The sequence below is a fragment of the Solimonas marina genome (assembly GCF_012241385.1).
In the GTDB taxonomy this organism is placed as follows: Bacteria; Pseudomonadota; Gammaproteobacteria; order Nevskiales; family Nevskiaceae; genus Solimonas; species Solimonas marina.
The window spans coordinates 55097-111456 of record NZ_JAAVXB010000003.1; the positions used below are offsets into that span (position 1 = coordinate 55097).

Annotated in this window: 52 protein-coding genes (2 of these 52 running past the window's edge); 32 read left to right on the forward strand and 20 right to left on the reverse strand. The window is 65.6% G+C overall.

All coding sequences use genetic code 11. The features are described 5' to 3' along the window. Both G7Y82_RS06460 and G7Y82_RS06465 read left to right on the forward strand, forming a co-directional pair. Window positions 1-1519: the 3' portion of a lytic transglycosylase domain-containing protein gene (locus tag G7Y82_RS06460; RefSeq protein ID WP_168147220.1), read on the forward strand. Its footprint begins 425 nt before the window's first position; the window shows 1519 of its 1944 coding nt (coding positions 426-1944); its start codon lies off the left edge, out of view; the stop codon is at window positions 1517-1519. 13 nt (window positions 1520-1532) lie between these two features. Next, window positions 1533-2777, forward strand: a complete 1245-nt coding sequence (locus tag G7Y82_RS06465) for a multifunctional CCA addition/repair protein (RefSeq protein WP_168147221.1) — start codon at window positions 1533-1535, stop codon at window positions 2775-2777. On the opposite strand, the gene G7Y82_RS06470 is transcribed toward G7Y82_RS06465, so the two are convergent. Next, window positions 2737-3408 (reverse strand): TetR/AcrR family transcriptional regulator, encoded by a 672-nt coding sequence (locus G7Y82_RS06470; RefSeq protein ID WP_168147222.1) that lies wholly within the window; start codon window positions 3406-3408, stop codon window positions 2737-2739. The genes G7Y82_RS06465 and G7Y82_RS06470 overlap by 41 nt on opposite strands. A gap of 173 nt (window positions 3409-3581) precedes the next feature. Between G7Y82_RS06470 and G7Y82_RS06475 the strand changes: the two genes are divergently transcribed. The 4 genes from G7Y82_RS06475 to G7Y82_RS06490 are packed head-to-tail and all read left to right on the forward strand — an operon-like array spanning window position 3582 to window position 8309. Next, window positions 3582-4136 (forward strand): MarR family winged helix-turn-helix transcriptional regulator, encoded by a 555-nt coding sequence (locus G7Y82_RS06475; RefSeq protein ID WP_366515640.1) that lies wholly within the window; start codon window positions 3582-3584, stop codon window positions 4134-4136. Then, the gene (locus G7Y82_RS06480) at window positions 4136-5581 is read left to right on the forward strand and encodes an efflux transporter outer membrane subunit (protein WP_168147223.1); all 1446 of its coding nucleotides are present in this window, start codon (window positions 4136-4138) and stop codon (window positions 5579-5581) included. Before G7Y82_RS06475 ends, G7Y82_RS06480 begins: the two co-directional genes overlap by 1 nt. Next, window positions 5578-6768 carry an HlyD family secretion protein gene (locus G7Y82_RS06485; RefSeq protein ID WP_168147224.1) on the forward strand — a complete coding sequence of 397 codons (1191 nt, stop codon included), beginning with the start codon at window positions 5578-5580 and terminating at the stop codon, window positions 6766-6768. The genes G7Y82_RS06480 and G7Y82_RS06485 overlap by 4 nt, the downstream gene beginning before the upstream one ends. Continuing rightward, window positions 6765-8309, forward strand: a complete 1545-nt coding sequence (locus G7Y82_RS06490) for a DHA2 family efflux MFS transporter permease subunit (protein ID WP_168147225.1) — start codon at window positions 6765-6767, stop codon at window positions 8307-8309. The genes G7Y82_RS06485 and G7Y82_RS06490 overlap by 4 nt, the downstream gene beginning before the upstream one ends. Before the next feature lie 52 nt (window positions 8310-8361). On the opposite strand, the gene G7Y82_RS06495 is transcribed toward G7Y82_RS06490, so the two are convergent. Continuing rightward, window positions 8362-9153: an undecaprenyl-diphosphate phosphatase gene (locus G7Y82_RS06495; RefSeq protein ID WP_168147226.1), complete on the reverse strand. Its 792-nt coding sequence runs from the start codon at window positions 9151-9153 to the stop codon at window positions 8362-8364. 54 nt (window positions 9154-9207) lie between these two features. On the opposite strand from G7Y82_RS06495, the gene G7Y82_RS06500 reads away from it, so the two are divergent. Then, on the forward strand, window positions 9208-9960 hold the full coding sequence (locus tag G7Y82_RS06500; RefSeq protein ID WP_168147227.1) for an SDR family oxidoreductase: 753 nt from the start codon (window positions 9208-9210) through the stop codon (window positions 9958-9960). Here G7Y82_RS06500 and G7Y82_RS06505 read toward each other — a convergent pair. Next, window positions 9953-10720: an NRDE family protein gene (locus G7Y82_RS06505; RefSeq protein ID WP_168147228.1), complete on the reverse strand. Its 768-nt coding sequence runs from the start codon at window positions 10718-10720 to the stop codon at window positions 9953-9955. The genes G7Y82_RS06500 and G7Y82_RS06505 overlap by 8 nt on opposite strands. A 78-nt stretch (window positions 10721-10798) precedes the next feature. Between G7Y82_RS06505 and G7Y82_RS06510 the strand changes: the two genes are divergently transcribed. Next, window positions 10799-11647 carry an EcsC family protein gene (locus G7Y82_RS06510; RefSeq protein ID WP_168147229.1) on the forward strand — a complete coding sequence of 283 codons (849 nt, stop codon included), beginning with the start codon at window positions 10799-10801 and terminating at the stop codon, window positions 11645-11647. Between the two features lie 81 nt (window positions 11648-11728). Further along, complete coding sequence (gene ppk1 / locus G7Y82_RS06515; protein WP_168147230.1) at window positions 11729-13822, forward strand: polyphosphate kinase 1; 2094 nt, start codon at window positions 11729-11731, stop codon at window positions 13820-13822. 17 nt (window positions 13823-13839) lie between these two features. On the opposite strand, the gene G7Y82_RS06520 is transcribed toward ppk1, so the two are convergent. Next, window positions 13840-15474, reverse strand: a complete 1635-nt coding sequence (locus G7Y82_RS06520) for an FAD-dependent oxidoreductase (RefSeq protein WP_168147231.1) — start codon at window positions 15472-15474, stop codon at window positions 13840-13842. A 199-nt stretch (window positions 15475-15673) separates the two neighbouring features. On the opposite strand from G7Y82_RS06520, the gene G7Y82_RS06525 reads away from it, so the two are divergent. Then, complete coding sequence (locus tag G7Y82_RS06525; protein WP_168147232.1) at window positions 15674-16354, forward strand: response regulator; 681 nt, start codon at window positions 15674-15676, stop codon at window positions 16352-16354. A 3-nt stretch (window positions 16355-16357) separates the two neighbouring features. Then, the gene (locus G7Y82_RS06530) at window positions 16358-17791 is read left to right on the forward strand and encodes a sensor histidine kinase (RefSeq protein WP_168147233.1); all 1434 of its coding nucleotides are present in this window, start codon (window positions 16358-16360) and stop codon (window positions 17789-17791) included. Here the strand turns inward: G7Y82_RS06530 and G7Y82_RS06535 are convergent. Continuing rightward, entirely contained in the window at window positions 17778-19301 is a 1524-nt protein-coding gene (locus G7Y82_RS06535) for a Ppx/GppA phosphatase family protein (protein WP_168147234.1), read from the reverse strand. The genes G7Y82_RS06530 and G7Y82_RS06535 overlap by 14 nt on opposite strands. Before the next feature lie 273 nt (window positions 19302-19574). Here G7Y82_RS06535 and G7Y82_RS06540 point away from each other — a divergent pair, with 273 nt between their 5' ends. The 3 genes from G7Y82_RS06540 to G7Y82_RS06550 all read left to right on the forward strand — a co-directional run bounded on the left by G7Y82_RS06540 (window position 19575) and on the right by G7Y82_RS06550 (window position 21064). Continuing rightward, complete coding sequence (locus tag G7Y82_RS06540; protein ID WP_168147235.1) at window positions 19575-19904, forward strand: c-type cytochrome; 330 nt, start codon at window positions 19575-19577, stop codon at window positions 19902-19904. Between the two features lie 10 nt (window positions 19905-19914). Then, complete coding sequence (locus G7Y82_RS06545; RefSeq protein WP_168147236.1) at window positions 19915-20256, forward strand: c-type cytochrome; 342 nt, start codon at window positions 19915-19917, stop codon at window positions 20254-20256. A gap of 181 nt (window positions 20257-20437) precedes the next feature. Continuing rightward, entirely contained in the window at window positions 20438-21064 is a 627-nt protein-coding gene (locus G7Y82_RS06550; RefSeq protein WP_168147237.1) for an outer membrane protein, read from the forward strand. Window positions 21065-21131: 67 nt separating this feature from the next. On the opposite strand, the gene rpoD is transcribed toward G7Y82_RS06550, so the two are convergent. The 4 genes from rpoD to rpsU form a co-directional block, all read right to left on the reverse strand. After that, the gene (gene rpoD / locus G7Y82_RS06555; RefSeq protein WP_168147238.1) at window positions 21132-23051 is read right to left on the reverse strand and encodes an RNA polymerase sigma factor RpoD; all 1920 of its coding nucleotides are present in this window, start codon (window positions 23049-23051) and stop codon (window positions 21132-21134) included. 124 nt (window positions 23052-23175) lie between these two features. Next, a complete protein-coding gene (dnaG, locus tag G7Y82_RS06560) occupies window positions 23176-24954 on the reverse strand; it encodes a DNA primase (protein WP_168147239.1) in 1779 nt (592 codons plus the stop codon). 138 nt (window positions 24955-25092) lie between these two features. Further along, the gene (locus tag G7Y82_RS06565) at window positions 25093-25542 is read right to left on the reverse strand and encodes a GatB/YqeY domain-containing protein (protein WP_168147240.1); all 450 of its coding nucleotides are present in this window, start codon (window positions 25540-25542) and stop codon (window positions 25093-25095) included. Between the two features lie 134 nt (window positions 25543-25676). Next, window positions 25677-25892 carry a 30S ribosomal protein S21 gene (gene rpsU, locus G7Y82_RS06570; protein ID WP_026353118.1) on the reverse strand — a complete coding sequence of 72 codons (216 nt, stop codon included), beginning with the start codon at window positions 25890-25892 and terminating at the stop codon, window positions 25677-25679. A 131-nt stretch (window positions 25893-26023) separates the two neighbouring features. Here rpsU and tsaD point away from each other — a divergent pair, with 131 nt between their 5' ends. Both tsaD and folB read left to right on the forward strand, forming a co-directional pair. Continuing rightward, entirely contained in the window at window positions 26024-27073 is a 1050-nt protein-coding gene (gene tsaD, locus G7Y82_RS06575) for a tRNA (adenosine(37)-N6)-threonylcarbamoyltransferase complex transferase subunit TsaD (RefSeq protein WP_168147241.1), read from the forward strand. Window positions 27074-27099: 26 nt separating this feature from the next. Further along, window positions 27100-27474, forward strand: a complete 375-nt coding sequence (gene folB / locus G7Y82_RS06580; protein WP_168147242.1) for a dihydroneopterin aldolase — start codon at window positions 27100-27102, stop codon at window positions 27472-27474. On the opposite strand, the gene gmhB is transcribed toward folB, so the two are convergent. From gmhB to glyS, 3 genes are all read right to left on the reverse strand, one after another. Further along, a complete protein-coding gene (gene gmhB / locus G7Y82_RS06585; protein ID WP_168147243.1) occupies window positions 27453-28022 on the reverse strand; it encodes a D-glycero-beta-D-manno-heptose 1,7-bisphosphate 7-phosphatase in 570 nt (189 codons plus the stop codon). The genes folB and gmhB overlap by 22 nt on opposite strands. Further along, window positions 28019-28399 carry a nuclear transport factor 2 family protein gene (locus G7Y82_RS06590; RefSeq protein WP_168147244.1) on the reverse strand — a complete coding sequence of 127 codons (381 nt, stop codon included), beginning with the start codon at window positions 28397-28399 and terminating at the stop codon, window positions 28019-28021. Before G7Y82_RS06590 ends, gmhB begins: the two co-directional genes overlap by 4 nt. 492 nt (window positions 28400-28891) lie before the next feature. Next, a complete protein-coding gene (glyS, locus tag G7Y82_RS06595) occupies window positions 28892-30958 on the reverse strand; it encodes a glycine--tRNA ligase subunit beta (protein WP_168147245.1) in 2067 nt (688 codons plus the stop codon). A gap of 190 nt (window positions 30959-31148) precedes the next feature. Between glyS and G7Y82_RS06600 the strand changes: the two genes are divergently transcribed. Then, complete coding sequence (locus G7Y82_RS06600; protein WP_168147246.1) at window positions 31149-31355, forward strand: hypothetical protein; 207 nt, start codon at window positions 31149-31151, stop codon at window positions 31353-31355. A gap of 136 nt (window positions 31356-31491) precedes the next feature. Continuing rightward, a complete protein-coding gene (katG, locus tag G7Y82_RS06605; RefSeq protein ID WP_168147247.1) occupies window positions 31492-33630 on the forward strand; it encodes a catalase/peroxidase HPI in 2139 nt (712 codons plus the stop codon). Window positions 33631-33742: 112 nt separating this feature from the next. Here the strand turns inward: katG and glyQ are convergent, their stop codons facing one another. Continuing rightward, window positions 33743-34645 (reverse strand): glycine--tRNA ligase subunit alpha, encoded by a 903-nt coding sequence (glyQ, locus tag G7Y82_RS06610; protein ID WP_168147248.1) that lies wholly within the window; start codon window positions 34643-34645, stop codon window positions 33743-33745. Between the two features lie 131 nt (window positions 34646-34776). Here glyQ and can point away from each other — a divergent pair, with 131 nt between their 5' ends. The 5 genes from can (at window position 34777) to ntrC (ending at window position 40268) form a co-directional block, all read left to right on the forward strand. Continuing rightward, entirely contained in the window at window positions 34777-35430 is a 654-nt protein-coding gene (can, locus tag G7Y82_RS06615) for a carbonate dehydratase (RefSeq protein WP_168147249.1), read from the forward strand. A 143-nt stretch (window positions 35431-35573) separates the two neighbouring features. After that, entirely contained in the window at window positions 35574-36983 is a 1410-nt protein-coding gene (gene glnA / locus G7Y82_RS06620; protein ID WP_168147250.1) for a glutamate--ammonia ligase, read from the forward strand. A gap of 121 nt (window positions 36984-37104) precedes the next feature. Then, window positions 37105-37623 carry a DUF4124 domain-containing protein gene (locus G7Y82_RS06625; protein ID WP_168147251.1) on the forward strand — a complete coding sequence of 173 codons (519 nt, stop codon included), beginning with the start codon at window positions 37105-37107 and terminating at the stop codon, window positions 37621-37623. Between the two features lie 90 nt (window positions 37624-37713). Then, entirely contained in the window at window positions 37714-38781 is a 1068-nt protein-coding gene (gene glnL / locus G7Y82_RS06630) for a nitrogen regulation protein NR(II) (RefSeq protein WP_168147252.1), read from the forward strand. Beyond that, window positions 38778-40268, forward strand: coding sequence for a nitrogen regulation protein NR(I) (gene ntrC, locus G7Y82_RS06635; protein WP_168147253.1), 1491 nt, complete (start codon window positions 38778-38780; stop codon window positions 40266-40268). The genes glnL and ntrC overlap by 4 nt, the downstream gene beginning before the upstream one ends. A gap of 258 nt (window positions 40269-40526) precedes the next feature. On the opposite strand, the gene G7Y82_RS06640 is transcribed toward ntrC, so the two are convergent. Further along, on the reverse strand, window positions 40527-41747 hold the full coding sequence (locus tag G7Y82_RS06640) for a helix-turn-helix transcriptional regulator (RefSeq protein WP_240954126.1): 1221 nt from the start codon (window positions 41745-41747) through the stop codon (window positions 40527-40529). 264 nt (window positions 41748-42011) lie between these two features. On the opposite strand from G7Y82_RS06640, the gene G7Y82_RS06645 reads away from it, so the two are divergent. Together G7Y82_RS06645 and G7Y82_RS06650 are read left to right on the forward strand one after the other, a co-directional pair. Beyond that, a complete protein-coding gene (locus G7Y82_RS06645; protein WP_168147254.1) occupies window positions 42012-42401 on the forward strand; it encodes a steroid Delta-isomerase in 390 nt (129 codons plus the stop codon). After that, window positions 42398-42868 carry a nuclear transport factor 2 family protein gene (locus G7Y82_RS06650; protein ID WP_366515623.1) on the forward strand — a complete coding sequence of 157 codons (471 nt, stop codon included), beginning with the start codon at window positions 42398-42400 and terminating at the stop codon, window positions 42866-42868. The genes G7Y82_RS06645 and G7Y82_RS06650 overlap by 4 nt, the downstream gene beginning before the upstream one ends. A gap of 72 nt (window positions 42869-42940) precedes the next feature. Here G7Y82_RS06650 and G7Y82_RS06655 read toward each other — a convergent pair whose 3' ends face one another. After that, entirely contained in the window at window positions 42941-44056 is a 1116-nt protein-coding gene (locus G7Y82_RS06655) for a 3-ketosteroid-9-alpha-monooxygenase, oxygenase component (RefSeq protein ID WP_168147255.1), read from the reverse strand. 420 nt (window positions 44057-44476) lie between these two features. On the opposite strand from G7Y82_RS06655, the gene G7Y82_RS06660 reads away from it, so the two are divergent. The 5 genes from G7Y82_RS06660 (at window position 44477) to G7Y82_RS06680 (ending at window position 49742) form a co-directional block, all read left to right on the forward strand. Then, window positions 44477-45640 carry a flavin-dependent monooxygenase gene (locus tag G7Y82_RS06660; protein ID WP_168147571.1) on the forward strand — a complete coding sequence of 388 codons (1164 nt, stop codon included), beginning with the start codon at window positions 44477-44479 and terminating at the stop codon, window positions 45638-45640. Window positions 45641-45707: 67 nt separating this feature from the next. Then, window positions 45708-47444 carry an FAD-dependent oxidoreductase gene (locus G7Y82_RS06665; protein WP_168147256.1) on the forward strand — a complete coding sequence of 579 codons (1737 nt, stop codon included), beginning with the start codon at window positions 45708-45710 and terminating at the stop codon, window positions 47442-47444. A gap of 81 nt (window positions 47445-47525) precedes the next feature. Then, entirely contained in the window at window positions 47526-48236 is a 711-nt protein-coding gene (locus G7Y82_RS06670) for a DUF4197 domain-containing protein (protein WP_366515624.1), read from the forward strand. Continuing rightward, window positions 48233-48934, forward strand: coding sequence for a class I SAM-dependent methyltransferase (locus tag G7Y82_RS06675; RefSeq protein WP_168147258.1), 702 nt, complete (start codon window positions 48233-48235; stop codon window positions 48932-48934). The genes G7Y82_RS06670 and G7Y82_RS06675 overlap by 4 nt, the downstream gene beginning before the upstream one ends. Before the next feature lie 55 nt (window positions 48935-48989). Then, window positions 48990-49742: an SDR family NAD(P)-dependent oxidoreductase gene (locus tag G7Y82_RS06680; RefSeq protein ID WP_168147259.1), complete on the forward strand. Its 753-nt coding sequence runs from the start codon at window positions 48990-48992 to the stop codon at window positions 49740-49742. 18 nt (window positions 49743-49760) lie between these two features. Here G7Y82_RS06680 and adhP read toward each other — a convergent pair whose 3' ends face one another. The 3 genes from adhP to G7Y82_RS06695 all read right to left on the reverse strand — a co-directional run bounded on the left by adhP (window position 49761) and on the right by G7Y82_RS06695 (window position 53039). Continuing rightward, window positions 49761-50774, reverse strand: coding sequence for an alcohol dehydrogenase AdhP (adhP, locus tag G7Y82_RS06685; RefSeq protein WP_436286664.1), 1014 nt, complete (start codon window positions 50772-50774; stop codon window positions 49761-49763). Between the two features lie 29 nt (window positions 50775-50803). Next, entirely contained in the window at window positions 50804-52324 is a 1521-nt protein-coding gene (gene exaC, locus G7Y82_RS06690) for an acetaldehyde dehydrogenase ExaC (RefSeq protein WP_168147261.1), read from the reverse strand. 91 nt (window positions 52325-52415) lie between these two features. After that, a complete protein-coding gene (locus tag G7Y82_RS06695) occupies window positions 52416-53039 on the reverse strand; it encodes a TetR/AcrR family transcriptional regulator (RefSeq protein WP_168147262.1) in 624 nt (207 codons plus the stop codon). Between the two features lie 119 nt (window positions 53040-53158). On the opposite strand from G7Y82_RS06695, the gene G7Y82_RS06700 reads away from it, so the two are divergent. After that, entirely contained in the window at window positions 53159-53716 is a 558-nt protein-coding gene (locus tag G7Y82_RS06700) for a hydrolase (RefSeq protein ID WP_168147263.1), read from the forward strand. Next, complete coding sequence (locus G7Y82_RS06705) at window positions 53709-54800, forward strand: AbrB family transcriptional regulator (protein WP_168147264.1); 1092 nt, start codon at window positions 53709-53711, stop codon at window positions 54798-54800. Before G7Y82_RS06700 ends, G7Y82_RS06705 begins: the two co-directional genes overlap by 8 nt. Here the strand turns inward: G7Y82_RS06705 and G7Y82_RS06710 are convergent. Next, window positions 54773-55690, reverse strand: a complete 918-nt coding sequence (locus G7Y82_RS06710; protein ID WP_168147265.1) for a class I SAM-dependent methyltransferase — start codon at window positions 55688-55690, stop codon at window positions 54773-54775. The genes G7Y82_RS06705 and G7Y82_RS06710 overlap by 28 nt on opposite strands. Beyond that, window positions 55687-56360, reverse strand: the 3' portion of a protein-coding gene (locus tag G7Y82_RS06715; protein ID WP_168147266.1) for an SDR family NAD(P)-dependent oxidoreductase. 106 nt of this gene lie beyond the right edge of the window; the window shows 674 of its 780 coding nt (coding positions 107-780); its start codon lies beyond the right edge, outside the window — the gene reads right to left on this strand; it ends in the stop codon at window positions 55687-55689. Before G7Y82_RS06715 ends, G7Y82_RS06710 begins: the two co-directional genes overlap by 4 nt.

Genomic DNA, 56360 nt, shown 5'->3' on the forward strand with positions numbered 1-56360 from the left:
CGAAGATCCGGCGAAGGTGCGCGATGACTTGCTGGCGTTCTGGTCCGATGCCTCGCAAATGCCTGGCAACTGCAATCCGCCGTTCAATTGGCTGAGTGCGCAAGGTGTGGTCACGGTCGACGCGACTGAAAAGCGCGCGCGCAAGGCGCTGGTGGAAGGCAATACTTCGTTTGCCGCGGTGCTGATCGGACAGTTGCCGGATGACCGTGCCGCGCCGTTGCGGCAGTGGTTGCAGTTACTGCGCGATCCCCAGGGTGGGCTCGACCAGCTGGTCGCAACGCCGGGGACGCGCTACGTCTGGCCGGCGCTCGATGCGGCGTTCAGCAAGCTGTCGCGGCGAGACCCCGGCGCGGCGCAGGCAGTGCTGGCCAAGCTCGACCGGCAACAGCTGAGCCCCGAGCAGTACGACGAACTGGCGCGCGCCGTGGCGCTGGGCTATTCGTGGGACCGGGATGCGCGTGCACTGCCGGCGTTCCAGATGTTGCCGGAAGCGGCGGTCGACGACGCGGTCCGCGAGTGGCGCATTCGTGCGGCGCTTTGGAATGGTGACTGGCAGTTGGCCGCCGGCTGGCTGCAAGCCTTGCCGCCGGCGATGGCATCGTCGTCGCGCTGGTCATACTGGCGTGCGCGTGTCGCCGAGAAGCTCGGCCAGAACGATGTTGCCAAGGCGCAGTACGCTGCGCTGGCCAAGGATGACGGCTACTACAGTGTGCTTGCGGCCTGGCGGCTCGGCGCGCGTTACGAACCGCCGGCGCGCACGCTCGATGAAGATCGCGGCGTGCAGAAGCACTTGCTGGAACAGTCTCCGGCCTTGCTACGCGCGCGCGAGTTGTATCGCGTCCACGAAATCCGCTGGGCCAATGCCGAGTGGTATGCCGGTACGCAAGCGCTCGATCCAGCGCAGACCGAGCAGGCGGCGTTGATGGCGTCACGCTGGGGTTGGCACCTGCAGGCGGTGATCCTGCTGTCGCGGCTGAGCATCTACAACGCCTTCGACGTGCTTTATCCGAAGAAGATCTACGCCGATGCCATCCACCAGGCGGCCAAGCACAGTGGTCTGCCGCCGGCGTGGATCTACGGTGTGATGCGCCAGGAAAGCCTGTTCATGCCGAACGCCGTGTCGGGCTCCGATGCGCTGGGTCTGTTGCAGCTCAAGCTCGGTACTGCCCGCGACGCAGCGCGACGTGCCGGCTTGCCGCGTCCGGATCGCGATGACCTGTTCGACCCGAAGACCAACATCGCACTCGGTAGCGCCTATCTGCGACAGATGACCGACCGTTACGGCGGCCAGTTCGTGCTGACCGTGGCGTCGTACAACGCGGGTCCGAATGCGGTGGCGCGCTGGCTGCCGGACGCGCCGCTCGATGCCGACGTGTGGATCGAGAACGTGCCGTACAACGAGACGCGTCAGTACGTCGAACGCATCGCCTGGCACATCGCCGTTCACGACTGGCAGACCAACGGCAAGATTCGTGACTTCGACGATCTGCTGCAGCCGGTGCGCGGCGCCAGCTCCTGATACGCCGCCGATCATGAAACGCTATCTGGTCGGCGGTGCGGTCCGCGACCGGCTGCTCGATCTGCCGGTCAAGGAGCGCGATTGGGTCATCACCGGCGCCAGCCCCGAGCAGATGCTGGCGCTGGGCTACCGTACGGTCGGCAAGGACTTCCCGGTCTTCCTCGATCCGCAGAGCGGCGAGGAATGCGCGTTGGCGCGCACCGAGCGCAAGTCCGGGCGCGGTTACCAGGGCTTCACGTTCCATACCGGCCCCGACGTTACGCTCGAAGACGATCTGCGCCGCCGCGACCTGACCGTCAATGCGATGGCCGAGGACGCCGATGGTCGGCTGATCGATCCGTATGGCGGCCGCCGCGATCTGGACGCGCGCATCCTGCGGCATGTGTCCGAAGCCTTTGTCGAGGACCCGGTGCGCGTGCTGCGCATCGCGCGCTTTCACGCGCGATTCGCGCCGCTGGGGTTTCGTGTCGCCGACGAGACGCTGGCCCTGATGCGGCAGATCGTCGACAGCGGCGAGGTGGATCACCTGGTCCCCGAGCGGGTCTGGCAGGAAATGGTCAAGGCCTTCGCAACGCCGGCGCCGAGTGTGTTTTTCCACACGCTGCACGCCTGCGGCGCGTTGGCGCGCGTGATGCCGGAGCTGGCGGCGTTGTCCGGCGTGCCGCAGCGCGCCGACTATCACCCCGAGGTCGACACGCTCGTGCATACGCTGATGTGTGTCGACGTCGCCGCGCGCGCCGGGTATGCCTTGCCGGTTCGTTACGCGGCGCTGGTGCACGATCTCGGCAAGGCCGAGACGCCGTCCGCCGAATGGCCGTCGCACCGTCGCCATGATGCGCGTGGGGTGCCGCTGGTCGAGGCGTTCTCGGCGCGCTTGCGCGTGCCGTCGGTGTGCCGCGATCTGGCGATCGTGCACACGCGCGAACACCTGTTGATTCACCAGGCGCGCGAGCTGCGGCCGCGGACCTTGCTCGAATTGCTGGAGCGAATGGGCGCTTTCCGCCGTGGTGACACCTTCGAGTCCACGCTCGAGGCCAGCCTCTGCGATGCACGCGGGCGGCTCGGCTTTGAAGACGACCCCTATCCGCAGGCCGCGTATTTGCGTGACGCGCGCGCTTGCGCGGCGACCCTGCAGGCGCGGGACGTGATGGCCGAAGACGTCACGCTGCAGGGGGCGGCGATTGGCCAGCGCTTGCAGGAGCGGCGCGTGGAAGCGCTCAAAGTCTGGCGTGATGCCGGTCGCGCGTCGGCGTCCTGACGGACGTCGACGGTACGCCCGCGCCCAGATAGCCCAGCACCATTTCAATGGTCGCCGCCTCGATCTGCGCGGTCGATAGCGGCGCGGCGGGCGGGTCGATCACCGCGGCATGCACGAGCGCCTGCACGGTGGTGATCAGCATGTAGGTCGCCAGGTCCAGATCCTGCGGGCCGATCTGCTCGCGATGCGCTTCGAGCACGCTGCGAATGCGGGCGTGAACCCCGAGATGATCATCGCTCTCCGATTTCGGCGGATCGAAGAACGGCAGCTCGGCTTCGAGGACACGGTGCAGCTGCGGGTCGAGCAGGTGACCGTGCAGGCTGGCCTGGACCAGCGCGGTGATGATCTCGCGCAGGCTGCCCCCGGCCGTTGCTGTGAGCGCAACATCGAGCATCTCGTGAATCTCTCGCCCATGGCGCTCGTGCAGCGCCGTGATCAGGGCGTCCTTGTTCGGAAAGTACTGGTAGAGCGAACCGACACTGACGCCAGCCAGTTCGGCGACGCGGTTGGTGCTCATTGCCGCATAGCCATCGCCCGACAAAATGCGAGCAGCGGCGTCGAGGATGGCTTCGACGGTGGCCTGCGCGCGCTGCTGACGCGGCAATTTCCTGGGCCTCTCGATCTGCTTCATGCGGTCGCCCCAAATGCGAGTATTGAACGTGAGTGATAGCTCGTATTATAGGCGGAAGGCGAGTCATTGCTCGCATTGCTTGGGGGTGGGGCGTCGACGTTGAGCGCCGCTTCCCAAGACGCAGCCTGACGATCGACTGACTGTCGGACGTCTGCCACGGAAGATTCTTGACAGTGCAATATTTGCACATACAATGTCTGCCCAAGCAAACATTGCATTGGCAAATAGTACGACGTGAGGCTGCTGTGGCGACGAAGCACTACGACATCAAGACCTTTCGCTCGTCCGAGAGCATCGGCTACCTGCTCAAGCGCGCGCAGGCCCGGATGCAGGACGTGGCGGAATCGGTATTCGCGCCGCATGACATGAGCTTCGTGCAGTGGATTGCAATGCTGAAGCTCTCCGAAGGACAGGCGCAGACCGCCAGCGATCTATGCCGGGCGATGTGCCACGACAACGGCGCAGTGACGCGCATGCTCGACACGCTCGAGGAACGTGGCTTTGTCAGCCGGCAACGCAGCCAGCAGGATCGGCGCGTCGTCGAACTGACGTTGACCGCCACCGGTGCCGCGCAGGTCGAAGCGCTGAAGCCAAAGTTGATCGACGAACTGAATCTGCTGCTCACCGATTTCAGCGCGGCTGAATTCAGTGAGCTGACCCGGTTGTTGGACAAGTTGTACCAGGCGCTGGATGCGCGACATTCGGCGGCCCGCCAAGGAGTGAATTGATGAAAGCGACAACAGTGAGCCGCGTCGCGGCATCGCTGGCTCCCGCCCTGCTGCTCGCGGCCTGTGTGCTGCCGCCGAAAGAGCCGCCGCAGGCGACCGCGATCAATGTCGAAGGCCTGGGCCTCGACGGTGCGCGTCAGGGGCCGGTGACCGATGGTTGGTGGAAGTCGTTCGGCGACCCACAGCTCGACGCGCTGATCGACAAGGCGATCGCCAGCAGCCCGAGCCTCGCCGAGGCTGTCGCGCGCGTGCGCAGCGCCCACGCACAGATGCAGGCCGCCGGCGCCGGCGGCCGCCCGGACTTCTCGATCAACGGCAACGAAGTGCGCCAGCGCCTGCCGAAGAACTACATCTATCCGGCGCCGTACGCCGGTGGTGAGTACTGGGTTGGCCAGATCGAAGCGAACATGAGCTGGGACCTCGATTTCTGGGGCGAGCAAAAGCGGCTTCTCGATCAGGCCAAGCTGTCGTCGCAGGCCTCTGAGCTCGATGTCGAGTCGGCCAGGCTGGCACTTGCCGGCTCCATCGCGCAGTCCTATGTGAACCTGTACACCGCCTACGCAATGGCCGACATCGCCACGCAGGCCGAGCAGCAGCGCGAAGCCCTGCTGAAGCTGACCGAGGACCGCGTGCACGCCGGGCTCGATACGCAGCTCGATGTGAAAAGTGCCGAGGCGCTGCTGCCGCAGGCTCGCGAACAGCGTCTGCAAGCCGAGGCTTCGCGCGACATGGCGGTGCACAGCCTTGCGGCGCTGAGCGGCCAGGGCGCGAACGCCTATGTGACGATCAAGCGCCCGGCGCTGAAGCTCGATGCCGCGCTACCGCTGCCGCAAGACCTGCCGATCGACCTGCTTGCGCACCGCCCCGATGTGCTGGCGGCGCGCGCGCGCGTCGAAGCGGCGATGGCCGGCCGCGCGGCCGCCAAGGCGGCGTTTTATCCGCAGATCAGCCTGACCGCGCTGGCCGGCTATCAATCGGTCAGCCTCGACACGCTGCTGCATGGCAGCAGCGGCGTCTGGGGTTTCGGGCCGAGCGTTCATCTGCCGATCTTCGATTCGCAGCGCCTCAAGGCCAGCTACCGCGGCGCCACTGCGGACCTCGACACGGCCGTTGCGCAGTACAACCAGACCGTGCTCGACGCGGTGCGCGATGTCGCCGACCAGCTGACGCGCAGCCGTTCGCTGATGCAGCAGCTCGACCAGTCGCAGCAGACGCTGGCCGCCAGTGAGGCGGCGTTCGACCTGGCCAAGCGCCGCTACGCCGCCGGCCTGACCTCGCGTCTGGTGGTGCTCAATGCCGAGTCGAACGTGCTGAGCGCGCGCCGCGACGTCGTCACTGTGAAATCCAATCTCGTCATTGCCCGCGTCACGCTGCTGCTGACGCTGGGCGGAAGTTTCAATCCTCAACCGCCGGATGCCGATGCCGGTGCCGGAGCCACGTCATGAACAATCCGAATCCTGCTACCGAGACGCCTCCCGCCAACGGCAAGCGTCGTCAGCGCCTGATCATCCTGGCGGTAATCGTGCTGATCGCCCTCATCGCGTACGCCGCGTACTGGTTCCTCTACGCGCGCTACTACCAGAGCACCGACGACGCCTATGTGTCGTCCGACATCGTGCAGATCACCGCCGAAGTGCCCGGCACGGTGACCGCCGTGCACGTCGACGACACGCAGCATGTCGAGCGCGGTCAGCTGCTCGTCGCGCTCGATCCGGCCGACGCGCAGATCGCCGCAGCGTCGGCAGAGGCCGAACTGGCGCGCACGGTGCGCACGGTGCGGGGCCTGTTCTCGCAGAGCACCGGTTTGCGTGCGCAGATCCGCAGCACACAGGTGACGCTGAAGGCCGCGCGTGGCGACCTCAAGCGGCGCCTGGCCGTTGCTGCTGATGGCGGCGTCTCGGCCGAAGAGTTGCAGCACGCGCGTGATCGCGTCGCCGAGCTCGAAGCGTCGCTGTCGACCGCCCAGGAGCAGTTGGCCACCAACAATGCGCGTATCGACAACACGACGATCGCCGACAACCCGGAAGTGCGTGCCGCCGCCGCCCAGGTTCGCGATGCCGAGCTATCGCTGCGCCGCACCCAGATCTACTCGCCGGTGACCGGTACGGTGGCGCGCCGCAGCGTGCAGATCGGTTCGCGCATCGCTGCCGGCACGCCGCTGATGGCGGTGGTGCCGCTGGCCAATGTCTGGGTCGACGCCAACTTCAAGGAAGTGCAGCTCGAACAGATGCGCGTCGGCCAGCCGGTTGACGTGCAGGCCGACCTGTACGGTGGTGACGTCACGTATCACGGCCATGTCGCCGGCATCGGCGCCGGCAGCGGCAGTGCGTTCGCCCTGCTGCCGGCGCAGAACGCGTCGGGCAACTGGATCAAGATCGTGCAGCGTCTGCCGGTGCGCATCGCCCTCGACCCGAAGGAAGTCGCGGCGCATCCGCTGCGCGTCGGTCTGTCGATGGACGTCAAGGTCGACCTGCACGATACGTCCGGCCCGCTGATCGCGACGCAGGTGCGCAGCACGCCGCAGGTCATCAAGCCGTCGGAAGACCATGACGCCAAGGTCGATCAGCTGATCGCCGACATCATCGCGCGCAACGGTGGCGACACCGATACCGCGGAGCAGGGCACGCCGTGAGCCAGACCGCCGCCACTGCCGGGCCGGCGCCCGTCGCGTCGCGCGGCCTGGTTGCCATCGCGCTCGCGCTCGGCACTTTCATGCAGGTGCTCGACACGACGATTGCCAACGTGTCGATTCCGACGATCTCCGGCAACCTCGGTGTATCGTCGGATCAGGGCACCTGGGTCATTACGTCGTTCGCCGTCGCCAACGGCATTTCGGTGCCGTTGACCGGCTGGCTGATGCAGCGCTTCGGCGTCGTGCGCACCTTCGTCGTCTCGGTGCTGCTGTTCACGCTCGCGTCGTTTCTCTGCGGCGCGGCGTGGAGCCTGCCGGCGCTGCTGGCGTTCCGCGTCATGCAGGGTGCGGTCTCCGGGCCGATGATTCCCGGTTCGCAGGCGCTGCTGATCTCACTGTTCCCGCCCGACAAGAAGGGCGCGGCACTGGCGATCTGGTCGATGACCACCCTGGTCGCGCCGATCTGTGGACCGATCCTCGGCGGCTACATCTCCGACAACTATTCATGGCCGTGGATTTTCTATATCAACGTGCCGGTCGGCCTGTTCTGTGCGGCGATCTGCTGGCAGGGCTTGAAGCATCGTGAAACGCCGACGCGCAAGCTGCCGGTCGACACCATCGGCCTGAGCCTGCTCGTGGTGTGGGTGGGGTCGCTGCAGATCATGCTCGACAAGGGCAAGGACGCCGACTGGTTCCACTCATCGTTCATCGTCGTGCTGGCGGTGGTCGCCGTGGTCGGTTTCATCGCGTTCATGATCTGGGAGATCGGCGAGAAGCATCCAATCATCGATCTGTCGCTGTTCAAGAACCGCAATTTCTCGCTCGGCACGATGGTTTTGTGCCTGGGTTACGCGGTGTTCTTCGGCGCGGTCGTGCTGCAGCCGTTGTGGATGCAGACCTGGCTCGGCTACAACGCCACCTGGGCCGGCCTCGTCGCCGCGCCCAGCGGTGTCGTCGCCGTCTTCCTGTCGCCATTGGTCGGACGCAATATCGCCAAGTTCGACGCGCGCCTGTTCGCAACGGCCGCGTTCATCTTCTTCGCGATCTCGTACTTCATGCGCGCCGGCTACACCGCGGACGCCAGCGCCGAGGCCTACATCATGCCGCTGCTGGTACAGGGTATCGGCATGTCGATGTTCTTCGTCTCGGTGCTGCAGATCCTGCTCGACGGCGTGCCCGACCATCAGGTACCGGCCGCTTCAGGCTTGTCGAACTTCCTGCGCATCACCGCCGGCAGTTTCGCGACGTCGATCATTACCACCAGCTGGGATCGTCGCGCAGCACTGCATCAGACGCGGCTGGCCGAGGCGTCGAGCGCCTATGACCCGACGCTGCGCGGCGCCGTCGATACGCTGCACGGCATGGGCATGACCGACCAGCAGGCACTGGGGTCGATCACGCACTCGCTGGGCAATCAGGCCTATCTGATGTCGGCGCTCGACATCTTCTGGGTCAGCGGCTGGTTGTGCCTGGGGATGATCGTGCTGGTCTGGTTCACGCGCCGCCCGCATGGCGGGGCGCACGCGGTGGCCGCCGACTGATCACGCGGCCCCGCGTCGTGCTCGGCTACGTGATGCTTGCTGCTGCCCGCCGTCAGGTGGGCAGCAGCAGTAGCAGCGCCGCACCGAAGATGATGCGGTACCACGCAAACAGCGTGAAGCGATGCGATTGCACGTAGCGCAGCAGCCACTTCACCGCAATGAACGCGACGATGGCCGACACCACGAAGCCGATCGTGAACTGTGTCCAGTCTTCCTGCGCGAACGCATTGCTCTTCAGCAGCTTCAGCATTTCATAGCCGGTTGCCGCGAACATCGTCGGGATGCCGACCAGAAACGCGAACTCGGTGGCAGCGGGACGCGAGGTCAGGCCGACCAGCATCGCCGCGAAGATCGTCGAGGCCGAGCGCGAGGTGCCGGGAAACACGGCGGCCAGGATTTGCGCCAGACCGACGACGATGGCGATCTTCCAGGTCACGACCGTGCTCGGGCTCATGCCCTTGGCATGCCATTCGATGACCAGGATCGCGAGGCCGCCGATGATCAGCGCCCAGGCGATCGGCGCTACCGTCTCCGGCAGCTTGAGCCCCGCCTTCTCGGCAATCAGGCCGCCGACGCAGGTAATCAGAAACGCCGCCGACAGCTTGAAGAAGTAGTCGCGGTTGTCGGCGGATTTGTTGAAGCCGACCGTCAGATCCCAGAGGCGCTGGCGGTAGATCAGCACGACTGCGAGCATCGCGCCGGCCTGGATGCCGACGTTGAACAGGTCGGAGCGGTAACCCAGCCAATGCTCGGCGATCAGCAGATGCCCGGTGCTGGAGATCGGCAGGAATTCGGTGATGCCCTCGATGATGCCGAGCAAAATGGTGTTGATAATGGAGTCCACGCGGTTCCTGAAGGTCGGCGGTAGGGAAGGAAGCGCAAGAATAAAGGAGAGCTCATGACCACGCCTACCGACGACAGTCCGGTCGTTCTGGTGACGGGGGCGGCACGCCGCATCGGCGCGCAGATCGCACGATTGCAGCACGAGGCCGGTTGGCGCGTGCTGGTTCACGCCCGCCATTCCAGCGACGAAGCGGCGGCGCTGGTCGAGGCATTGTGTGTTGCCCGCGCCGGCAGTGCGTCGCTGCTGATCGCCGATTTGGCCGACCCGGCAGCGATTGCCGCGCTGGCGCACGACGCGCATCGCATATGGGGCCGGCTCGATGCGCTCGTCAACAACGCGTCGAGCTATTTTCCGACGCCGGTCGGGAGCATCGAAGCGGCGCAGCTCGACGATCTGTTGGCGTCGAACCTGCGTGCGCCGCTGTTGCTGACGCAGGCCTGTCGCCCGCACTTCGCGCCGGGTGCGGCAGTCGTCAACATCATCGATACGCAGACGCCGCGGCCGCAGCCGCCACACAGTGCTTATTTCGCGGCCAAGGCCGGATTGTGGTCGCTGACCGAATCGCTGGCGGTCGAGCTGGCGCCGCAGATCCGCGTCAACGGCGTCGCCCCAGGGCACATGATGTGGGCGCTGGCCGGCGGCGTCGAAGGCGAGGCCGAGCAGGCCCGCGAACTGGCGCGCATCCCGCTGGGCCGCCTTGGCGGCGCGATCGAAATCGCCCGTGCCGTACGTTTTCTGCTGTCGGACGATGCCGCCTATATCACCGGCGCGATCCTGCCGGTCGACGGCGGTCTGCGGCTCAGCTGAGCTGCAGGTATTCGAGCGTTTCGCCGACGAAAGCCGCCTGCGGTCCGAAGCGGCGCTCGTGAAACGCAGCGTGCCCGCCGGCGTCGACGGTCAGTACCGTGCTGCAGCGCGTGCCGTAGGCCGGGCTGCTGATGAAAGCCGACGACAGGAAGCGCTCGCGATCGAGGCCGACACCGGTTTCCGGCAGGTCGGCATCCGCCGCCGGACGCGGGTCGGCAAGGGCCGCGAACAGCGTGTCACTGGCAGTGTCGGCGTCGCTGCACCACTGCTGCAAACGCGATTTGAGCGTGACCAGCTTCGGCCACGGCGTGTCGAGGCTGGCGTTGCTGACGGCGTGCAAGCCCGGTTCGAGGCGCTGCATCGTGAACTGCGGCAGATTGCTCAGATACCAGACGCCGTTGCGGTCTCCGAGCAGCAGATTGAAGCCGGCGTAACGGCTGGCGCTGGCGGCCAGCGCTTCGCCGTAGCGCTGCGCATCCTGCGTGCCGCGCAGATAGCCGGCGACCAGTTGGCCGCGCGACGGCGCCGCCGGGTCGGTGGCTTCCATGCGTCGCACATTGGTGACCGCGGCCCAGCGTCCGGCGCTGCCGACCGCGAGCCAGCCGCCGTGCTGCTGCAGGTCGCGGCCGCCGAAGATCTGCGGCGCGTCGTCCCAGTAAGAGGCCGGCGCCGTCGGGCGCGCATGAAACTCGTCGCGATTGGCGGCGAGCACCAGCGAGTAACGAGGATGCGCGTCGAGCGCGAGGGCAATCAGGCACATGGCGCGCGACTATCGGGTGCGCGACGCTTGCGGTCAACCGTACGGCCCTGATTCGGCCGGCGGGTCTATAGTGTGGACATGAGCAAGCGCAAGCCGAAACTGAGCGAATACGAACAGTCGCAGCTGCAGGCCATCGAGCAGTGGCGCGACGCGCCGCCGGATTGGGGCACGCGCGCGATGCGTACGCCGACGCGCATCGCCTCGTTCGCGGCGCAGAAGCTGGTGCCGGCGCGGGTGCTGCGCGCGACGATGCGCGGCGTCGATCGAGCAGCGGGTTGGAGCGCCGTGCATCGCGACGTACTGAAGGCGGCCGGCGTCGCCGATCTGGCGCAGTTGCGCGAGCGGCCGCTCGAAGATTGCGACCGTCTTGCGCAACGCATCGAGCTGCGCTCGATGGCGCTCGGCGGCACCGGCGGCGCGGTGTTCGGCTTCGCCGGCGCACTGGGCATCGCGGCCGACGTGCCGACCCTGATCGCGCTGGCGTTGCGCACCATCCACCGCACGGCCTACTGCTATGGCGAGGATTGGCGGGTGCCGGAGCGCAAGGGCCTGGCGATCGGCGTGTTTGCGCTGGCATCGGCCAATACGCTCGAAGAAAAGCAGACCGCCTGGCAGGCTTGGGCTGAAGGCGGTGATCTGTTCGTCGAAGCCTGGCGCGATGGCATCGAGCGCGTCGCCGAGCGCCATCTGGCCAAAGGTGCGGCGCAGCTGAGCCTGAAGAGCCTGGCCGACCGCATCGGCGTCAATCTGGCCAAGCGCTCGCTGTTCGGCCTGGGCCTGATGCCGGTCATCGGCGCTGTGATCGGCAGTGCCATCAATGCCGGCTACATGCAGGACATTGCCGAGATTTCGCAGCGCGCGCTGCAGTATCGCTGGCTGCAAGCCCGCTATCCGGATCTGCATAAAGTCCTGGCCGGACCGGTGTAACACCGGCTTCACTGGCCTGTCATAGACTGTCCGTCCCGGCTTTCGACGCGATGCGTCACGGTCTATTTGCGGACGATTTGCATGAGTCAGACCCCGCCCGAATTGGAATTGCAGCCTGCGGACCTGTTCCTGAACCGCGAGCTGTCCCTGCTTGAATTCAACCGCCGCGTGCTGGCACAGGCGCTCGACGAAGACGTGCCGCTGCTCGAGCGGCTCAAGTTCCTCTGCATCTCCAGCGCCAATCTCGACGAGTTCTTCGAGATTCGCGTTGCCGGCCTGCAGCAGATGGCCGAGCTCAATCCGCTCACGCGCGGCGCCGACGGCATGCGTCCGGCCGAGGCGCTGGCCGCGATCAGTACCCGCGCCCGCGCGCTGGTCGCCGAGCAGTACCGCACCTTCAACGAGGTGCTGATCCCGGCCCTGGAGCGCGAGAAAATCCGCTTTCTGCGCCGCACCGAGTGGAGTGCCGATCAGGACGCCTGGCTGCGCACCTATTTCCAGAACGAGCTGATGCCGGTGCTGTCGCCGATGGGGCTCGATCCGGCGCATCCGTTCCCGCGCATCCTCAACAAGTCGCTGAATCACATCATCCAGCTCAGCGGCAAGGATGCGTTCGGTCGCAACGCGGCGCTGGCCGTGGTGCAGGCGCCGCGCTCGCTACCGCGCCTGATCCAGATTCCGCGCGAGGTGCCGGGCAGCGGCCCTTATGATTTCGTGTTCCTGTCGAGCGTCATCCACGCCTACGCCGACGAGCTGTTTCCCGGCATGCAGGCGACCGGCTGCTATCAGTTCCGCCTGACCCGCAACTCCGATCTGCTGGTCGACGAAGAAGAAGCCAAGGATTTGATGGAAGCGCTGGAAGGCGAGCTGTCGCAGCGCCAGTGGGGCGACATCGTGCGCCTCGAGGTCGCGCACAACTGCCCGGACGACATGGTCCAGTATCTGGCTGACGTCACGCAGCTGGATCCCGACGACGTGTTCCAGGTCAACGGCCCGGTCAATCTGAATCGCCTGCTGGCTATTCCGGACATGATCGACCGGCCCGATCTCAAGTATCCGCCGTACGTGCCGCACGTGCCCAAGGCCTTGTCCGGCGATCTGTTCACGGCGATCCGCGAGCGCGATCACCTGCTGCATCACCCGTACGAATCGTTCACGCCGGTCGTCGAATTTCTGCGTCAGGCGGCACGCGATCCGAAGGTACTGGCGATCAAGCAGACGCTGTATCGCACCGGCGATCAGTCGGCGATCGTCGACGCGTTGATCGAGGCGGCCAGCAACGGCAAGGAAGTGACAGTGGTCGTCGAGCTGCGTGCGCGCTTCGACGAGGCCAACAACATCGACCTCGCTGAAAAGCTGCAGGACGTCGGTGCGCATGTCGTCTACGGCGTGGTCGGCTACAAGACCCACGCCAAAATGTGCCTGATCGTGCGTCGCGAGGAAACGCTCGGTACCACGCCGGGCGGCCTGCGCTACTACGCGCATCTGGGCACCGGCAACTACCATCCGAAGACCGCACGCCTGTACACCGACTACGGCTTCTTCACCGCCGATGCGCAGATCTGCAGCGACGTGCATACGGTATTCCTGCAGCTGACCAGTCTCGGCAAGGTCACCAAGCTCGAGCGGCTGCTGCAGTCGCCGTTCACGCTGGCCAAGCAGTTGCACGCCAAGATCGAGCGCGAGATTGCGCATGCGCAGGCCGGGCGTCCGGCGCGCATCATCGCCAAGATGAATGCGCTGGTGGAGTCGGAGATGATTCAGGCCCTGTACCGCGCGTCGCAGGCCGGTGTGCGCGTCGACCTGATCGTGCGTGGCATGTGCTCGCTGCGACCGGGCGTGAAGGGGCTGTCGGAGAGCATCCAGGTGCGCTCGGTGATCGGCCGTTTCCTCGAACACCACCGCGTCTACTACTTCGCCAACGGTTCCGAAGGCGTGACCGAGGCCGATTTGTATCTATCCAGCGCCGACTGGATGGAACGCAATCTGTTCAAGCGCGTCGAAGTCGCGTTTCCGATCCTCGAAAAGAAGCTGCGCAAGCGCGTACTCGCCGATTTGCACGGTTACCTCGACGACACCGCGCAGAGCTGGATGCTGCAGGCCGATGGTTCGTACTCGCGGCCGACGCCCGGCGAGCAGAAGCCAATCCAGCAGCGCCTGCTCGAAACCGTCTAGGTCGCCCGGGCGGCGCGTCAGTACAGCGCCAACGGCGGCGCGGCTCGGGTGTCGCGCGCAGTGGCGACGCGCAGTACGTGGTTGTGCAAGTGGTCGGCGAGGCGCAGCGCCAGCGCGACAATGGTCAGCGTCGGATTGGCCCAGCCCGAGGTCGGAAACACCGAACTGCCGGCGACGAACAGATTGTCGATGCCGTGGATGCGGCAGTCGGCATCGACCACACCACGTCGCGCGCTGGCCGCCATGCGCGTCGTGCCGATGTGGTGGTAGCCGCCGATCGGATGCTGGCCGATCAGCGGGTCGATCTCCCACGGTAACTGCGGATCGTCGAGCCAGGCGGCTGGTTCGACATGACCGAGATCGCGGCGGCGCAGGCCGGCGTCGACGGCCAGGGCCAAGGTACGGACCGTGCGCTTGTCGATTTCGGACAGGCGCCAGTTGAGCTGCAGCTTGGGCATGCCGAGCGCATCGCATTCGTCGCCAAGCGTCACGCGGCTGTCGGGGTTTGGCGCCTGTTCGGCGCGGACCGAAAGATAGAGCCCGCGACCGCCGAACTGCACCAGCGACCATGGACGCAGCGGGTCGAGTCCGCGCTTGATCCAGCTCGCGACGCGCTTGCTCGTGCGCCACAGCAAGCGACCGTTGCGGGTCGGTGCGACCCGATGTTTGATCGTCGAGTACAAACGCATGCCGATCGGCGACGTGCCGTCCGCAGGCAGGCGCACGCGTGGGACGAACGAGCTGTTGAGGATGTGCTGCGTCTGCTGCAATTCGTCGCTGGCGCGCAGCGTCGCCGCTTGGCGTTGACCGCCGGCATGCGACTGCTGGAACAGTTTCAATGTTTGCCACAGGCGCCGCGTCTGCAGGCGACCGCCGCGTGCGTGCGGGTGTTCCATGAAGAAGCGGCCGACCAGATCGTGTGTATTGCCGACGCCCTGGGCCTGACGCGAGCGTGAGGCAAGCAGCAGGCGCGGGTTCTCCAGGCCGCCTGCCGCCAGTACATAGCTGCGTCCTTCGACGACCCCGACGCGGCCATCGAGTGCGGCAATGCGCAGCCCGGACACGGTGCTTCCGTCGAAGTCCAGCAGCACTTCGGTGACGGTCGCATTGAGCAGTACCCGCAAATTCGGGTGTGCGATGAGATCGCGGTTGGTGGCAAACCCGAAGCGATCGGCACGCTCGTCGAACTGCCAGTGCACGAGCTCGGTGCCGTGGCGATCGAAGCCGAGCGCTTCGGCGTTGCCGCTGGCGGTGGGCGACGGCAAGCCGAGCGCCGTCCGTGCCGCGTCGTACCACGGTGCCAGCATCGACTTGTCGAACGGCCAGCCGCTCCAGGCCACCCAGTCGCGGCGCTCGAAGTCGATCGCGTCGAGTTCCGCACATCGGCCACCCCAGATCGCCGTCGTGCCGCCGAAGAAGCGCAGGCGCGCATCCTCCAGCTCGTAATAGGGGAAGCCGGTATTGCGGCCGTCGTTGAGGGCGGCGGTGTCGGCGGCGTAGTCGGTGCCGCCCGATTCGATCAGCAGCACGTGACGACCCTCCGACAGCAGGCGCCGCGCCAGACTGAGGCCCGCGGCACCGGAGCCGACGATGCAGACGTCGGCACCTTCGTAATGCAGCGGCGCGTCTTCTTCGCGAAAATCGATCAGCATGAGAGGGAGCCTTTGCGCGCTGCGGCGCGCGTTCGGCGTACGTGCCGGAAGTCGGCGCGCAGCGCGGGGGATCGCATTTCCTTTATGCTAAAAATTCGCGCTTTCGACCGGCTTTCCGCGAGCTTTCAAAAAGCTTTCATCGGGCGAAATTCATCTGCGGCCCGATGCGGCTGCTCTTTTTCAGTGAGGCGATCGGGACGTGCGCATACTGGTGGTAGAGGATGACGACACGATCGCCGAGGCATTGGCACACAGCCTCGGCCGCGGCGGTCATATCGTCGAACGACTCGCTGACGGCGCGAGTGCCGACGATGTGCTGCATAGCCAGAGTTTCGATTCGGTCATTCTCGACCTGGGCCTGCCGAAGCTCGATGGCCTGACCCTGCTGCGCTACATGCGCGATCGCGGCGACAACACCCCGGTGCTGATCCTGTCGGCGCGCGACACGCTCGACGTGCGGATTCGCGGCCTCGACGCCGGCGCCGACGACTACATCTACAAACCGTTCGAGATGGCCGAACTCGAAGCGCGTCTGCGTGCGGTCACGCGTCGCGCGATCGCGCGCAGCGGCGGCGACGTTGTGGTCGGCCCTTTGCGCTTGCGCGCCAGCGAACGGCGATTCTTCGTCGACGAACAACCGCTGGAGCTGTCGCCGCGCGAGTATGCGGTGCTCGAAGTGCTGTTGCTGCGCCACGGCCAGGTCATCAGCAAGGCGCAGATCCAGGACCGGCTCAGCGACTGGAACGAAGAACTCACCGAAGCCGCCATCGAGCTTTACATCCACCGCGTGCGCCGCAAGCTCGGCGATTGCGGCGTGACGATCCGCACGGTGCGTGGCTTCGGTTATCTGTTGCAGAGTGATGATGCGCCAGCTGGATGAAGCATGGCGGCGATGAGTGCCGCGCCGCCCCCGAGCCTGCGTGGGCGCCTGCTGCGCACGTTGCTGGCGCCGCTGCTGACCTTGTTCGCGATCAGCGGTGTCTGTGCGTACGGGCTCGCCGTGCACTTCGCGAGCGGCATCTACGACAACTGGCTTTACGACTCGGTCAATTCGCTGGCGCTGTTGGTGACACCGGGCAAGGGCCACGCGATCGTCGACCTGCCGGTTTCCACCGAGAAGCTGTTCGTCTGGGACGAGACCGATCCGACCTTGTTCACCGTCAGCGGCAGCCGCAGTGGTGTGATTGTGTCCAACGCGATACTGCCGCCGGTGCCCGAAGATGCCGATCCGTACGTCAACGGCTATATCTACGACAGCCGCCTCGCCGACGGTCGCGCGATCCGCGTCATCGCGTTGCCGCTGTCGGCCGAGCGTGCCGGCGAACCGGTCTGGGTCAAGGTGGCCGAAACCGGCATCGAGCGCGAGCAGCTGATCGAGAACATCTTTCTCGCCGTCCTGGTGCCGCAGTTATTGCTGATCGCCGCCGCCTATTTCGCGGTGCGCCGCGGCATCGCGCGCGGACTGCAGCCGCTGCGTCTCGTCACCGCGCGGCTCGGCATTCACGGGCCACAGGCATTGCAGCCGCTCGACGATGCCAGCGTGCCCGAGGAGGTGCTACCGCTGACGCGGGCGCTGAATGGCTTGCTGGGGCGTCTCAACGCGTTCTTCGACGCACATCGAAAGTTCATCGCCGACACGGCACATCAGCTGCGGACTCCGCTGACGGCGATCCGCCTCAATGTCGATCAGGCGCTCGACGAATCCGAGCTCGACAGCATGCGTGCCCACCTGCAGCGGCTGCGCAATGCATCGGATCGGGCCGCGCGTCTGGCGACGCAGCTGCTGTCGCTGGCGCGCGCCGAGTCGAGTGCGCGGCTGACCGATCGTTATCGGACCTTCGACCTTGCGCGACTGGTCCGCGACTGCGGCATCGAATGGGTGCCGCGTGCGCTGGTCAAGCACATCGACCTGAGCCTGGATCACGACGAGCATCCGGTGTGGGTACGCGGCGACTCGCTGCTGCTCAGTGAGGCGATCGACAATCTGATCGACAACGCCATCGCCTATCACCCGGGCGGTGGGCGCATTCGCCTCGGGTTGACGCGCGATCCGCTACCGACACTGATCGTCGAGGACGATGGCCCCGGCATCGCCCCCGAGTTGCGCGACCGCGTCTTCGAGCGCTATCAGCGCGGCGATCAGAGTGGGCGCAGTGGCACTGGCCTGGGTCTAGCGATCGTCGCCGAGATCGCCGCTGCGCATCACGGCCGCGCCTGGCTGGAAGCGGGTGCTGACGGCCGCGGCGTGCGGGCGATGTTGCAGTTGCCGCTACCGCCGGCCAGCGGCGATCCGCTGGCGCCGCTCAGCGCAGCTTGAGTTTGATGCCGGCACCGCCGAGCAGCGTGGCTTCGCGCTCGAGATCGCCCTGCGTCAGCGGGTGCCGCGCCAGCCAGCCGTCGCGGGTGAAGCTGATGCCGATGCTGCGCGGGGTCACCTTGACCTCGATGGGCGGCCGCAGGCGCGGCGCGCGCGAGCGGTGCAGCAAATAGGCCAGGCGCAGAATCAACGTCAGCTGGCGCGCCATCGGCGCCAGTGTCGCCGGCAGCTCGTCGAAGACGGTGGAAACAAACTTGCCGCGATGCAGGCGCACCATCGTTGCCAGGACGTGCTGATCGGTCTGCGAAAAACCCTGTAGGTCACTGTGCCGCAGGATGTAATTGCCGTGCTTGTGGTAGCCGTTATGGGCGATGACCAGACCGACCTCGTGCAGGCGTGCCGCCCAGCGCAGATAGGGCGTCGCCGTTGCGGCATCGAGCCGCCAGGCGCCGGCGACCTGACCAAGAATGCGCAAGGCCGTGCGTTCGACGTCGGCCGCGTGTTCGGTATCGACCGCGTAGCGTTGCATGATCGCGGCGACCGACTCGTCGCGAATGTCGCAATTGCTGAGACGGCCGAGCAGGTCGTAGAGCAGGCCTTCGCGCAGCGCCTGATCCGAGGTCTCCATGCGTTCGATCTGCAGGCTGTCGAAGATCGCCGCGAGGACCGCCAACCCGCCGATGAATACCGGCCGGCGGTCTTCGCGCAACGCCGGGTAGTCGATCTCGCGGATATGACGCTTCTTCAGCGTCAGCTCGATCAGACGTTCGAGCCCGTCGAGGGTGATTTCCTCGGTGATCCAGTTGCGCGAGCGCAGCACGCGCCAGATGCCGCGAATCGTGCCCGACGAGCCGATCGCCAGATCCCATCCGGCATCGCGATACGTCTGCTGCAGAAATTCGAGTTCCAGGCCGGCAGCGAGCCGCGCCTCGCGAAAGCGCGGAGCGCTGATCTGACCGTCGCCGAAATAGCGCTGCGTGTGTACGACGCAGCCCAGCGACACCGATTCGAGCAGTTGCGGGCGGTCGCCGCGGCCGATGATCAGTTCGGTGCTGCCGCCGCCGATGTCGACGACCAGGCGGCGCGGGCGCTTGCGGCCGCGGCCGTGGATGACGCCACTGTAGACCAGGCGCGCTTCTTCAGAGCCGGCGATGACCTCGATCGGATGGCCGAGCGCGGCTTCGGCGGCGGCCACGAAACCACTTCCGCTTTGCAGCTTGCGCATGGTGTTGGTGCCGACCGCACGGACTTGCGAGGCGGGAATGCCGCGAATCCGTTCACCGAAGCGTTCGAGGCAGCCGAGCGCGCGTGCCGCGACCGGCGGCGACAAGCGGCCGCCGCTTTCGAGGCCGGCGGCCAGGCGGACGGAGTCGCGCAGGCGGTCGACGATCTGCAGCTCGCCGCCCTGCTCGCGAGCAACCAGCATGTGAAAACTGTTCGAGCCGAGGTCGATGGCGGCGAACTCCTGCAGCCGGGCGTCGGCTAGGCGCGGTTTCTTGATCAGCGGCATCGGCAGGGCGCGGCGTGCAGCGGGTATGGAGGGAAGCACATGTCCGGGCAGCGTAGCAGTTCGGACCTGACCGGCTCCAGACAGGGGCACGCAAAAATGACGGGGAAACTTTCGATATGTTGCGGCGCCGCCGCCGAAGGTGGGCCGGCCGCGCAAAATGCTGCGGATTGGACACGCGTTGACCAAGTGCGGCAATTTGTCGAACATAGCAACGCTAGATTCAGGTTCGTCTACCAACTACACCCATAAGGGTCCTGATTCGGGAGCTCAAAAATGAAGTCTGCGCGTTGGGGCTTGATGGCCCTTGCCGGCCTGCTCTGCATGCCGGCGGCGAACGCAGCCGGAGGAGATGCGGCGGCGGGGCGTGTGAAGGCGAGTACCTGCATGGGGTGCCACGGCATTCCCAAGTACAACAACGTCTATCCAACCTACCGGGTGCCCAAGCTCGGCGGGCAGTCGGCGGAATACATCATCGCCGCGCTGAACGAGTACAAGGCGGGTAATCGTGCGCACGGCACGATGCACGCGCAGGCGGCGAGCCTGTCCGACCAGGACATCGCCGACATTGCCGCGTTCCTGTCGACCGCTCCCAAGCATCCGTGAGGCCCAAGCGATGAAGCATACGATTGCAGGTCTGGTCTGTGCCGTCGCCGTCAGCAGCGTGCCGTTGACGGCGGCATGGGCCGAGAGCCCGGCGCCCGAGAAAGCCGCGGTCTGTACGTCTTGCCATGGTGAACGCGGCGCCAAGCCGATTGCGCCGACCTATCCGATGCTGGCCGGCCAGTACGCCAACTACTTGGCGCAGGCGCTGCACGAGTACAAGGACGGGCAGCGCAAGAACCCGATCATGGCGGCGCAGGCGGCGACGCTCAGCGACGCGGACATCAAGGCGCTGGCCCACTACTTCTCCGAGCAGCAGGGCGCGTTGTACACGCCGACGATCGAGCAGAAATAAGGGCAGCGATCAGCCGCCGAGCATCATGGCGGCGGCGGGCGAAGAGCGCGGCACGGCATGGTGTCGCGCTTTTTTTGTGCATCATGTCTCAAATAAACACCAAAACGGTGCAAAAGCGCCCCGGTCACGCATTAAGATCGTGCTGATCCGTCACGGATCTGACATCAGAAGGGAGACATGCATGAAAGGGATCAGGGGATCCATTGCCGCGCTGGCCTTCGCGCCGGGGATTGCGCTGGCTGCACAACCGGGCTTCGTCGATGGCTATTACATCGCTGACTCGAAGCTCAAGCTTGATGTCCCGGGCTACGGGTCCGGGCACGACAGCGGGGACGGTTTCGGCGCACGCCTGATGGCGCCGATCGGCAAGCTGGCCTTCGTTTCGGCGGAGTACCAGAGTTCGAATCTCGACGACAGCGATATCGACATCGATCAGATTCGCGCCGGCCTCGGCTTCATGGTGGGCGATCAGTTGCGCTACGGCGCACTGGCCGAGTACATCCACTTCAAGCTCGATGCCGGTGGCGGCGACAGCTCGACCCCCGACGGCTACGGCCTGCACGGGCGCCTCGAGTACGCGCCCGTGCCGGCGGCCACGCTGTACGGGCAGATCGGCTATGTGCATCTCAGCGATCATGGCGCGGCCGATGGGGTCGAGTGGCTGGTCGGTGCGGCATACAACTTCACGCCGGCGTTCGGCGCGTTCGTCGACTATCGTTCCACCGACATCGAGGACAACGACAACGTCGACTACACCTTCGAAGATCTGCGTCTTGGCTTGCGCTGGAATTTCGGGGTGATGCAGTAGCTTGCTGCGCAAATGAAAACGCCCCGCGATGCGGGGCGTTTTCATTGCAGCCAGGCCAAGGCCAGACTTATTCGTCGAGGAAGCTACGCAGGTAGTTGGCACGGCTCGGATGGCGCAGCTTGCGCAGTGCCTTGGCTTCGATCTGACGAATGCGCTCACGCGTGACGTCGAACTGCTTGCCGACCTCTTCCAGCGTGTGGTCGGTGTTCATGTCGATACCGAAGCGCATGCGCAGCACCTTGGCTTCGCGCGGCGTCAGCGACGCGAGGATCTGATGCGTGGCCTCGGACAGCGACTGCGAGGTCGCCGCTTCCTGCGGCGAGATCGCGGCCACGTCTTCGATGAAGTCGCCGAGGTGCGAATCCTCGTCGTCGCCGATCGGCGTTTCCATCGAGATCGGCTCCTTGGCGATCTTCAGCACCTTGCGGATCTTGTCCTCGGGCATCTCCATCTTCTTCGCCAGCTCTTCCGGCGTCGGCTCGCGACCCATTTCCTGCAGCATCTGGCGGCTGATGCGATTGAGCTTGTTGATCGTTTCGATCATGTGCACCGGGATGCGGATGGTGCGCGCCTGATCGGCGATCGAGCGGGTGATGGCCTGACGGATCCACCACGTCGCATACGTCGAGAACTTGTAGCCGCGGCGGTACTCGAACTTGTCGACCGCCTTCATCAGGCCGATGTTGCCTTCCTGAATCAGGTCGAGGAACTGCAGGCCGCGGTTCGTGTACTTCTTGGCGATCGAGATAACCAGACGCAGGTTGGCTTCGACCATTTCCTTCTTGGCGCGGCGGGCCTTGGCCTCACCGACGTTCATGCGGCGGTTGATGTCCTTGATCTCGTCGAGCGAGACCAGGTTGTCGCCTTCCATCTTGCGCAGCTGTTCCTGCAGCGCGTAGATCTCTTCCTGGCGGGCGTTGAGCTCCGAGGAATACTTGCGCTTGGCGCGGATCAGTTTCTGCACCCAATCCGGGCTGGTGGCGCCGTTGGACTCGCGGTAGATCTTGATGAACTCCTCGCGGGTCATGCCGGCGTCGACCACGCAGATGCGCATGATCGACTTCTCCGTCTGACGGATCGTGTCGATCTTGGCGCGCAGGTTCTGCGTGATTTCGTCGACGATCTTCGGCGACAGCTTCAGCGTCATGATGTGCGTGGCCACAGCCTCGCGCTTGGTCTGCGTCTTCGGATGCGCCGCGCCGAGCTTGAGCAGCGAATCCCAGGCGGCGTCGTACAGCGTCTGCATCTCGGCGAACTTCTCCGCCGTCATCACCGGGTCCGGCCCGGTGTCGGTGGTTTCCTCTTCGTCACCGTCGCTGCTGTCGTCATTATTGTCGTCGCTGTCGTCGTCATCGTCGTCGTCAGCGTCGGCATTGTTGTTGTTCGACGCCGGTTCCGGCGGCGTGTCATCGGCGTTCGGGTCGAAGAAGCCGGTGATGATGTCGGCCAGACGCTTCTTGCCGAGCTTGGCGTTCTCGTACGACTCGAGCAGGATCGCCACCGTCTCCGGGTACTGCGCCATCGCGAACATCGCCTCGTTGAGGCCTTCCTCGATGCGCTTGGCGATGCGGATTTCACCCTCACGGTCGAGCAGCTCGACGCTGCCCATCTCGCGCATGTACATGCGCACCGGGTCGGTGGTGCGGCCGAACTGGTCGTCGAGCGCCGCGATCGCCGCGGCCGCTTCTTCGGCGGCGTCCTCTTCTTCTTCGTTGGTCGCGACGACCGCCGGTTCCGAGAACAGCTGTTCGTCTTCCTGCGGGGCTTCCTCGTGCACCGGGATGCCCATCGCCTGGATCATGCTGATGATGTCTTCGATCTGCTCGGTATCGACGATTTCCGGCAGGTGGTCGGCGACTTCGGCGTAGGTCAGGTAGCCCTTTTCCTTGCCGAGCGCGATCAGCACTTTGATCTGCGACTGCTTCTGCACCTGCTGCTCGAGTGAGAGAGCGAGTTTTTCGAGCTTGTCGGGTTTGCTATTGGCCATGCGATACTCTTTCGTGTAGCGGCGCCCGATCAGCAAGGGCGCGGTGCGGCGGTGAGCGCGGAACTGGCTATTATACTGCCAACGCCAGTGTTTTGCCGATCCCGCTGAGTGAAATTTACCCGCATCAGCGTCGCGATCTTGGCGGTCTGCTGCGGTGAAATGAATCGATGATGCCCAGTTCGGCACGCGTCAGTTCGCGGTGCCGGGACTCTTCGAGCAGGCGCGACGCTTCGATCTCCAGAGCGCGGAACGTCAGCAAGTTAATGGCGTCGCGAAACTCCGTTTCAACCACCTCGTCGGCGCAGCCCAGGTCCTGGCGCAGCAGCCGTTCGACGCCACGCCCTTTCGGCGTGTCCTTCCAGGCTTCGACCAGCTGAGCGGCCCTCGCGTTCGGGTGCGCGAGGAAATAGTCGATGGCCTCGATCAGGATCTCGATGCCTTGCGCCGGCGCCTGGGCCAGCAAGCCCATGTTGTCGACGATCTCGGCCAGCGTCGGCCGGTCGAGCAGCAACTGCATGGCCCGCCGGACCGGCCGTGAAGCGCCCGTCGTCGGGGCCTGCGGCACGGCTTCTGTCGGCACTTCGGGCACCGGCCGGGCGCCGCCGAGCATGCCTTCGATGTCGTCGCGACCGAGTCGCGCGCGACGGCCCAGCTCATCGAGCAGCAGCATTCGCAGCGGTCCGTCCGGCAGCTTGCCGAGATGCGGGCGCGCCAGCGCGATCAACCGCGCGCGGCCTTCCAGCGAGCCGAGATTGACCTGTTTGGCGAGACCATCGAGCAGGAATTCGCTGAGCGGCATCGCCGCGGCGATCGCTTCACGAAAGGCGTCGGCGCCGACTTCCTGAACCCAGGTGTCGGGGTCGTGGCCGTCCGGCATGAACATGAACACGCATTCGCGGCCCTCGTGCATTTCCGGCAACACCTGTTCGAGCGCGCGCCAGGCGGCGCTGCGGCCGGCGCGGTCACCGTCGAAGCAGAACACGATCTTCGGTGCCGACTTGAACAGCAGCTGCACGTGCTCGCGCGTGGTCGCCGTGCCCAGCGTGCCGACCGCCTCGCCGATGCCGTGCTGTGCCAGCATCACGACGTCCATATAGCCTTCGACGACGATCAAGTGCGGCAGCGCGCCGGTCGTGGCGGTGCGCGCTTCATAGAGCCCATAGAGATTGCGGCCCTTGTGGAACAGCACCGTTTCCGGCGAGTTCAGATATTTGGCCGGATCGTTACCCAGCGTGCGGCCGCCGAAGGCGATGACGCGGCCGCGTGTATCGCGTATCGGAAACATCACGCGATTGCGGAAGCGGTCGTAACAGTGGTTTGAGGCCGGGCGCTTCGCGTCCGATGCGCCGTCTCGGCCTTCGCGCTCGATCAGCAGGCCGGCCTCGACGGCGTGCCGCGTGTCCTGCAGGAACTTGGTCAGGCCGTCCCAGCTGTCCGGCGCGTAGCCGACGCCGAAGCGCTTGGCCGTTTCGCCGCTGACGCCGCGCTTCTTCAGGTAGGCGATCGCCTCCGGCGCGTGGCGCAGCCGCTCAGTGAAGTGGCGCTGGGCGGCGGCCAGCGCATCGAGCGGGCCGTCGAGCACCACGCGCGGCTCGCGGCCGCCTTCGCGCGGCACTTCGATGCCGGCGCGCTTGGCCAGCTCCTCGACCGCCTCGACGAAGCTCAGGCGGTCGTACTCCATCAGAAACGAGATGGCCGTGCCGTTCTTGCCGGACGAGAAGTCGAAGAACATCTGCTTCTGCGGCGAGACGAAGAACGACGGCGACTTCTCGCTGGTGAACGGCGACAGTCCCTTGAATTCCTTGCCGGCGCGCTTGAGTTCGACGCGCGCGCCGATCAGCTCGACGATATCGGTTCGTGCGAGCAGATCGTGAATGAAGGAATCGGGGATGCGCCCGGCCATAAAAGCTTGAACCGCAGATTACGCAGATGACACAGATTAAGAAGAAAGCGTGATCAGCGCTGCTCCCTCGTCATCCGTCCCGTCCGCGGCGGATGCATGCGCCACGCCTGCCGTCAGGATGACGCGCTGCGGCGGGATTCAGGCCGACAGCTTGGCCTTGATCAGGCCGGACAGCTTGCCCATGTCGGTCTTGCCCTGGGCCTTGGGCTTGATCCAGCCCATGACCTTGCCCATGTCCTTGCCGGTGGTCGCGCCGGTTTCGGCGATCGCCTGAACGATCAGTGCGTCGACTTCGGCGTCGGTCATCTGTTGCGGCAGATAGGCCATCAGCACGACGATTTCCGCGGCTTCCTTGTCGGCCAGATCCGGGCGATTGCCGGCGCGGAACTGACTCTCGGCGTCGCGGCGCTGCTTGATCATCTTCTCGACCGCCGACTGCACGACGGCGTCGGTCAGCTCGGTGCTTTCGACGACTTCGCGCTGCTTGAGTTCGGCCTGCAGCATGCGCAGCACCGACAGCCGGTCCTTTTCGCCGGCCTTCATGGCCGTTTTCACGTCTTCGGTGATGCGCGTCTTCAGATCGGTCATCGGATTTCCTTGGAATAATGCGATACAAACAACGAAACCCCGGTGGGCCGGGGTCGTCGGAGAGTCCTGCTTGTTTTGCAAGTCGCCGCCATGGATGGCGGCGCGCTTGTCAGGACGACACGCTGGAATTCGGCTCAGTAAAGCCGAATTCTACGGTTCGACTCGCGCTGAACCTTCTTGGCCTGGCGCTTGACGGCGGCAGCGCGCATGCGCTTGCGCTCCTGGCTCGGCTTTTCGAAGTACTCGTGCTTGCGCAGGTCGGTCAGCACGCCGGCCTTTTCGCAGGTACGCTTGAAGCGGCGCAGGGCCACTTCGAAAGGTTCGTTATCGCGAACGCGAACGGAAGGCATTCAGATCACTCTCTGTTTTTGGTCAAAAAAAGGCCGTTCAGCCTCTCAAGGGGCGGCGATTCTAGCCCGCGATCACGCATTGCGCAATCCTTGCCCGCTGCGGGGCGCTGGCGCTCCCTTACAATAGCGGGATGCCCGAGCCCGTCAGACCGCCGGAACGTCCTGTTCTCGGCATCGAAACCTCCTGCGACGAAACCGCCTGCGCCGTCTACGACGGCGAGCGGGGACTGCTGGCGCACCGCCTGCACAGCCAGATCCGCCTGCACGCCGAATACGGTGGCGTGGTGCCGGAACTGGCGTCGCGCGATCACGTCGCCCGCATTCATGAACTGGTGCGGCAGGTGCTCGCCGAGTCCGGCGTGCCGGCGGCGGAACTCGGCGGCGTTGCGTATACCGCCGGCCCCGGCCTGATCGGTGCGCTGATGGTCGGTGCGTCGGTTGCCGCCGGGCTGGCGACCGCGCTCGACCTGCCGTTGATCCCGGTCCATCACATGGAAGCGCACCTGCTGGCGCCGATGCTCGAGGAACGCCGGCCGACGTTTCCGTTCGTCGCGCTGCTGGTGTCCGGCGGCCATACGCTGCTGGTCGCGGTGCGCGGTGTCGGCGATTACGAGTTGCTCGGCGAAAGCCTCGACGACGCCGTTGGGGAAGCGTTCGACAAGACCGCCAAGCTGCTCGGCCTGCCGTATCCCGGTGGTCCGGAGCTGGCCAGGCTGGCCGAGGCCGGCAATGGCAGCCGCTTCAAGTTTCCGCGGCCGATGACCGATCGTCCGGGCCTGGACTTCAGCTTCAGCGGCTTGAAGACCGCCGTACTGACGACCTTGCCGCAGGCGCCGGAAGCGGCCGACCGCGCCGATCTGGCCGCGTCGTTTCAGGAGGCGGTGACCGACACCCTGGCGATCAAGTGCCGCCGTGCGCTCGATGCCACCGGCTATACGCAGCTGGTGGTCGCCGGCGGCGTCGGCGCCAATCTGCGTCTGCGCGAAAAGCTCGGCGCGCTGGCGCAGCAGCAGGGCTTCGAGCTGTTCTTTCCGCGCCAGGCGTTCTGCACCGACAACGGCGCGATGATCGCCTACGCTGGCTGGGCGCGCCGCGCGCAGGGCCGCGCGACCCACGCCGGTCCGCTGTTCACGACGCCGCGCTGGCCGCTGGCCGAGCTGCGGCCGCCGGTCGCCGCCTGATCGGCCTTTTTCGGAGTCGCAACCAGATGGACAAAGTCTTCATCCGCGGGCTCGAGATCGAGACCATCGTCGGGGTTCACGCCTGGGAACGGCAGTTGCCGCGGCCGCTGATCATGACGCTGGAACTCGGCACCGACACCCGCGATGCCGCGGCCAGCGACCAGGTCCGTGACGCCATCGACTACGACGCGGTCAGCCGCAGCGTGCGCGAGGTGGCCGAGCGCGAGCAGCCGCAGCTGCTCGAAACCCTCGCCGAGAAGATTGCGCGTGCGCTGTTCGAGCGCTGGCCGATCGTCAGCCTCAAGCTCGCCATCGACAAGCCCGGCGCGGTGGTCGGCGTCAAAAGCATCGGCGTCGAGATCGACCGCCGTCGCGAGGACTACGCCGTCTGCGGACGCTGAGGTGGCAGGTTGCCGCTGAGCAGGGCGACAGTGAAGTCGGCGAGCGTGTCGTAGATTGCGGTATCGCCGAGCGCCTCGGCATAGCGGCGCTCGGTCTCGCGGCCATTGCCGGTACGGACCAGGATGGGCCGCGCGCCGGCGGCGCGTGCCGCTTCCAGATCACGCCATGAATCGCCGACCGACGGCACGCCGTCCAGCGACACGCCCAGCCGCTTTGCCAGCTCCAACGACATGCCCGGCGCCGGCTTGCGCTGCGGGCCCGGCTGCTGCGGGTGGTCGGGCGCGAAGAAAATGCCGTCGATGCGGCCGCCAGCCTCGGCCAGCAGTCCCTGCAGGCGGTCGTTGATCGCACTGAATGCGTCGTAGTCGAACAGCTTCTGGCCCAGGCCCGACTGATTGGTGGCGATGAAGACGCGATAGCCGCCCTGGCACAGGCGCGCGATCGCCTCGATGCTGCCGGGAATCGGCTGCCACTCGGCGGCCGATCGCACATGGTTCGGCGAGTCCTCGTTGATGACGCCGTCGCGGTCGAGAATGACGAGTTTCATTCGAGCGTCTCTACGGCTGGTGCAAGCAACACCGGACTGCCGACGTGGAACGAGGCCTTGCGGATCAGTCCGCCGTCGACTTCATAGATACACAGCATCTCGATCGTGCCCTTGCCCTCGGGGAAATTGCGGGTGATCCGCTCATGGTCGACGACGATCGGGCCGAGCCGCGTGCGGTGAATGAGCCGGGCGTGCAAGTCCGGCTCGGTGAACCGCGCGCGGATGCGGCCTCGTATTTCATCGTGACCGCGTGCCAGCAGCGCGCCATGCAGTTCGTACTGCTCCGCGTCCGGGGCGTAAGTGCCGATCCAGCTGTCGAGATCTTTCGCGTTATAGGCGTCCAGCTGGCGCTGGACGACTTGCTCTGGGTGGTCCATCGAGCGTGTACGGAGTGGCAATGATGCAGAGGGCATGCAGAGTAGCGCCGATTGCGCGCGGTCGCATGTGGGCCAGCGGCGCGCCGGGTCGACGGGTCGGAGCCCCTCGATACGATCGCTGCGCGATCACTCGGGACAGGCCCCTCGATACAGCCACGGTGCGATCACTCGGGACAGGCCCCTCGATACAGCCACGGTGCGATCACTCGGGACAGGCCCCTCGATACAGTCGCTGCGCGATCACTCGGGACAGGCTCCTCGATACAGCCGCGGTGCGATCACTCGGGACAGGCCCTTCGATACAGCCGCGGCGCGACCGCCCGGGTCCCTCGATACACGGTGCCTGTGGCACCGCACTCGGGACGATCGGAGAGGTTTCGCATCTAGGTCATCGGCCCACCGTTCATGCCGAGTGCCGCGCGTCAGCGCGGTGTATCGAGGCACGCGCCGGGGCCAGGCGTAATCGCGAGAAAAGCAGCGCTTTTCTCAGGGCTACCCCGGCAGCTGCGAGAGGTCGGCGACGGCGCGGCAGGCGGCGTCGAAGCGGGCCAGCAGCGCGAGACGGTTGGCGCGCACCACGGCGTCCTCGGCGTTGACCATCACGCCGTCGAAAAATGCGTCGATTGGCTCGCGCAGCGCGGCGAGGTTGACGAGCTGCTGGGCGTAGTCGGTGCTTTGCGCATTCTGCGCGGTGACCGCGTCGATCTGTGCCTGCAGCGTCTTTTCGGCGTCATGCTCGAAGCGCGTGGCATCGATCGCATCGCCGACGTCGCCGGCCTGCTTGAGGATGTTGCGTACGCGCTTGTTGGCGGCGGCGAGGTTCGGTGCCGCGGCGTGCGTGGCGAAGCTGTGCACGGCCAACAGGCGACGGCGGAAATCCAGCGGCTGCGTGATGCCGAGCGCGCGTACCGCCTCGAAGGTTTCGCTGGCGATGGTGCGTGCGTCGATCTCCTGGCCGACCAGGTAGGCGCGCAGGCGCTCCTGCACGAAGTCGACGAGTTCGCTCAGCGTCGCCGCGTCGCGCTTGCCGGCGGGCTGCTGCTCCAGTGCGTAACGCAGCATTTCGACGAGATCGAGCGGCAGCTCGGCCTCGAGGCAGATGCGCAGCACGCCGAGCGCGGCGCGGCGCAGCGCGAACGGATCTTTGCTGGCGGTCGGCTTCTGGCCGATCGCGAAAATGCCGGCCAGGGTGTCGAGCTTGTCGGCCAGCGCGACGATCTGACCCTCGCGCGTGGCCGGAATCGGCGTGCCCTGCTGGGTCGGCAGATAGTGCTCGCGGATCGCGGTGGCGACCGCCGCCGGCTCGCCGGCCTTGCTCGCGTAGTAGCCGCCCATCAGGCCCTGCAGTTCCGGAAACTCGAAGACCATCTTGGTCACGAGGTCGTTCTTGCACAGGCTGGCGGCACGCCGCGCCGCGGTGACATCGGCACCCAGCGTCTCGGCGATGCGGCCGGCCAGCGCGACGATGCGGCCGACCTTGGCGGCGGTGGTGCCGAGTTCCTTCTGGAAGGTCACGGTCTCGAGCGTCTCGCCATAGGCGGCGAGCGGCTGCTTGAGATCCTGTTGCCAGAAGAACAAGGCATCGGCCAGGCGCGGGCGCACGACGCGTTCGTTGCCGGTGATCACCTGCGTGACGTCGCGCGACTCGATGTTGGCGACCGTGATGAAGGCATGGGTCAGCTGCGTCTGCGCGACGTCACTGAACACCGTGAAGTAGCGCTGATTGGTCTCGACGGTGGCGACGATGACCTCCGGCGGCAGTTCAAGGAAGTGTTCCTCGAAATGACCGGTGATCGCGACCGGCCATTCGACCAGCGCCGCGACTTCTTCGAGCAGGTCGTCGGTGATGCGCGCGTGGCCGTGCATCGCCGCGGCCTGCTTTTCGATCTGATGACGGATTTCCGCCTTGCGCGACGCGAGATCGGCCCAGACGTGCGCGGCGCGCAGCGCGTCGGCATAGGCCGCGGGCTCCGTTAGCTCGATCGCCGCCGGCGCATGAAAGCGATGGCCGTAGCTCAGGCGACCGGCGCTCAGCCCGAAGCGTTGCAGTGGCACGACGTCGGTGCCGAACAGACAGCACAGCCATTGCACCGGGCGCACGAAGGTTTCGTCGCCGTTGCCCCAGCGCATACGCTTGGGCACCAGTTCGTCCATCTGCTTGAGGGTGTCCTCGAAGATGTCGGCGAGCAGCTCGGCGGTGGCCTTGCCCGGACTTTGGCGCGCGAAGTAGAGCTTGCCGTCTTTCTCGCCGAGATCGCTGAACTCGACGCCGCACGACTTGGCGAAGCCCAGGCCCGCCGGCGTCGGTTGGCCATCCTTGATCGCCGCTTTCAGTGCCGGACCCAGGCGCTCCTGGGTCTGCATCGGCTGTTGTTCGTCGACGTCGGCGATCAGCACCGCGAGGCGTCGCGGCGTCGCGAAGCTTTCGACCGCGCCGTGGCCGAGGCCGCGCTTGGTCAGGCCGTCGCCGATGCCGCGCGTCAGCGCCGCCGACAGCGGAGCAACATAGCGGGCCGGCAAATCTTCGGTTCCGATTTCGAGCAGGAGAGCGCGTGACATGGCGTGCGGACAGCGTCAAAGCAAAAGAGCGCGCGATTGTCCGGGATTCGGGGCGAGGCGCCAACCGGGCGCGTGTGGCGGTCTCGGTCTTATTGAAGGAAATAACTATGAAGTTGAAACAAACAATCAATTTCAATAATGAATAAAAGGGGCGTACGTTAAGAGTCAGACGCTACTCAAGGGCCTTGCCATGAAGACTTTCGCCTACGCGGCCGCCGCTGCGACTCCCTCGATCGGGGCTGTTGCGCCGCGCCGTCGCCCGGCACGATCGCAGCATTTGTCGCTGCGCACCTGGACCGCGGCGCTGATGCTGCTGCTCGGCGCCGCGGCGCTGACCGATCTGAGCGTCGACCCCGCGGTGCGCGGCGCGCTGGTCGAGCAGATGCAGTTGCGCTGATTTCCATAGTCGTGCCGGTGGCCGCCAGGTCGCCGTCGCGCGACTACCATCGGCCACGAGGCTGTCACCCCCGAGGGCGCAGACTTCATGTGGTTGCGTGTGATGTATCGCAAAAGGATCAAAGGAGACCGAACCCATGTCCAATGAAGCCAAGTGCCCTTTCCACCAGGCGGCCGGCAGCGGTACCGGCAATCGCGACTGGTGGCCGAAGCAGTTACGAGTGGACCTGCTCAATCAGCACTCCGAGCGCTCCAATCCGCTCGGCGAGTCGTTCAGCTACCGCGACGAATTCGAGAAGATCGACTACGCCGCGCTGAAGTCCGACATTCGTGCGGTGCTGATCGACTCGCAGGATTGGTGGCCGGCCGACTGGGGTACCTACGGCGGCTTGTTCATCCGCATGGCCTGGCACAGCGCCGGTACCTATCGCATGGTCGATGGCCGTGGCGGCGCTGGCCGCGGACAGCAGCGCTTCGCGCCGCTCAACAGCTGGCCGGATAACGTCAGCCTCGACAAGGCGCGTCGCCTGCTGTGGCCAGTCAAGCAAAAGTACGGGCAGAAAATCTCCTGGGCCGACTTGATCGTGCTCGCCGGCAACGTCGCGCTCGAGGCGGCGGGATTCCGCACCTTCGGCTTTGCGGCCGGGCGCGAGGACGTCTGGGAGCCGGACATGGACGTCAACTGGGGCGACGAAAAGGCCTGGCTGTCGTTCCGCGATCCGGAAGCGCTGGCCAAGAATCCGTTGTCGGCAACCGAGATGGGCCTGATCTACGTCAACCCGGAAGGGCCGAATGCCAGTGGCGATCCGCGCTCGGCGGCGGCGACCATTCGCGCCACGTTCGGCAACATGGCGATGAACGACGAGGAAACCGTCGCGCTGATCGCGGGCGGCCACACGCTCGGCAAGACGCACGGCGCCGGTCAGACCAGCCATGTCGGCGTCGACCCCGAAGGCGGCACGCTCGAATCACAAGGTCTGGGCTGGACCAGCACGCATGGCAGCGGTGCCGGTGCCGACGCGATCACCTCGGGCCTGGAAGTGGCCTGGACGCAGACGCCGACGCAGTGGAGCAACTACTTCTTCGAGAATCTGTTCAAGTACGAATGGGTGCAGACGCGCAGCCCGGCCGGCGCCATCCAGTTCGAGGCCAAGGATGCGCCGGACATCATTCCGGACCCGTTCGACCCGGCCAAGAAGCGCAAGCCGACGATGCTGGTCACCGATCTGACGCTGCGCTTCGACCCCGAGTTCGAAAAGATCTCGCGGCGTTTCCTCAATGACCCGCAGGCGTTCAACGAAGCTTTCGCCCGCGCCTGGTTCAAGCTGACACACCGCGATATGGGGCCCAAGGCGCGCTACCTCGGTCCGGAAGTGCCGGCCGAAGACCTGCTCTGGCAGGACCCGCTGCCGGCGTCGACGCACCAGCCGACGGCTGCCGACATCGCTGACCTGAAGGCGAAGATCGCCGCGGCGGGTCTGTCGGTCAGCGAGCTGGTCTCGGTCGCCTGGGCATCGGCCTCCACCTTCCGTGGCGGCGACAAGCGTGGCGGCGCCAACGGCGCGCGCCTGGCGCTGGCGCCGCAGAAGGACTGGGCGGTCAACAAGATCGCGGTCGGCGTGCTGCCGAAGCTGCAGGCCATCCAGAAGGCATCGGGCAAGGCGTCGCTGGCCGACGTCATCGTGCTCGCCGGCAGCGTGGGTGTCGAACAGGCGGCCGCAGCGGCGGGCGTCAAGATCGAGGTGGCGTTCGCGCCGGGTCGTGTCGATGCATTGCAGGCGCAGACCGATGTCGAGTCGGTGGCGGTGCTCGAGCCGGTGGCCGACGGCTTCCGCAACTATCGCGGTACCTCGAGCGGCGCGTCGACCGAGGCGCTGCTGGTCGACAAGGCGCAGCAGCTGACCTTGACGGCGCCGGAGCTGACGGTGCTGGTCGGTGGCCTGCGGGTGCTCGGCGCCAACTTCGACGGTAGCCGCGACGGCGTGCTGACCGATCAGGTCGGCGTGCTCAGCAATGACTTCTTCGTCAAACTGCTGGACATGGGCACGGTGTGGAAGCCGGTCGACGACAAGGCCGAGCGTTTCGAGGGGCGCGACCGCAAGAGTGGCGCGCTCCAGTACACCGCGACCCGCAACGATCTGGTGTTCGGCTCCAATGCCGTGCTGCGCGCGTTGGCTGAGGTTTACGCCGCCAGCGACGCCAAGGAGAAGTTCGTCAAGGACTTCGTTGCCGCCTGGGTCAAGGTGATGAACCTCGACCGTTTCGATCTGGCCTGATGCCGGACTGAGCCAGGCAGCCGTCGCGCGACCCAGCAAAAAAAGGCCGCCGGAAGCGATTCCGGCGGCCTTTTCTTTGATCTTTGCCGACGAGTGCTGGACGAGGTGCCGGTCAGGCGGCCTGCGCGGGTGTCGCCAGCATCGGAAATCCGAGCGCTTCGCGGGCCTTGAAATACGCCTCGGCGCAGCCGCGCGCCAGCGTGCGCACACGCAGGATGTAGGCTTGGCGTTCGGTGACACTGATCGCGCCGCGCGCGTCGAGCAGGTTGAACGCGTGCGAGCAGCTGACCATGCGCTCGTAGGCCGGCAGCGGCAGTGGCGTGTCCAGGCCGAGCAGGTGCTGACACTCGGCCTCGGCCTTGTTGAAGCGCTCGAACAGCGCTGTCACGTCGGCGTGCTCGAAGTTGTAGGTGCTCTGCTCGACTTCGTTCTGGTGGTAGACGTCGCCATAGGTGACGACGCGGCCGCCGGTGTCCGACCAGACCAGGTCGTAGACCGATTCGACTTTCTGGATATACATCGCCAGGCGTTCGAGGCCGTAGGTGATCTCGCCGGCCACGGGCCGGCATTCCAGACCGCCGACCTGCTGGAAGTATGTGAACTGCGTGACTTCCATGCCGTTCAGCCAGACTTCCCAGCCCAGGCCCCAGGCGCCAAGCGTCGGCGATTCCCAGTTGTCCTCGACGAAGCGGATGTCGTGGGTCAGCGGATCGAAGCCGAGCAGCTTCAGCGATTGCAGATAAAGGTCCTGGATGTTGGCCGGACTCGGCTTCATCAGCACCTGGAACTGGTAGTAGTGCTGCAGCCGGTTCGGGTTGTCGCCGTAGCGGCCGTCGGTCGGGCGACGGCTCGGCTGCACGTAGGCAGTGTTCCACGGTTCCGGACCGACCGCGCGCAGGAAGGTCGACCAGTGGAAGGTGCCAGCGCCCATTTCCATGTCCATCGGCTGCACGAGCACGCAGCCCTGCTCGGCCCAGAATTTCTGCAGCGTGAGAATGATGTCCTGGAACGTCATGGCAACGGAAACGGCACGGCTGAAAGGGCCGCGAGTATATCAATCGCCGCAGCCTGCCCGGCCATCGCTTCGGGCGAGGAAATGTCGCGCGACCTCCCCGCTGTCATGCCGGCGCGGCTATAGTCGCGGCTATGCACACGCTCGACCATCTGTTCCTCAAGAATCAGGCCTGGGCTCGGGCGCGTGTGGCCGAGGACCCGGACTTTTTCCAGCGACTCGAGAGCCAGCAGCGACCCGACTATCTGTGGATCGGCTGCGCCGATTCGCGAGTGCCGGCCAATGAGATTCTCGGCCTGCCGCCGGGCGAGGTCTTCGTCCACCGCAACGTCGCCAACGTCGTCGTTCATAGCGATTTCAATTGCTTGGCGGTGATGCAGTTCGCGGTCGAGGTGCTCAAGGTCAAGCACATCATGGTCGTCGGCCACTATGGCTGTGGCGGCGTCGGCCTGGCGCTGCGGCGTGAGCGCATCGGCATGTCCGACAACTGGCTGCGCCACGTGCGCGACGTGGCCGATGGTCACTGGACGCAGCTGTCGGCGGTGTCGGAAGATCAGCAGCATGACCGGCTCTGCGAGCTCAATGCCGTGCGTCAGGTCCTGCATGTCGGCCAGACCACGGTCGTCGAGGATGCCTGGCAGCGCGGCCAGCCGTTGAGCCTGCACGCCATGTGCTACAGCCTCAAGGACGGCCTGCTGCGCGATCTGGGCATGACGGTCGACGCGCCGACCCAACTCGCGTATCAATACGAGCGGGCGGTCGAGCGGATTTTCGCGCCGGATCGCTGATCCTGCCGATTTTGCCGTGGCACCGGGTCGAATGACGTATACGGGTTTTCAACCAGTGTCTGGCATGCTTCATGCTGGATTCAGCCCCGCGACAGCCGGTCCCCGGCGGCGTCCGATTTTTGTAAGTCCCTAAGGAGAGACCCATGTCGGGTAGCGACGTACTGAAGACAATCAAAGACAAGGAAATCAAATACGTAGATTTCCGCTTTTGCGACACGCGTGGCAAGGAGCAGCATGTCACCGTGCCTTCGCACACCATCGAGGAAGAGCTCTTCACCGAAGGTAAGATGTTTGATGGCTCGTCGATCGCCGGCTGGAAGGGCATCAACGAGTCGGACATGATCCTGCTCCCGGAAGCTTCGACGGCGTTCATCGACCCGTTCTTTGAAGACCCGACGCTGGTGCTGAGCTGCGACGTCATCGAGCCGGCCACCGGTCAGGGCTATGGCCGCGACCCGCGTTCGCTCGCCAAGCGCGCCGAGGAGTATCTGAAGTCGACGGGTATCGCCGATACCGCGTTCTTCGGCCCGGAAAACGAATTCTTCATCTTCGACTCCGTCCGTCACGGTTCGGACATGTCGGGCAGCTTCGTTCATATCGACTCGACCGAAGCCGCGTGGAATGCGGGCAAGGAATACGCCGAAGGCAACACCGGCCATCGTCCGGGCATCAAGGGCGGCTACTTCCCGGTGCCGCCGGTCGACAGCCTGCAGGACATCCGCTCGGCCATGTGCACGACGCTGGAAGAAGTCGGCATGCCGACCGAAGTCCATCATCACGAAGTCGCGACCGCCGGCCAGTGCGAAATCGGCGTCAAGTTCGGCACGCTGACGAAGAAGGCCGACGAAGTCCTGAAGCTCAAGTACGTCGTCCAGAACGTTGCGCATCAGTTCGGCAAGACGGCGACCTTCATGCCGAAGCCGATCGTCGGTGACAACGGTTCGGGCATGCACGTCCACCAGTCGCTGGCCAAGGACGGCAAGAACCTGTTCTCGGGCGACAAGTACGGCGGCCTCTCGGAGCTCGCGCTGTACTACATCGGCGGCATCCTCAAGCACGCCAAGACGATCAACGCGTTCACCAATCCGGGCACGAACAGCTACAAGCGTCTGGTGCCGGGCTTCGAAGCGCCGGTCATGCTCGCCTATTCGGCGCGCAACCGCTCGGCGTCGATCCGCATCCCGTACGTGGCCAACCCCAAGGGTCGCCGCATCGAAGTGCGCTTCCCGGACTCGCTGGCCAACCCGTACTTCGCCTTCGCGGCGATGATGATGGCCGGCCTCGACGGCATCCAGAACAAGATCCACCCGGGCGAAGCCGCGGACAAGGATCTCTACCATCTGCCGCCGGAAGAGGATGCGAAGATCCCGCGCGTCTGCCACAGCCTGGACATGGCGCTGGAATCCCTCGACAAGAACCGCGAGTTCCTGACCAAGGGCGGCGTGTTCACCGACGACCTGATCGACGCGTACATCGAACTGAAGATGCAGGAGGTCACGCGGTTCCGCATGACCACGCATCCGATCGAGTTCGACATGTACTACTCGCTCTGATCGAGTCTGTTGCGGTACCGAATGCCCCGCCGACCGGCGGGGCATTTTCTTTTGTGCGGCGGCTGGCGGGTGCGGTGCTTTTCGTGCCGCCACCACCTAAGCTGCAGCCATGAAGCCTTTGATGCTGTTCGCGGTGGGGCTGGCGCTGACGGCGACCTTCGTGGCCACCGCCGGCGAGCCCGTCTACCGCTATATCGACGCCGACGGCGTCGTGCACTACACCGATCGTGCACCGGAGCGGAACGCGCGGCCGCTCAAGCTTGAAGCGCCGTCCGGTACGACGCCATCGCGACCGCCGGCTTTCTATTCGGCGGAGGCCCTGCGTGAAGCGGCGCGTTTTGCCGTACGCATCGAGTCGCCAACGCCCGGCGAGCGGGACGTCGAAGCGCACGGAGCGGTCGCCGCGGCCAGCGTCATGCCGGGCTTGGTTAGTGGTTTTCACCTGGTTTATCAACTGGATGGAAAATCTCTGAGCCCGCAGCCCGTCGATGATCTGAGTGTGTCGATGGGGGCGTTGGCGCCCGGCCGGCACACCTTGGTCGTGGTGCTGCTGGACGATCGCGGCGCCGAGCGCGCCCGGTCGGTACCCGCCGTCTTCGACGTGCCAAGCGCCAGTTTGGCCAACAACGCACCAAGATAATCATTAAGCACTATAGTGGTGCATGGCGGGCGGTGCCGATGTCCGGTTCCTGTCCAATTCCATGGCCTGCATCTTGCGTTGGCTTGGCCGATGAAACTGGGAGTGCGCAGTCGCGTAACCGCGGACGACGTATATGACGGTCTGACCACCTCGGTGGTGTCCGTCGACGAGGGCCTGCGTGTGTCGACGATCAATTCAGCTGCTGAGGGACTGTTCGAGGTGTCGCGCCGGCTGGTACTCGGCGCGCCCGTGGTCGAGGCGATTCCGCATTTCGTGCCGCACGAGCGGCGTCTGCAGGCGGCGATCGACAGCGGCACCGGCTTCATCGAACGCGAGCTCAAGCTCAGCCGCAACGGCACGGCGACGCTGACGGTCGACCTGACCGTGACGCCGTTCATCGTCGGCAAGAAGCCAGGCCTGCTGATGGAAATGCAGACCGTCGATCGTCATCAGCGCATCTCGCGCGATGGCACGTTGCAGCTGCAGTTCGATGCCAGTCGCGAGTTGATCCGCGGCCTGGCGCATGAAATCAAGAATCCGCTCGGTGGCATCCGCGGCGCCGCGCAGCTGATGGAACACGAGTTCCCGGACTCGCAGCATCGCGAATACACGCGGGTGATCATCCGCGAGGTCGATCGCCTGCAGAACCTCGTCAATCGCATGCTGGGGCCGAATCGCGCGCCGCAGAAGTCGTTGATGAACATCCATGAGCTGCTCGAGCACGTGCGCCGCCTGGTGCAGGCCGAGGCGCCGCCCGAGGTGGCGTTGCTGCGCGACTACGACCCGAGCATTCCGGAAGTCGTGGTTGACCGCGAACAGATCATCCAGGCCGTCCTCAACGTGCTGCGCAATGCGCTCAACGCGGTCGGCAATGACGGCACGATCACGCTGCGCACGCGCGCGCGACGCCAGCTGACGATCGGTGGCGCGCGACACAAGCTGATGGTGCAGATCGACATCGAGGACAGCGGTTGTGGCGTGCCCCCGGACATGATCGAGAAGATCTTCTATCCGATGGTGACGACCAGAGCGACAGGCACCGGGCTTGGCCTGCCGCTGTCGCAGTACCTCATTCATAGCCATGGTGGCCTGATCGAGTGCCGTTCCCGGCCAGGCTGCACGGTGTTTTCCATTTATCTGCCGATCGAGTCGACATGAGCGTGCTGAATGTCTGGATCGTGGACGACGATGAGTCGATCCGCTGGGTCATCGAAAAATCGCTGAGCCGTGCCGGCATGCAGGTCACCAGCTTTCCGGGCGCCGCCGAGCTGCTCGACGCGCTGGCCGACGAAGTGCCGGACGTGCTGGTCTCCGACATCCGCATGCCGGGTGTGGATGGCCTGACCCTGATGACGCGCGTCCACGCGGCGCACCCGGAACTGCCGGTCATCATCATGACCGCGCATTCCGACCTCGACGCCGCGGTGGCGTCGTACAAGGGCGGCGCCTTTGAATACCTGCCGAAGCCGTTCGATGTCGACGGCGTTGCCGATCTCGTGCGCCGCGCCGCGCGTACTCGAGAGACCCAGGACGAGGTCCCGATCGAGGCGCCGGCGACGATGATCGGCGAAGCGCCGGCGATGCAGGACGTGTTCCGCGCGATCGGCCGTTTGTCGCAGTCGCACATCACGGTGCTGATCACCGGCGAGTCGGGCACCGGCAAGGAGCTTGTCGCGCGCGCACTGCATACCAACAGCCCGCGCGCGAGCCGGCCGTTCATTGCCATCAACACCGCGGCGATTCCCAAGGATCTGCTCGAATCCGAATTCTTCGGCCATGAGCGCGGCTCGTTCACCGGCGCCGCCACGCAGCGCAAGGGCCGTTTCGAGCAGGCCGACGGCGGCACCTTGTTCCTCGACGAAATCGGCGACATGCCGGCCGACCTGCAGACGCGCCTGTTGCGCGTACTGTCGACCGGCGAGTTCTACCGTGTCGGCGGTGTGGCGCCGATCAAGGTCGACGTGCGCGTCATCGCCGCGACCCATCAGGATCTCGACGAGCTGGTTCGGCAGGGCCGCTTCCGCGAGGACCTCTATCACCGTCTCAATGTCATTCGCGTACGCATTCCGCCGCTGCGCGAGCGCCCCGAGGACATTCCGCAGCTGGCCCGATCGTTCCTGCTGCGTGCGTCCGAGGAGTTGAAGACCGAGCCCAAGCGCCTGCGCCCCGACGTCATCCAGCGGTTGAAGACGTTCGCGTGGCCCGGCAACGTGCGTCAGCTTGAAAATATCTGTCGCTGGCTGACCGTCATGGCGCCAGGGCAGGACGTGCACCCGCAGGACCTGCCGCCGGAGCTGATGCAGGCGCCGACGCGGATGACGACGGTCGAGCCGACGCCGGCGATGGCCCCCGTCGCGATGGCGACGGCCGAGCCGGTGGAGATGCCACGCACCGCCGCCGTCAGCGCTGAAGCGCACGACCTGCCGAACTGGAATGACAGCCTGCAGGAATGGGCGCGGCGCGAACTCGCCGCCGGTCATAGCGATCTGCTCGGTACGGCGGTGCCGCTGTTCGAGCGGACCATGATCGACGTCGCGCTGAGCGTGACCAAGGGCCAGCGTCAGGAAGCGGCCAAGCGTCTCGGTTGGGGCCGCAACACCCTCACGCGCAAGATCAAGGAACTCGGCATGGAGGAAGGCGAGTAGTCGCTCGCGTGCGGCCCTTCGTGTTGTGGCCGTGGTGCCACGGCGACGGCCGCCAGCAGCGAAAGACCTGGCCCGTGTGACGCGGTACAACAGCGCCCGCTAGAGATTCGCCAACGCGCAATCGGAGTGAATGGTTGACGCGGGTGGAGTCCTAAAGATTTGGGGTGGGGGAAACGGACCTTGAGTCCGATGTGGGTGCGGTAAACAAAAAAGCCGACGGTGGGAGCCGTCGGCTTTTTTCTTTGACGGCGCTTTGCGTCAGCCGATGCTGAGCACGCTGTTGAGCAGCAGACGGACGAGCATGGTTTGCCGCGTGACGCCGGTCTTGCAGAAGATCGAGCGCAGATGCGTGCGCGCGGTGTTGCGCCGCACGTTCATCTTCTCGGCGGCTTCGTCGAGCGTGAAGCCCTCGGTCAGCAGCAGCGCCAGTTGCGCTTCCATGCGGGTCAGGCCGAACAGGCGGCGAACCAGCTCCTGCGACGGCTGTGCGGCATTCGATTCCGGGTCGCGCAGGAATACCGCAACGGCGGGGCGCTGCTTGCTTTCCGACCAGCGGCCGAGCGGAATCGTGCGGACCAGGATGCCGAGCTTGGCGCGACCGGACGGCCGCGTCACGGCCATCGCTTCGACCATGCCCGGACCTTCGCTACTGTTGCCGTTGTCGGCAATCGCGCCACGCAGCATGCGCTGCAGCTCGCGGCTTTCATTGCTGCTCTCGACGCACAGCGTGTTGCCGGCCAGCCAGATGCCATCCTTCTCGGCGAGGATGCGGCGTGCTTCCTGGTTGGTCTCAATGATGTTGCCGTTGGCGTCGAAGCTGACCATGCCGAGCAGCATGCGATTGACGGTGCCGGCGAACAGCGCGCGCTCGCACTCGAGGAAGTCGAGACGCGCATGCAGCTGGATCGAGCGCTTCAGGTGCGGCAGTAGCAGTCGCACCAGCGATTTGTCCTCGTTCGAGAACGGCTCGGCGTCCGGGCCGCGCGTCACGCGGAAGCGACATTCGATACCGTCGCGCGTGTAGATATCGGCGCCGAGCAGATGGCGCACGTTGATCGGTTCGAGAAACTCGCGGAAATATTCGCTCTGTCGCCACTGCGGGCCAATCAGTTCTTCGGCCGAGAACACATCACCTTCGGCCAGCCGCACGAACGGATCGGCAGCGAAGAAATGTGTTTCGTAAGACTCTATGCCCTGCGCGGTGGTCGGCCCGGTATTGATCATGATGCCGGTGCTGTCCGAAGACGGCGGGCGCAGCATCAAGGTGACATGTGATGCGGTCAGCACCTCGCGCAGCTTGAGCATGGCGGTCTGCCATGGCGGGCTTTCGGTGGGACCTTCGTAGATGGCGCCGAGCAGCGCGTCCATCTGTTCGAGCTGCACCGGCTGGGGCTGACGTGCCCTGGCGGTGCTGAGACTGGCCCGCTTGCCGGCAACGACAGCGCGGGTGCCGGACATCCGTTCGGCGGTTACGGCCATGACGACTCCTCCTTGTAATGTACCTGCGCCGACATTTTCCGGGGTCCGCTCATCCTCTTCAGGGACTTTTGCGAATCGGTTCTCAAAATGTCGGATGGCCAAGGAATAGCCCCTTCTACAGGGGGCGTCAAGGCCCGTGGCGCCACTGCCCACGACAATAGAGCTTTATTTACCACTCCCCTTCATCCGGACGGACGAATCCTGCCGGACGGAAGGCCCGCAGCATGAGCGCTCCGTTTGCCGCCATTCACGGGAGAGAGATTCGTGCCCAGCGAGACAGCGATGAAGGCCGCCATGCAGGCATACATCGACGGCTTCAACCGGGCCGATGCGCAAGGCATCGCCGACTTGTACAGCGACGATGCAACGGTCGAAGACCCGGTCGGCAGTTCGCTCAAGTCCGGCAAGGACGCGATCCGCAAGTTCTACGAACATTCGATCGCGACCGGCGCCAAGCTCAAGCTTGCGGCGCCGATCCGCGGCTCGCACGGTAATTCGGCGGCGATGGCCTTCGATGTCGAACTGAACATGCCGCAGGGTGCGGCGGTGATCCGCGTGATCGATGTGATGACCTTCGACGACGCCGGCCGTTTCACGTCGATGCGCGCCTTCTGGGGCCCTGGCGACATGCAGATGAGCGGCGCGCCGACGTGAACGACGCCGAACTGCGCTCGCTCGCTGATCGCCTCGCGCTCGAGCGTCTGGTCGTCGATTACGCCTACGCGATCGACGAGCGCGCGTTCGAGCGTCTGGATGCCTTGTTCATGCCGAACGCCTACATCGACTATCGCGCGATGGGCGGCATCGACGGGCGCTGGCCGCAGATTCGAGAATGGTTGCCGCAGGCCCTCGCGATTTTTCCCGCCTACATGCACTTCAACGGCAATCTGCGCTTCGACATCGACGGTGATGTCGCACGCGGCACCATCGCCTGCTTCAATCCCATGGTGTTGCCGACCGTCGACGGTGTTCCCGGTGAGACCATGTTTCTCGGACTCTGGTATCACGACCGTTACGAGCGCAGTGCCGACGGCTGGCGCATCAGCGAGCGCATCGAAACGCGCTGCTACGACTTCAACACTCCCGAGGCGTTCCGGCAGGCAATGCGCGCCTCGCGCTAACGGCGCAGCGGCGAAGAAAGCGGGGCTCGCACGACGGCGAGCCCCATTTCCACCCCCGCGCCCCGATCCGATTCAGCCATTGGCTGCCATCGGCAGTGCCGCCTCGCTGGCCTGCCGCATGTCGTCCGGTGCCGGCTCCATGCCGCGCGGCACGTGCACCCCTTCGACCTGACGCAGAAATTCGTGCTTGCGCGCACGCGCGTTGTAGAACTGCTTGTACCAGATGCGCTGCAGGCGAAAGGCGCCGTCGCCCTGCACGAACATGCCCTGGAAGCATGGACGCTTGTGCTTCCAGACCTCGAAGTCCTGCGCGAATGCCGCGAGTGCCATGTCCTGATACTGGCGCGCGGCAGCGTGGTCGTCAGCGGTGGCCGGGCGGCCGTCGTGTGTACGCACCAGCAAGGCGTGCCAGACATAGGTCGAGCCGTCGTCGACCGGCGTATGGGCAATGAAGATGTACGAGTCGTACAGCCCGCTCATGCGCGTGATCAGTATGCTCGGGCCGTGATAAACCGCTTCGGTGACCAGCATCGGTCCGCCTTCCGCGACCAGCGTGCGGTGGCCGCCGCCCATGCGTTGGATCGCCAGGTGGCCGCGGAACTCGTTTTCGAAGAACTTGGTCTTCGAGCCGTGCACCGGACCGAAGTGCGCCGCGTCGGTGATGTTGTCGACGATCTCCTGCGGATGCACGTCGATCTTGCCGAGATCATCGAACGTCCATTGCGTCCATGCCGGGTCGTCCCATTCCGGCAGCGACGGCGCGTCCCATTCCGGTTCGCCGCCCTCGGCGTCGTGCCAGACGAACACCGCGCCCATGCTTTCGACGACCGGCCATGAACGCACCTTCGCTGCCGGCGGAATCGGCCCGCTCGAATACGGAATCTGATTGCACTTGCCGTCCGCGCCGAAGCGCCAGGCGTGATAGGGGCAGCGGATCGAATCGCCTTCGACGGCGCCATCCTGGGCGACGTAGGACGTGGTGTTGCGCGCCAGGTGCGTGCCCATGTGCGGGCAATAGGCGTCGAGCAGGATCACGCGGCCGCTGTCCTTGCCGCGATACAGCGCGAAGTCCTGGCCGAAGAAGCGCACGCCTTGCGGCTTGTCGGTCACCTTGGCCGATTCGGCAACCATGAACCAGCCGCGAGGGAAGGTGTGATCGCCGAGTTTGTAGTCCTGCGAGGTCGCCATGCGGCGCTCCTGTTCAATCGTCAAATCTTGAATGTGTGCGATCGACGGTTTTGCGATCGTGGGGTCAGTGTGGGCAGCGGCCTGGGTGGTCACATCACCCGTTTGAATGAAGTGTCGTGTCGTACGCAAAACCCCTTTTATTTCCTACAAAAGCGAGGGGCATCTGCGGCCGCATCAACAGTACGAACCGGCATCGAAAGCAGGCCCCTTCTCAACGCGAACGTCGACAGAATTTGAACGGCGGCACGCCTCGATCGTCTGCCGGGGCTCCCCAATTCGGACGAGGCTCGGGCCGGCGAATGTGTGTGAAAACAGCAGCCGCTATCGAAGCGCCGCCGCAATGCCGATGTTGCGGTGTGCCGACACAGGAGATTCGTCGTGCCGAGCCAAGCCCCCCAGAAGAGCAGCGGGACCATCCCGATGTCCCCCGATGTGTTGATTCAGCGTGCCCGCGACATGGTGCCGACGCTGATCAGCCGTGCGAAGCAGGCCGAGGAACAACGGGTGGTGCCGGCCGAAACCGTCAAGGAGATGGAAGAGGCGGGCTTCTTCCGTGTCCTGCAACCCAAGCTCTACGGCGGCTACGAAATGGACCCGCAGGTCTTTTACGACATCTGCATGACGCTGGCCGAAGGCTGTATGTCGACGGCCTGGATTTACGGCGTGATCGGCGTGCACAACTGGCAGATCGCGCTGTTCGACCCGCGCGCCGCGGCGGACGTCTGGAAGGACGACAGCAACGTGCGCATCGCCTCGACCTATATGCCGAAGGGGCAGGTGACGCCGGTCGAAGGCGGCTTTCGCTTCTCGGGGCGCTGGGGCTTTTCAAGCGGCTGCGATCACTGCGACTGGATCTTTCTCGGCGGCCTGATCTTCACCGACGGCCAGCCGCCGGAGTACCGCACCTTCCTGCTGCCGAAATCGGACTTCGAGATCATCGACACCTGGCACACCATGGGCCTGAAGGGCACGGGCTCCAAGGACATCGTCGTCAAGGACGTCTTCGTTCCGGAATACCGCACGCATCGCGGTCTGGACGGCTTCATGGGCACCAATCCCGGCCGCGATACGTTCACCGCCGACCTCTACAAGCTGCCGTTCGGGCAGATCTTCGTGCGCGCGGTGTCGTCGGCGGCCATCGGTGGCCTGCAGGGTGCGCTCAACACCTTTCTCGACTTCGCCAAGGTTCGCGTCGGCGACATGGGCAACAAGACCTCGGAGCAGCCGCCGGCGCAGCTTGCTGCCGCGGACGCGGCGCTGGCCATCGACGAGATGAAGCTGATCCTGCACCGCAACTTCGACGTGCTGATGGGCAAGATCCGCGCCGGTGAAGCGCTGACCGACATCGAACAGCGCGTACATTTCCGCGCGCAGGCGGCTCAGGTCGTCGACCGTTGCGCCAAGCATGCGTACGCACTGTTCTCGGCCTGTGGCGGGCGTGGCATCTTCACGGATTTTCCGCTGCACCGGTACCTGTTCGACATCTATGCGGCGCGCGGCCATTACGCGAACAACCCCGATCAGTTCGGCCGCAACTACGGCGCGATGCTGCTCGGTCGCGAAAACACCGACGTGTTTATCTAAAAGCGAAGCAAGCGTCCGGTTCAAGCGCGCGTCGTCGCGCGCGGGCAAAAACCAGCAGGTGGCGAGCATGGGTGTCGGCGAAGCGAATCATTGGGATCAGCAATACGATGTGATCGTCGTCGGCTCCGGCGGCGGCGGCATGACCGCGGCGCTGTGCGCGAAGGCGCAGGGCTTGTCGGCGGTCGTCATCGAAAAATCGGACAAGTACGGCGGCACCAGTGCGGTGTCGGGCGGCGGCATCTGGATTCCGTGCAATGACGACATCGCCAAGGCCGGCGCCCACGATTCCTTCGATGAGGCGCTGACCTATCTGAAGCGGGTGATCGGCAACGGCGTGCCGCAGGCGCGCATCGAGGCCTACCTGCGTAATGGACCGGACATGGTTCGCTATCTGGCCGACACCTTCGACGTGCGCTTTCACAGCGTGCCGAAGTATCCGGATTACTACCCGAACCAGCCCGGCGGCAAGGAAGGCTGGCGCTCGATGCAGCCCGACGCCTTTGATGGCGCCAAGCTCGGCGCCGAATTCGACCGGCAGCGCGAGTCATTCAAGGGCACGCTGCTGATGGGGCGTATCGCCATGGACCAGATCGAGGCGCATACGCTGTTTTCGCGCGGCCCCGGCTGGATCCGCCTGACGTTGAAGCTGGTACTCAAATACTGGTTCGATTTCGCGTGGCGGCGCCGCACGCATCGCGATCGTCGTCAGGTGTTGGGCCAGGGCATGGTCGCGGCGTTGCGTTATGCGATGCTGCAACACGATGTGCCGCTGCAGTTGGATACCGGGCTCGAATCGCTGGTCGAGGACAACGGCCGCGTGGTGGGGGTGGCGGTGACGCAGAACGGTCGTCCGCTGCGCTATCACGCGCGGCGCGGCGTGATCCTCGCGTGCGGTGGCTTCGAATCCAACCAGCAGATGCGCGAGCAGTATCTCGCCAAGCCGACCACGACCGAGTGGACGGCGGCGCCGCCGATCAATCATGGCGACGGCATTCGCGCCGGCCAGCAGCTCGGCGCCGCGATCGATCTGATGGACAAGGTCTGGGGCTCGCCCACCGTCGCCAAGCCGGGCGCCAAACAGCAGATCACGCTGTTCGTCGAGCGTGGCATGCCGGGCTGCGTGGCGGTCAATCGCAAGGGCCAGCGCTTCGTCAACGAAGCTGCGGCCTATCCGGATTTTCGCGACGCGATGTATGCCGATGACGCCAAGGGCAACGGCTGCGTGCCGTGCTGGCTCGTGTTCGACGCGACGTTCCGCCACAAGTATCCGATGGGCATCTTTTTGCCCGGACAGATCGAGCCCGATTCCAAGCTGCCGAAGGACTGGCTCGACAAGGTCTACTACCGCGCCGACACGCTCGACGCGCTGGCGCAGAAGATCGGCGTCGACGCGACGGGCCTGAAGGACTCCGTGGCGCGCATGAACGGGTACGCGAAGACCGGTGTCGACACGGAATTCCACAAGGGCGAAACGGCAATCGATCGTTACTACAGCGATCCGTCGGTGAAGCCGAATACCTGTCTCGGGCCGATCGTCAAAGCGCCGTTCTACGCGGTGGCGCTGTGGCCGGGCGAGATCGGCACCAAAGGCGGGTTGGTGACCGATGCGCGGGCGCGCGTGTTGCGTGAAGACGGCAGCGTCATCGCCGGTCTGTATGCGACCGGCAATACGTCGGCGGCGGTGATGGGGCCGACCTATGCCGGTGCCGGTTCGACACTGGGGCCGGCCATGACCTTCGGCTACCTCGCGGCACGCGATCTGGCCAACGCGGACGCTGGGCAGGTCGCACGCGCAGCCGCCTGAATCACGCGCGGCGGATGCCGTAGACTCGGACGTCCGATCACAAGGACGATCCCGATGCGCCCCTTGCTTGCGATAACCGCCGTGGCCTTGCTGACTGTCAGTGCCAGTGCGGCAGCCGACTGGAGGAGCAGCCTCAAGAACATGCTCGGTCAGGCGCAGCAGTCGTCGGCCGGGACCGCAGCGCTCGACAACAGTCAGATCGTCGCCGGCCTGCGCGAGGCCTTGGCGCAAGGCACGACCCAGGCGATCAATTCTCTGGGCAAGACCGATGGCTTCTGGAAGAACGCCGCGGTGCGCATCCCGCTGCCGCAGCCGCTGTCCGGTATCGAGTCGACGCTGCGCCAGTTCGGCCAGGGACCGAAGCTCGACGAATTCCAGCTGACCCTGAATCGCGCCGCCGAGAAGGCCGTGCCGCAGGTGGCGGACATCTTCGGCAACGCGATCCGGCAGATGAGCGTGACCGATGCGCAGGCCATCCTCAAGGGCTCGGACGATGCGGCGACGCGCTACTTCCAGCGCACGACCAGCGCGTCATTGAAGGCCAAGATCCTGCCCATCGTCCAGAACGCGACGGCCAGTGTCGGAGTGACGCAGGAATACAAGGCGTTGTCGACCAAGGCCGGGCCGTTCCTGCAACTGGCGGGAAAGACGTCGCCGGACCTTGACGGCTACGTCACCGACAAGGCGCTCGATGGTCTGTTCACGACCATCGCCGAAGAGGAAAAGCGCATTCGCGAGAATCCCGCAGCGCGTAGCACCGAATTGCTGAAGAAGGTTTTCGCTTCGCAGTGAGCGCGCCGCCATACAGCGACCTGCAGGTTGTCGCGTCATGGCATGACAACGCGCTGGCCTGGACCGATGCGGTCCGCGCACAGCAGATCGAGAGTCGGCGGCTCGTTACCGATGCCGCCATCGTCGACGCGGTCGTCGGCCGTGCGCCGCAATCCTTGCTCGATGCCGGCTGCGGCGAAGGCTGGCTGATGCGGGCGCTGAGCGGCCGGGTGCCGCGTTGCATCGGTACTGATGTGGTGCCGGCACTGGTCGAGCGGGCGGCGGAGGCCGGCGGTGGCGATGTGCACCTGGCCTCTTATGAGGACCTCGCCGCCGGCGCGCTGGGTCTCAAGGTCGATGTGGTCGCCTGCAATTTCGCGTTGATCGGCGATGATTCGACGCGCGCGCTGTTTCGCGCCGTGCCGCGGCTGCTGACGGCCGGCGGCGCCTTCATCGTGCAAACCCTGCATCCACTCACGGCCTGCGGCGACCAGCCGTATGTCGATGGCTGGCGAGCGGGCTCGTGGTCCGGTTTCGGCCCGGCGTTCCGCAATCCGGCGCCGTGGTATTTCCGCACGCTGTCGTCGTGGCTGGCCTTGTTCCAGCGGCATGGCCTGGCCGTGCGCGAACTGCGCGAGCCGCGGCATCCGGCGACCGGCAAACCGGCGTCGGTGATCTTCATCGCCGAGGCTGACGCCCCGAATCTCACGCACACGTAGCAGGCGCGCCGCGCAGCGCTCGCCGATCCTGCAGGTCGAAATCGAGGAGGCGGCGATGAGACTGCAGGGCAAAGTGGCGCTGGTGACCGGCGCCGGACAGGGGGTGGGACAGGGCATTGCGTACGCATTGGCCACCGAGGGCGCAAAGCTGGTGGTGACCGGCCGGACGCTGGCCAAGCTCGACGCCACCGTTGCCGAGATCATGCGTCGTGGCGGGACGGCACTGGCCGTCGCCTGCGACGTCCGTGATGCTCAGGCGCTCGAGGCCGTCGTCGCGCGCACGGGGCAGGCCTACGGCGGCCTGAACATCCTCGTCAACAACGCGCAGGAAGTGCCGCTCGGCACCTTGGCGCAGCTCGACGAGGCGGCGCTCGCGGTAGGCTGGGAGTCCGGGCCGCTGGCGACCTTTCGCCTGATGAAGCTGGCCTATCCGCACCTCAAGGGCGGCGGCAACATCGTCAATCTGGCGTCGCCGGCGGCGATGCGCTGGGATGCCAGCGGCTACGGTGCGTACGGCGCGGTCAAGGAAGCGATCCGGCAGCTGTCGCGCGCCGCCGCCTGTGAATGGGCCAAGGATGGTATTCGCACCAACGTCATCCTGCCGCTTGCCGACTCTCCGGCGATGGCAGGGTGGACGCGCGAGCGTCCCGACGAAGCCGCGGCCTTCATCGCCACCGTGCCGATGCAGCGCGTCGGCGCCTGCGAGGCGGACATCGGCCGCTTCGTCGTCACGCTGTGCAGCGACGATTGCGCCTACATCAACGGCCAGAGCATTGCCGTCGACGGCGGCCAGGCGTTTCTCGGCTGAGCCGGCCGGCGCTGGCACTCAGCGCATGTCGATGACCACGCGGCCTTCGATGTGACCGTCGTTCATGCGGCGGAAGATGTCATTGATGTCGTCGAGCTTGGCCGTCGCGACCGTGGCTTTGACACGACCGTCGCCGGCGAAGTCCAGCGCCTCCTGCAGGTCGAGCCGCGTGCCGACGATGGAGCCGCGCACGGTGATGCCGCCGAGCACGACATCGAAGATCGGTAACGGGAAGCTGCCGGGCGGCAGGCCGTTGAGCGAGATCGTACCGCCGCGGCGGACCATGCCCAGTGCCTGTTCGAAGGCCTTCGGCGAGACGGCGGTGACGAGCACGCCGTGCGCGCCGCCGATCTCCTTTTTCAGATACGCGGCCGGGTCGGTAGCCGCGGCGTTGACGGCGACGCTGGCGCCGAGCTGACGCGCCAGCGCCAGCTTGTTCTCGTCGACGTCGACGGCGGCGACCTTGAAGCCCATCGCGTGCGCGTACTGCACGGCCATGTGACCGAGACCGCCGATACCGGAGATCACCACCCAGTCGCCGGGCTTGGCGTCGGTCACCTTCAGACCCTTGTAGACGGTGACGCCGGCGCACAGTACCGGCGCGATCTCGACGAAGTCGGCACCGCGTGGCAGATGGCCGACATAGTTCGGATCGGCGATCACATATTCGGCGAAGCCGCCGTTCACCGAATAACCGGTGTTGAGCTGGCTCTCGCACAGCGTTTCCCAGCCGCCGAGGCAGTGCTCGCAGTGGCCGCAGGCCGAATACAGCCACGGCACGCCGACGCGGTCGCCCTCCTTGACGTGGGTGACGCCGGCGCCGACGCCGGATACGTAGCCGACGCCCTCGTGGCCGGGAATGAACGGCGGTTCGGGCTTGACCGGCCAGTCGCCGTGCGCGGCATGCAAATCGGTGTGGCAGACGCCGGATGCCTGAATCTTCACCTGGATCTGACCGGGGCCGGGCGTCGGCACCGGCACGTCCTCGATGATCAGCGGCTGGTGGAATTTGTGGACGACGGCGGCTTTCATCATGGCCATGCTTATGGACTCCGTCAGGATCAGAACAGGCCGAGCGGCTTCGTCGAATAGCTGACGAGCACGTTCTTGGTCTGCTGGTAGTGGTCGAGCATCATCTTGTGCGTCTCGCGGCCGATGCCGGACTGCTTGTAGCCGCCGAACGCGGCATGTGCCGGATACGCGTGATACTGGTTGACCCAGACGCGGCCGGCTTCGATCGCGCGGCTGCTGCGATAGCCGCGATTGGCGTTGCGGCTCCAGACGCCGGCGCCGAGGCCGTAGCGCGTCTGATTGGCGATGGCGATCGCCTGCTCCTCGTCCTTGAACGTCGTCACCGCGAGCACCGGTCCGAAGATTTCCTCCTGGAAGATGCGCATGTGGTTTTCGCCGTAGAACACGGTCGGTTCGAGGTAGTAGCCGCCGGCCAGGTCGATGGCGACGTCGGCGCGCGCGCCGCCGGTCAGCAGCTCGGCGCCTTCGTCATGACCGATGTCGATGTAGTCGAGAATCTTGTCGAGCTGTTGCTTGGAATTCTGCGGGCCCATCATGGTCCGCGGGTCGAGCGGATTGCCGACGCGGATGTTCTTTACGCGCTCGATGGCGCGCGCCATGAACGCCTCGTAGATGTCTTCGTGGATCAGTGCGCGGCTCGGGCAGGTGCAGACCTCGCCCTTGTTGAACGCGAACAGCGCCAGCCCTTCGATCGCCTTGTCGAGGAACTCGTCATCCTCGTCCATCACATCGGCGAAGAACACGTTCGGCGACTTGCCGCCGAGTTCGAGCGTGACCGGAATCAGGCTGTCGGCGGCGTGGTGCATGATGCCGCGGCCGGTGCTGGTCTCGCCGGTGAAGGCGATCTTGGCGATGCGCGGGCTGCTGGCCAGCGCCTCGCCGGCTTCGCTGCCGTAACCGTTGACGATGTTGAGCACGCCGGGCGGCAGCACGTCGGCGATCATTTCGGCAAAAACCAGAATGCTCAACGGCGTGTTGCGCGATGGCTTGAGCACCACGCAGTTGCCGGCGGCCAGCGCCGGCGCCAGTTTCCACGCCGCCATCAGCAGCGGGAAGTTCCACGGAATGATCTGGCCGACCACGCCCAGCGGCTCGTGATAGTGATACGCGACCATGTCCGGGTCGATCTCGCCGATCGAACCTTCCTGGGCGCGGATGCAGCTGGCGAAGTAGCGAAAATGATCAATCGCCAAGGGCACATCGGCTGCCGTCGTTTCGCGGATCGGCTTGCCGTTGTCCCAGGTCTCGGCGACGGCCAGTTCGCCGAGTTGCGCTTCCATGCGATCGGCGATGCGATTGAGCAGGCGCGCGCGTTCGGTCACCGACGTGCGTGCCCAGCCGCGCCGCGCGCCATGTGCGGCATCCAGCGCGCGCTCGATGTCGCGCGCATCGGAGCGCGGCACCTGCGAGAGCACCTGGCCGTTTACCGGCGAGACCTTGTCGAAATAGCGGCCTTCGACCGGCGCACGCCAGGCGCCGCCGATGAAGTTCTCGTAGCGAACCTTGAACGGGTGTTGCAGCGTCTCGCTGCCGGACTGCGGCATGTCCATAAAGCCTCCTAGGACAGGGCGGTCCTCGCGGGCCGCGACGGGGGATGCCCGTCAGGCTAGGCCTGTACGGCCGCGCGGTCCTTGACGCGGATCATGTCGCGGCCGTCGTGCTTTTGCTTGCGGCCAGGTGCTGCAGATAGGTGTGGACCAGCACGCGTAGTTCGCGAAGCGGCGCGCAACGCGGGCCGCCCTCGGCGATGCAAATCGTCGCCGCCGTCTTCATCTGGTACTGCAATACTGCGGCCGCACGATCGAGCTGTACCGCGGCCAGCTTTGGCAGAAAAGCGGCCAGTGCGGCGCGCACGCCGCGGCGCATGCCCTCGCGCATCGCCGGCTTGTCGGCATTCGGATGCGCGTCGAGCAGCGCGACCATGGCTTCGCGCTCGTCGCGCAGGTCGACCAGGACGTCGAGCAAGGCATCGCCGAACTGTTGCGGCGTCATTTGCGCGGCACGCGCCTCGATCGCCGCCACCAATTCGCGAATGGTGTCGGAGTAACGGCTGAACAGCGCCTCGGCCAGCGTCTCCTTGTTCGGGAAGAACTGATAGAGCGAGCCGATCGGCGCGCCGGCACGGGCCGCGACCTCAGTCATGGTCGTCGCTGCGTAGCCCTTTTCAGCGAACAGTGCGGCCCCGGCTTCAAGCAGCGCGGCGACGCGCTGCTTGCCGCGCTCGCGCTGCGGGGCCTTGGCGGTCGGTGATATCGGTTTTGACATTTATGAGGAACTCCTCATATATTATCCGAACGTGAGGATAACCTCATATTAATCGTTCCGTCTTCTTGCTGTTGGCCGGCGTCCACCACGCGGTCAATGGCCCACCCCGAGGAAACGTCATGGCCACACTGGACCCCCGCCGTACCGCGCTTGTTCTCATCGATCTGCAGAAGGGCATTGTCGCAATGCCGGTGCAGCCCTACAGCGGTCCGCAGATTCTCGAGCGCTGTGTCGAACTCGCCGGCAAATTCCGCGACGCCGGCGCACTGGTCGTGCGCGTGCACGTCGGTTGGTCGGCGGACGGCGCCGATGCCCTGAAGCAGCCGACCGACGCCGGCTTTCATGGCCCGCTGCCGGCCGACTTCGATGCGTTCATGCCGGACATCGTCGACGATCGCGATGTCGTCATCCGCAAGCGTCAGTGGGGTGCGTTCCATGGCACCGAACTCGATCTTCAGCTGCGCCGCCGCGGCATCGAGCACATCGTGCTGGCCGGCATCGCCACCAATATCGGCGTCGAGTCGACCGCGCGTTCGGCGTGGGAGCACGGCTATCAGCTGACGGTGCTCGAAGATGCCTGCTCGACGTTTTCGGCGGAGATGCAGGACTTCGCGTTCAAGACCATCTTCCCGCGTTTGGGGCATGTGACGACGCGCGACGAGATCGTGCTTGGCTGAAGTCGGCCCCGAGCCGTCACGGCGACCGACGCCGGGGCGCTATGCCGCGTTGCTGGCGGTGACGCTGCCGCTGACGGTGGCGCTGCACTTGGCCGGCCTGCCGGCGGCGTTTTTGATCGGCCCGCTGTGTGCGGCCATCGCGCTGGCCGTGCGCGGCCGGCCGGTCGCCGTGCCGAACGCGTTGTATCTCGCGGCGCAGGCGATGCTGGGGTGCATGATCGCCGCCGCCGTCACGCGCGAGGTGCCGGCGTCGTTCCGGCAGGGCGCGCCGCTGTTGGTTGTTGCGGTCGCGTTGCCGGTATTGCTCAGCGCCTTGCAGGGCTATCTGCTGAGTCGTTGGCGCTTGCTGCCGGCGACCACCGGCGTCTGGGGCAGTTTGCCCGGCGCGGCGTCGGCGATGGTGGTGATGGGCGAAGGCTTTGGCGGCGATCCGCGCCTGGTTGCCTTCATGCAATACCTGCGCGTGCTGTGTGTGGCGATCGCTGCCTCGGTCATCGGCCTGGTCTTCGTGCAAGGACCGCAGCATGCGCACGCGACGGTCTGGTTTCCGGCACTGGATCCGCTCGCATTGATGGTCACCCTGGCCATCGGTGGCGTCGGCGCGTGGCTGGGCTTGCGCCTGCGTATTCCGTCAGGCGCGCTGTTGATGCCGATGGCGATCGGTCTGATCGTGCACCTCGGCAATCTGGCGCCGATGCAGTTGCCCGAGTGGGTCTTGGTCGGCGGCTACGCATTGCTCGGCTGGAGCATTGGCGCGCGCTTCACGCGCGAAGCGCTGATCTATGCCCTGCGCCTGTTGCCGCAGATCCTCGGCGCCATTGCCGTGCTCCTGGTGTTCTGCGGCGTGCTGGCGTGGATGGTCACGCTGCTATTGCCTATCGATCCGCTGACCGCGTATCTGGCGCTGTGCCCGGGCGGGCTCGACTCGGCAACGATCATTGCCGCCTCGACGCATGCCGATCTGCCGCTGGTCGTGCTGCTGCAGACCTTGCGCCTGATGATCGTGGTGATCGCCGGCCCGGCGCTGGCGCGGCTGGCCGCGACGCGCGCGCAGGCCTATTTACGGCGCGCCGACGCGGGCTGAGCGTCGGCCATGCGCCGCTGCCGTGGCGATACGGCTGATGTCCACGCTTCGAGAATGCGGACGGCGTCGCCACCGCGCGTCGATGCGTAGCATCGCGTCGCGTCGATCTCGTCGGCGGCAATCGCACGGACCTGCGTGAAGCCGGCGGTCCGCAGTGCCGCGTCAGCCTCGGACGTCGTACTGAAGTGGAGGTGCATGCGACCGCGCACGAAGCGGCCCAGCAGTGCGCCGAAGGCGGCCAGCGCCGGATGCGTGCGCCGCTCGCGAAGGTACAGATCGCTGAGATAAACCCCGTTCGGAAATCGCGACAGCGTGGCGGCGATGCGGCGCCAGACCGCGCGCGCGGTGTCGTCGTCGAGGTAGTTCATCAGGCCTTCGCTGACGATCGCGGTGCCAACGGTCGGGTCCAGGGTCGCGGCGACCGCCGCCAGCGATTGCGGTCCCTCATCGGCGAGCACGTCGACGGTGACGACACGGTGCCGAGCCGAAAGCAGACCGGCCTCGTCGAGCATCATGTGCTTGGCATCGGCCATTGCGGCCAGATCGGTCTCGACATAGTGCAGGGCGGGCCCGTATCGACGGCAGAACGCCCAGCCGCGCGGCGACAGGCCGGCGGCGATCTCGATGACCTGGCCGATGCGACCGTCGTCGATCGCCGCCTGCAGGCGCGCGTCGAGGCCGCGATGCCGGGCCAGCATCAAGGCTTCGATCGAATAGCCACTGAGTGTCTTGGTTCCGCGCGCGAGCAGATCGAACGCAAAGTCGATGCGGCGCCCGCGGCGCGTCGCGAACGCGGCATGCGACAGCCCGTGCCGATACCAGAAATAGCCCGTCGCATAAGCGGTCGGGCTGATCGTCTCGCCGTGCTGCGCCACGGTGTCGCAACTCAAACGCCGGGCGCGCCAGGGAAGCCGACGTAGTACTGGCCGGTCAGCATGCCGCCGTCGACGGCGATCTCCGCGCCGCAAAGATAGGACGAATCGTCGCTGGCCAGGAACAGCGAGGTGCGCGCCACTTCGTCGGCGTCGCCGACGCGTTGCAACGGCACCATGGCGTAGCGCTTGTTGACCTCGGCGCGTGCCTCCGAATAGGGATTGCCCATCGCCGTATCGATCCCACCCGGATGGATGGAGTTGACGCGTACGCCGCGATGTCCGTATTCCATCGCCGCGACGCGGGTCAGGCCGCGGATGCCCCATTTACTGGCGCTGTAGGCGCCGAGGCCGTTGGCGCCCTTCATGCCGTCGACCGACGACACGTTGACGATGCTGCCGCGTCCGCGCGCCAGCATGTGTGCGCCGACGATCCTGACACCGAGAAAAGTGCCGAGCAGATTGATGTCGATGACGCGCTCGAATTCACTTTTCTCGGTTTCGGCCAGCGTGCGGAACACAAGGACGCCGGCATTGTTGACGAGGACGTCGACCGGACCGAAGACGTCGGTGGCGGTGTCGAGCACCTGTTGCCACTGCGCTTCGTCACGGACGTCATGCGCGACGAAGCGTGCCGCCGTGCCGAGTTCGCGCGCGAGTGCGGCGCCATCGTCCTCCAGGACATCGC

Excerpts from the sequence above, each read along its gene's own strand:
- G7Y82_RS06465 (WP_168147221.1), top strand. The coding sequence starts at position 1,533 with ATGAAACGCTATCTGGTCGGCGGTGCGGTCCGCGACCGGCTGCTCGAT.
- G7Y82_RS06470 (WP_168147222.1), bottom strand. The coding sequence starts at position 3,408 with ATGAAGCAGATCGAGAGGCCCAGGAAATTGCCGCGTCAGCAGCGCGCG.
- G7Y82_RS06480 (WP_168147223.1), top strand. The coding sequence starts at position 4,136 with ATGAAAGCGACAACAGTGAGCCGCGTCGCGGCATCGCTGGCTCCCGCC.
- G7Y82_RS06485 (WP_168147224.1), top strand. The coding sequence starts at position 5,578 with ATGAACAATCCGAATCCTGCTACCGAGACGCCTCCCGCCAACGGCAAG.
- G7Y82_RS06500 (WP_168147227.1), top strand. The coding sequence starts at position 9,208 with ATGACCACGCCTACCGACGACAGTCCGGTCGTTCTGGTGACGGGGGCG.
- G7Y82_RS06505 (WP_168147228.1), bottom strand. The coding sequence starts at position 10,720 with ATGTGCCTGATTGCCCTCGCGCTCGACGCGCATCCTCGTTACTCGCTG.
- G7Y82_RS06510 (WP_168147229.1), top strand. The coding sequence starts at position 10,799 with ATGAGCAAGCGCAAGCCGAAACTGAGCGAATACGAACAGTCGCAGCTG.
- ppk1 (WP_168147230.1), top strand. The coding sequence starts at position 11,729 with ATGAGTCAGACCCCGCCCGAATTGGAATTGCAGCCTGCGGACCTGTTC.
- G7Y82_RS06520 (WP_168147231.1), bottom strand. The coding sequence starts at position 15,474 with ATGCTGATCGATTTTCGCGAAGAAGACGCGCCGCTGCATTACGAAGGT.
- G7Y82_RS06530 (WP_168147233.1), top strand. The coding sequence starts at position 16,358 with ATGGCGGCGATGAGTGCCGCGCCGCCCCCGAGCCTGCGTGGGCGCCTG.
- G7Y82_RS06535 (WP_168147234.1), bottom strand. The coding sequence starts at position 19,301 with ATGCCGCTGATCAAGAAACCGCGCCTAGCCGACGCCCGGCTGCAGGAG.
- G7Y82_RS06540 (WP_168147235.1), top strand. The coding sequence starts at position 19,575 with ATGAAGTCTGCGCGTTGGGGCTTGATGGCCCTTGCCGGCCTGCTCTGC.
- G7Y82_RS06545 (WP_168147236.1), top strand. The coding sequence starts at position 19,915 with ATGAAGCATACGATTGCAGGTCTGGTCTGTGCCGTCGCCGTCAGCAGC.
- G7Y82_RS06550 (WP_168147237.1), top strand. The coding sequence starts at position 20,438 with ATGAAAGGGATCAGGGGATCCATTGCCGCGCTGGCCTTCGCGCCGGGG.
- rpoD (WP_168147238.1), bottom strand. The coding sequence starts at position 23,051 with ATGGCCAATAGCAAACCCGACAAGCTCGAAAAACTCGCTCTCTCACTC.
- dnaG (WP_168147239.1), bottom strand. The coding sequence starts at position 24,954 with ATGGCCGGGCGCATCCCCGATTCCTTCATTCACGATCTGCTCGCACGA.
- G7Y82_RS06565 (WP_168147240.1), bottom strand. The coding sequence starts at position 25,542 with ATGACCGATCTGAAGACGCGCATCACCGAAGACGTGAAAACGGCCATG.
- rpsU (WP_026353118.1), bottom strand. The coding sequence starts at position 25,892 with ATGCCTTCCGTTCGCGTTCGCGATAACGAACCTTTCGAAGTGGCCCTG.
- tsaD (WP_168147241.1), top strand. The coding sequence starts at position 26,024 with ATGCCCGAGCCCGTCAGACCGCCGGAACGTCCTGTTCTCGGCATCGAA.
- folB (WP_168147242.1), top strand. The coding sequence starts at position 27,100 with ATGGACAAAGTCTTCATCCGCGGGCTCGAGATCGAGACCATCGTCGGG.
- gmhB (WP_168147243.1), bottom strand. The coding sequence starts at position 28,022 with ATGAAACTCGTCATTCTCGACCGCGACGGCGTCATCAACGAGGACTCG.
- G7Y82_RS06590 (WP_168147244.1), bottom strand. The coding sequence starts at position 28,399 with ATGGACCACCCAGAGCAAGTCGTCCAGCGCCAGCTGGACGCCTATAAC.
- glyS (WP_168147245.1), bottom strand. The coding sequence starts at position 30,958 with ATGTCACGCGCTCTCCTGCTCGAAATCGGAACCGAAGATTTGCCGGCC.
- G7Y82_RS06600 (WP_168147246.1), top strand. The coding sequence starts at position 31,149 with ATGAAGACTTTCGCCTACGCGGCCGCCGCTGCGACTCCCTCGATCGGG.
- katG (WP_168147247.1), top strand. The coding sequence starts at position 31,492 with ATGTCCAATGAAGCCAAGTGCCCTTTCCACCAGGCGGCCGGCAGCGGT.
- glyQ (WP_168147248.1), bottom strand. The coding sequence starts at position 34,645 with ATGACGTTCCAGGACATCATTCTCACGCTGCAGAAATTCTGGGCCGAG.
- can (WP_168147249.1), top strand. The coding sequence starts at position 34,777 with ATGCACACGCTCGACCATCTGTTCCTCAAGAATCAGGCCTGGGCTCGG.
- glnA (WP_168147250.1), top strand. The coding sequence starts at position 35,574 with ATGTCGGGTAGCGACGTACTGAAGACAATCAAAGACAAGGAAATCAAA.
- G7Y82_RS06625 (WP_168147251.1), top strand. The coding sequence starts at position 37,105 with ATGCTGTTCGCGGTGGGGCTGGCGCTGACGGCGACCTTCGTGGCCACC.
- glnL (WP_168147252.1), top strand. The coding sequence starts at position 37,714 with ATGAAACTGGGAGTGCGCAGTCGCGTAACCGCGGACGACGTATATGAC.
- ntrC (WP_168147253.1), top strand. The coding sequence starts at position 38,778 with ATGAGCGTGCTGAATGTCTGGATCGTGGACGACGATGAGTCGATCCGC.
- G7Y82_RS06640 (WP_240954126.1), bottom strand. The coding sequence starts at position 41,747 with ATGGCCGTAACCGCCGAACGGATGTCCGGCACCCGCGCTGTCGTTGCC.
- G7Y82_RS06655 (WP_168147255.1), bottom strand. The coding sequence starts at position 44,056 with ATGGCGACCTCGCAGGACTACAAACTCGGCGATCACACCTTCCCTCGC.
- G7Y82_RS06660 (WP_168147571.1), top strand. The coding sequence starts at position 44,477 with ATGTCCCCCGATGTGTTGATTCAGCGTGCCCGCGACATGGTGCCGACG.
- G7Y82_RS06665 (WP_168147256.1), top strand. The coding sequence starts at position 45,708 with ATGGGTGTCGGCGAAGCGAATCATTGGGATCAGCAATACGATGTGATC.
- G7Y82_RS06680 (WP_168147259.1), top strand. The coding sequence starts at position 48,990 with ATGAGACTGCAGGGCAAAGTGGCGCTGGTGACCGGCGCCGGACAGGGG.
- adhP (WP_436286664.1), bottom strand. The coding sequence starts at position 50,774 with ATGAAAGCCGCCGTCGTCCACAAATTCCACCAGCCGCTGATCATCGAG.
- exaC (WP_168147261.1), bottom strand. The coding sequence starts at position 52,324 with ATGGACATGCCGCAGTCCGGCAGCGAGACGCTGCAACACCCGTTCAAG.
- G7Y82_RS06695 (WP_168147262.1), bottom strand. The coding sequence starts at position 53,039 with ATGTCAAAACCGATATCACCGACCGCCAAGGCCCCGCAGCGCGAGCGC.
- G7Y82_RS06700 (WP_168147263.1), top strand. The coding sequence starts at position 53,159 with ATGGCCACACTGGACCCCCGCCGTACCGCGCTTGTTCTCATCGATCTG.